The sequence below is a fragment of the Erysipelothrix tonsillarum DSM 14972 genome (assembly GCF_000373785.1).
Lineage (GTDB): Bacteria > Bacillota_I > Bacilli_A > Erysipelotrichales > Erysipelotrichaceae > Erysipelothrix > Erysipelothrix tonsillarum.
Window position 1 is genome coordinate 173,015 of record NZ_KB892380.1, and the last position, 57,671, is coordinate 230,685.

Annotated in this window: 62 protein-coding genes (2 of these 62 running past the window's edge); 9 read left to right on the forward strand and 53 right to left on the reverse strand. The window is 37.7% G+C overall.

From position 1 onward, the window contains the following. The 7 genes from B096_RS0108495 to B096_RS0108525 all read right to left on the reverse strand — a co-directional run. A protein-coding gene (locus B096_RS0108495) for an L-threonylcarbamoyladenylate synthase (protein ID WP_018580305.1) crosses the window boundary here: on the reverse strand, nucleotides 1–565 show its 5' portion. The gene continues 44 nt to the left of window position 1, outside the view; only the first 565 of its 609 coding nucleotides appear in the window; the start codon lies at nucleotides 563–565; its stop codon lies beyond the left edge, outside the window. Nucleotides 566–622: 57 nt separating this feature from the next. Next, the gene (prmC, locus tag B096_RS0108500) at nucleotides 623–1,474 is read right to left on the reverse strand and encodes a peptide chain release factor N(5)-glutamine methyltransferase (protein WP_018580306.1); all 852 of its coding nucleotides are present in this window, start codon (nucleotides 1,472–1,474) and stop codon (nucleotides 623–625) included. Beyond that, the gene (gene prfA / locus B096_RS0108505) at nucleotides 1,474–2,553 is read right to left on the reverse strand and encodes a peptide chain release factor 1 (protein ID WP_018580307.1); all 1,080 of its coding nucleotides are present in this window, start codon (nucleotides 2,551–2,553) and stop codon (nucleotides 1,474–1,476) included. Before prfA ends, prmC begins: the two co-directional genes overlap by 1 nt. Beyond that, on the reverse strand, nucleotides 2,553–3,164 hold the full coding sequence (locus tag B096_RS0108510) for a thymidine kinase (RefSeq protein ID WP_026254171.1): 612 nt from the start codon (nucleotides 3,162–3,164) through the stop codon (nucleotides 2,553–2,555). Before B096_RS0108510 ends, prfA begins: the two co-directional genes overlap by 1 nt. A gap of 156 nt (nucleotides 3,165–3,320) precedes the next feature. After that, complete coding sequence (rpmE, locus tag B096_RS0108515) at nucleotides 3,321–3,524, reverse strand: 50S ribosomal protein L31 (protein WP_018580309.1); 204 nt, start codon at nucleotides 3,522–3,524, stop codon at nucleotides 3,321–3,323. A gap of 315 nt (nucleotides 3,525–3,839) precedes the next feature. Then, nucleotides 3,840–4,019 carry a hypothetical protein gene (locus B096_RS0108520; protein WP_018580310.1) on the reverse strand — a complete coding sequence of 60 codons (180 nt, stop codon included), beginning with the start codon at nucleotides 4,017–4,019 and terminating at the stop codon, nucleotides 3,840–3,842. A gap of 9 nt (nucleotides 4,020–4,028) precedes the next feature. Then, entirely contained in the window at nucleotides 4,029–4,436 is a 408-nt protein-coding gene (locus tag B096_RS0108525) for a GNAT family N-acetyltransferase (protein WP_018580311.1), read from the reverse strand. A gap of 180 nt (nucleotides 4,437–4,616) precedes the next feature. On the opposite strand from B096_RS0108525, the gene B096_RS0108530 reads away from it, so the two are divergent. Next, nucleotides 4,617–5,279, forward strand: coding sequence for a helix-turn-helix transcriptional regulator (locus tag B096_RS0108530; RefSeq protein ID WP_018580312.1), 663 nt, complete (start codon nucleotides 4,617–4,619; stop codon nucleotides 5,277–5,279). A 14-nt stretch (nucleotides 5,280–5,293) separates the two neighbouring features. Here the strand turns inward: B096_RS0108530 and B096_RS0108535 are convergent, their stop codons facing one another. The 9 genes from B096_RS0108535 to B096_RS0108575 form a co-directional block, all read right to left on the reverse strand. Continuing rightward, on the reverse strand, nucleotides 5,294–5,689 hold the full coding sequence (locus tag B096_RS0108535) for a hypothetical protein (protein ID WP_018580313.1): 396 nt from the start codon (nucleotides 5,687–5,689) through the stop codon (nucleotides 5,294–5,296). A 39-nt stretch (nucleotides 5,690–5,728) separates the two neighbouring features. Then, complete coding sequence (locus B096_RS0108540) at nucleotides 5,729–6,106, reverse strand: RidA family protein (RefSeq protein ID WP_018580314.1); 378 nt, start codon at nucleotides 6,104–6,106, stop codon at nucleotides 5,729–5,731. Continuing rightward, a complete protein-coding gene (locus tag B096_RS0108545; RefSeq protein WP_018580315.1) occupies nucleotides 6,103–7,380 on the reverse strand; it encodes an APC family permease in 1,278 nt (425 codons plus the stop codon). Before B096_RS0108545 ends, B096_RS0108540 begins: the two co-directional genes overlap by 4 nt. Nucleotides 7,381–7,399: 19 nt before the next feature. Continuing rightward, on the reverse strand, nucleotides 7,400–8,122 hold the full coding sequence (locus tag B096_RS0108550; RefSeq protein WP_018580316.1) for a gamma-glutamyl-gamma-aminobutyrate hydrolase family protein: 723 nt from the start codon (nucleotides 8,120–8,122) through the stop codon (nucleotides 7,400–7,402). A gap of 1 nt (nucleotide 8,123) precedes the next feature. Further along, nucleotides 8,124–9,269 carry a trans-sulfuration enzyme family protein gene (locus B096_RS0108555; protein ID WP_018580317.1) on the reverse strand — a complete coding sequence of 382 codons (1,146 nt, stop codon included), beginning with the start codon at nucleotides 9,267–9,269 and terminating at the stop codon, nucleotides 8,124–8,126. A 233-nt stretch (nucleotides 9,270–9,502) separates the two neighbouring features. Then, nucleotides 9,503–10,789 (reverse strand): APC family permease, encoded by a 1,287-nt coding sequence (locus B096_RS0108560; RefSeq protein WP_018580318.1) that lies wholly within the window; start codon nucleotides 10,787–10,789, stop codon nucleotides 9,503–9,505. A 79-nt stretch (nucleotides 10,790–10,868) separates the two neighbouring features. Then, nucleotides 10,869–11,771, reverse strand: a complete 903-nt coding sequence (locus tag B096_RS0108565; RefSeq protein ID WP_018580319.1) for a DUF7916 family protein — start codon at nucleotides 11,769–11,771, stop codon at nucleotides 10,869–10,871. Nucleotides 11,772–11,801: 30 nt separating this feature from the next. Next, nucleotides 11,802–12,251, reverse strand: coding sequence for a threonine/serine exporter family protein (locus B096_RS0108570; RefSeq protein WP_018580320.1), 450 nt, complete (start codon nucleotides 12,249–12,251; stop codon nucleotides 11,802–11,804). Continuing rightward, complete coding sequence (locus B096_RS0108575) at nucleotides 12,248–13,015, reverse strand: threonine/serine exporter family protein (protein ID WP_018580321.1); 768 nt, start codon at nucleotides 13,013–13,015, stop codon at nucleotides 12,248–12,250. The genes B096_RS0108570 and B096_RS0108575 overlap by 4 nt, the downstream gene beginning before the upstream one ends. Before the next feature lie 158 nt (nucleotides 13,016–13,173). Here B096_RS0108575 and B096_RS0108580 point away from each other — a divergent pair, with 158 nt between their 5' ends. From B096_RS0108580 to B096_RS0108590, 3 genes are read left to right on the forward strand one after another with little or no spacing between them, the layout of a single operon-like run. Then, nucleotides 13,174–13,494, forward strand: a complete 321-nt coding sequence (locus B096_RS0108580) for a PadR family transcriptional regulator (protein ID WP_018580322.1) — start codon at nucleotides 13,174–13,176, stop codon at nucleotides 13,492–13,494. Beyond that, on the forward strand, nucleotides 13,487–14,032 hold the full coding sequence (locus tag B096_RS0108585; RefSeq protein ID WP_018580323.1) for a DUF1700 domain-containing protein: 546 nt from the start codon (nucleotides 13,487–13,489) through the stop codon (nucleotides 14,030–14,032). Before B096_RS0108580 ends, B096_RS0108585 begins: the two co-directional genes overlap by 8 nt. Next, nucleotides 14,033–14,887, forward strand: coding sequence for a hypothetical protein (locus B096_RS0108590; RefSeq protein WP_018580324.1), 855 nt, complete (start codon nucleotides 14,033–14,035; stop codon nucleotides 14,885–14,887). 44 nt (nucleotides 14,888–14,931) lie between these two features. Here B096_RS0108590 and pflA read toward each other — a convergent pair whose 3' ends face one another. From pflA to B096_RS0108670, 16 genes are all read right to left on the reverse strand, one after another. Further along, nucleotides 14,932–15,672, reverse strand: a complete 741-nt coding sequence (pflA, locus tag B096_RS0108595) for a pyruvate formate-lyase-activating protein (protein WP_018580325.1) — start codon at nucleotides 15,670–15,672, stop codon at nucleotides 14,932–14,934. Between the two features lie 177 nt (nucleotides 15,673–15,849). Next, nucleotides 15,850–17,118, reverse strand: coding sequence for a UDP-N-acetylglucosamine 1-carboxyvinyltransferase (locus tag B096_RS0108600; protein WP_018580326.1), 1,269 nt, complete (start codon nucleotides 17,116–17,118; stop codon nucleotides 15,850–15,852). 138 nt (nucleotides 17,119–17,256) lie between these two features. Then, nucleotides 17,257–18,150, reverse strand: coding sequence for a glycine betaine ABC transporter substrate-binding protein (locus B096_RS0108605; protein ID WP_026254173.1), 894 nt, complete (start codon nucleotides 18,148–18,150; stop codon nucleotides 17,257–17,259). Beyond that, entirely contained in the window at nucleotides 18,147–18,752 is a 606-nt protein-coding gene (locus tag B096_RS0108610; RefSeq protein ID WP_026254174.1) for an ABC transporter permease, read from the reverse strand. Before B096_RS0108610 ends, B096_RS0108605 begins: the two co-directional genes overlap by 4 nt. Continuing rightward, a complete protein-coding gene (locus B096_RS0108615; protein WP_018580327.1) occupies nucleotides 18,742–19,383 on the reverse strand; it encodes an ABC transporter permease in 642 nt (213 codons plus the stop codon). Before B096_RS0108615 ends, B096_RS0108610 begins: the two co-directional genes overlap by 11 nt. Next, nucleotides 19,376–20,506: a betaine/proline/choline family ABC transporter ATP-binding protein gene (locus B096_RS0108620; RefSeq protein WP_018580328.1), complete on the reverse strand. Its 1,131-nt coding sequence runs from the start codon at nucleotides 20,504–20,506 to the stop codon at nucleotides 19,376–19,378. Before B096_RS0108620 ends, B096_RS0108615 begins: the two co-directional genes overlap by 8 nt. Before the next feature lie 279 nt (nucleotides 20,507–20,785). Beyond that, complete coding sequence (locus tag B096_RS09775; protein WP_208853748.1) at nucleotides 20,786–21,649, reverse strand: helix-turn-helix domain-containing protein; 864 nt, start codon at nucleotides 21,647–21,649, stop codon at nucleotides 20,786–20,788. Nucleotides 21,650–21,929: 280 nt separating this feature from the next. Beyond that, nucleotides 21,930–22,676: a formate/nitrite transporter family protein gene (locus tag B096_RS0108630; RefSeq protein ID WP_018580330.1), complete on the reverse strand. Its 747-nt coding sequence runs from the start codon at nucleotides 22,674–22,676 to the stop codon at nucleotides 21,930–21,932. Nucleotides 22,677–22,882: 206 nt separating this feature from the next. Continuing rightward, entirely contained in the window at nucleotides 22,883–23,749 is an 867-nt protein-coding gene (fba, locus tag B096_RS0108635; protein WP_018580331.1) for a class II fructose-1,6-bisphosphate aldolase, read from the reverse strand. A 27-nt stretch (nucleotides 23,750–23,776) separates the two neighbouring features. Beyond that, complete coding sequence (locus B096_RS0108640) at nucleotides 23,777–25,399, reverse strand: CTP synthase (RefSeq protein WP_018580332.1); 1,623 nt, start codon at nucleotides 25,397–25,399, stop codon at nucleotides 23,777–23,779. Between the two features lie 107 nt (nucleotides 25,400–25,506). Beyond that, nucleotides 25,507–25,827, reverse strand: coding sequence for a DNA-directed RNA polymerase subunit delta (gene rpoE, locus B096_RS0108645; RefSeq protein ID WP_018580333.1), 321 nt, complete (start codon nucleotides 25,825–25,827; stop codon nucleotides 25,507–25,509). A 3-nt stretch (nucleotides 25,828–25,830) separates the two neighbouring features. Then, a complete protein-coding gene (locus B096_RS0108650) occupies nucleotides 25,831–26,232 on the reverse strand; it encodes a DUF1934 family protein (protein WP_018580334.1) in 402 nt (133 codons plus the stop codon). Nucleotides 26,233–26,329: 97 nt separating this feature from the next. Beyond that, a complete protein-coding gene (locus B096_RS0108655) occupies nucleotides 26,330–27,550 on the reverse strand; it encodes an aminopeptidase P family protein (protein ID WP_018580335.1) in 1,221 nt (406 codons plus the stop codon). Between the two features lie 2 nt (nucleotides 27,551–27,552). Next, nucleotides 27,553–28,785, reverse strand: coding sequence for an HD domain-containing protein (locus B096_RS0108660; RefSeq protein ID WP_018580336.1), 1,233 nt, complete (start codon nucleotides 28,783–28,785; stop codon nucleotides 27,553–27,555). Then, nucleotides 28,763–30,208 carry a glutamate--tRNA ligase gene (gene gltX / locus B096_RS0108665; RefSeq protein ID WP_018580337.1) on the reverse strand — a complete coding sequence of 482 codons (1,446 nt, stop codon included), beginning with the start codon at nucleotides 30,206–30,208 and terminating at the stop codon, nucleotides 28,763–28,765. Before gltX ends, B096_RS0108660 begins: the two co-directional genes overlap by 23 nt. A 128-nt stretch (nucleotides 30,209–30,336) precedes the next feature. Next, nucleotides 30,337–31,515 carry an acetyl-CoA C-acetyltransferase gene (locus B096_RS0108670; protein ID WP_018580338.1) on the reverse strand — a complete coding sequence of 393 codons (1,179 nt, stop codon included), beginning with the start codon at nucleotides 31,513–31,515 and terminating at the stop codon, nucleotides 30,337–30,339. Nucleotides 31,516–31,775: 260 nt separating this feature from the next. Here B096_RS0108670 and B096_RS0108675 point away from each other — a divergent pair, with 260 nt between their 5' ends. Beyond that, complete coding sequence (locus B096_RS0108675; RefSeq protein WP_018580339.1) at nucleotides 31,776–32,918, forward strand: hydroxymethylglutaryl-CoA synthase; 1,143 nt, start codon at nucleotides 31,776–31,778, stop codon at nucleotides 32,916–32,918. Between the two features lie 23 nt (nucleotides 32,919–32,941). On the opposite strand, the gene B096_RS0108680 is transcribed toward B096_RS0108675, so the two are convergent. Genes B096_RS0108680 through B096_RS09705 form a run of 3 tightly spaced genes read right to left on the reverse strand, consistent with a single transcriptional unit; the run spans nucleotide 32,942 to nucleotide 34,517 of the window. Continuing rightward, nucleotides 32,942–33,301, reverse strand: coding sequence for an MmcQ/YjbR family DNA-binding protein (locus B096_RS0108680; protein WP_018580340.1), 360 nt, complete (start codon nucleotides 33,299–33,301; stop codon nucleotides 32,942–32,944). Further along, nucleotides 33,298–33,684, reverse strand: a complete 387-nt coding sequence (locus B096_RS0108685) for a VOC family protein (RefSeq protein WP_018580341.1) — start codon at nucleotides 33,682–33,684, stop codon at nucleotides 33,298–33,300. Before B096_RS0108685 ends, B096_RS0108680 begins: the two co-directional genes overlap by 4 nt. 26 nt (nucleotides 33,685–33,710) lie before the next feature. Further along, complete coding sequence (locus tag B096_RS09705) at nucleotides 33,711–34,517, reverse strand: helix-turn-helix domain-containing protein (RefSeq protein WP_018580342.1); 807 nt, start codon at nucleotides 34,515–34,517, stop codon at nucleotides 33,711–33,713. Between the two features lie 68 nt (nucleotides 34,518–34,585). Between B096_RS09705 and B096_RS0108695 the strand changes: the two genes are divergently transcribed. Next, nucleotides 34,586–34,765, forward strand: a complete 180-nt coding sequence (locus B096_RS0108695; protein WP_018580343.1) for a hypothetical protein — start codon at nucleotides 34,586–34,588, stop codon at nucleotides 34,763–34,765. Between the two features lie 27 nt (nucleotides 34,766–34,792). On the opposite strand, the gene B096_RS0108700 is transcribed toward B096_RS0108695, so the two are convergent. From B096_RS0108700 to dtd, 5 genes are all read right to left on the reverse strand, one after another. Beyond that, nucleotides 34,793–35,116: a cyclic-di-AMP receptor gene (locus tag B096_RS0108700; RefSeq protein ID WP_018580344.1), complete on the reverse strand. Its 324-nt coding sequence runs from the start codon at nucleotides 35,114–35,116 to the stop codon at nucleotides 34,793–34,795. 107 nt (nucleotides 35,117–35,223) lie between these two features. Then, complete coding sequence (ychF, locus tag B096_RS0108705; protein WP_018580345.1) at nucleotides 35,224–36,327, reverse strand: redox-regulated ATPase YchF; 1,104 nt, start codon at nucleotides 36,325–36,327, stop codon at nucleotides 35,224–35,226. Next, on the reverse strand, nucleotides 36,328–36,531 hold the full coding sequence (locus tag B096_RS0108710; RefSeq protein WP_018580346.1) for a DUF951 domain-containing protein: 204 nt from the start codon (nucleotides 36,529–36,531) through the stop codon (nucleotides 36,328–36,330). Beyond that, nucleotides 36,524–37,378 carry a bifunctional 5,10-methylenetetrahydrofolate dehydrogenase/5,10-methenyltetrahydrofolate cyclohydrolase gene (locus B096_RS0108715; protein ID WP_018580347.1) on the reverse strand — a complete coding sequence of 285 codons (855 nt, stop codon included), beginning with the start codon at nucleotides 37,376–37,378 and terminating at the stop codon, nucleotides 36,524–36,526. Before B096_RS0108715 ends, B096_RS0108710 begins: the two co-directional genes overlap by 8 nt. 39 nt (nucleotides 37,379–37,417) lie before the next feature. Beyond that, a complete protein-coding gene (gene dtd, locus B096_RS0108720) occupies nucleotides 37,418–37,873 on the reverse strand; it encodes a D-aminoacyl-tRNA deacylase (protein WP_018580348.1) in 456 nt (151 codons plus the stop codon). 56 nt (nucleotides 37,874–37,929) lie between these two features. On the opposite strand from dtd, the gene B096_RS0108725 reads away from it, so the two are divergent. Then, nucleotides 37,930–39,183 (forward strand): replication-associated recombination protein A, encoded by a 1,254-nt coding sequence (locus B096_RS0108725; protein ID WP_018580349.1) that lies wholly within the window; start codon nucleotides 37,930–37,932, stop codon nucleotides 39,181–39,183. Nucleotides 39,184–39,230: 47 nt separating this feature from the next. On the opposite strand, the gene B096_RS0108730 is transcribed toward B096_RS0108725, so the two are convergent. The 4 genes from B096_RS0108730 to B096_RS10200 form a co-directional block, all read right to left on the reverse strand. Then, the gene (locus tag B096_RS0108730; RefSeq protein ID WP_018580350.1) at nucleotides 39,231–40,211 is read right to left on the reverse strand and encodes a YhdH/YhfP family quinone oxidoreductase; all 981 of its coding nucleotides are present in this window, start codon (nucleotides 40,209–40,211) and stop codon (nucleotides 39,231–39,233) included. Between the two features lie 94 nt (nucleotides 40,212–40,305). Continuing rightward, complete coding sequence (locus tag B096_RS0108735; protein ID WP_018580351.1) at nucleotides 40,306–42,096, reverse strand: DEAD/DEAH box helicase; 1,791 nt, start codon at nucleotides 42,094–42,096, stop codon at nucleotides 40,306–40,308. Between the two features lie 166 nt (nucleotides 42,097–42,262). Next, nucleotides 42,263–43,018 carry an exodeoxyribonuclease III gene (locus B096_RS0108740; protein WP_018580352.1) on the reverse strand — a complete coding sequence of 252 codons (756 nt, stop codon included), beginning with the start codon at nucleotides 43,016–43,018 and terminating at the stop codon, nucleotides 42,263–42,265. After that, a complete protein-coding gene (locus B096_RS10200) occupies nucleotides 43,018–43,809 on the reverse strand; it encodes a hypothetical protein (RefSeq protein ID WP_018580353.1) in 792 nt (263 codons plus the stop codon). The genes B096_RS0108740 and B096_RS10200 overlap by 1 nt, the downstream gene beginning before the upstream one ends. Nucleotides 43,810–43,918: 109 nt before the next feature. Between B096_RS10200 and B096_RS0108750 the strand changes: the two genes are divergently transcribed. Beyond that, nucleotides 43,919–46,348 carry a PD-(D/E)XK nuclease family protein gene (locus B096_RS0108750; RefSeq protein ID WP_018580354.1) on the forward strand — a complete coding sequence of 810 codons (2,430 nt, stop codon included), beginning with the start codon at nucleotides 43,919–43,921 and terminating at the stop codon, nucleotides 46,346–46,348. Next, entirely contained in the window at nucleotides 46,335–49,457 is a 3,123-nt protein-coding gene (locus tag B096_RS0108755; protein ID WP_018580355.1) for a UvrD-helicase domain-containing protein, read from the forward strand. The genes B096_RS0108750 and B096_RS0108755 overlap by 14 nt, the downstream gene beginning before the upstream one ends. Here the strand turns inward: B096_RS0108755 and B096_RS0108760 are convergent. From B096_RS0108760 to B096_RS0108800, 9 genes are all read right to left on the reverse strand, one after another. After that, nucleotides 49,433–49,855: an NUDIX hydrolase gene (locus B096_RS0108760; RefSeq protein ID WP_026254176.1), complete on the reverse strand. Its 423-nt coding sequence runs from the start codon at nucleotides 49,853–49,855 to the stop codon at nucleotides 49,433–49,435. The two genes, B096_RS0108755 and B096_RS0108760, sit on opposite strands and share 25 nt — an antisense overlap. Continuing rightward, on the reverse strand, nucleotides 49,848–50,819 hold the full coding sequence (locus tag B096_RS0108765) for a ribose-phosphate diphosphokinase (RefSeq protein ID WP_018580357.1): 972 nt from the start codon (nucleotides 50,817–50,819) through the stop codon (nucleotides 49,848–49,850). Before B096_RS0108765 ends, B096_RS0108760 begins: the two co-directional genes overlap by 8 nt. Nucleotides 50,820–50,825: 6 nt before the next feature. After that, nucleotides 50,826–52,190, reverse strand: coding sequence for a bifunctional UDP-N-acetylglucosamine diphosphorylase/glucosamine-1-phosphate N-acetyltransferase GlmU (glmU, locus tag B096_RS0108770; RefSeq protein WP_018580358.1), 1,365 nt, complete (start codon nucleotides 52,188–52,190; stop codon nucleotides 50,826–50,828). A gap of 157 nt (nucleotides 52,191–52,347) precedes the next feature. Beyond that, the gene (gene ispE / locus B096_RS0108775) at nucleotides 52,348–53,208 is read right to left on the reverse strand and encodes a 4-(cytidine 5'-diphospho)-2-C-methyl-D-erythritol kinase (RefSeq protein WP_018580359.1); all 861 of its coding nucleotides are present in this window, start codon (nucleotides 53,206–53,208) and stop codon (nucleotides 52,348–52,350) included. After that, nucleotides 53,201–54,013, reverse strand: a complete 813-nt coding sequence (rsmA, locus tag B096_RS0108780) for a 16S rRNA (adenine(1518)-N(6)/adenine(1519)-N(6))-dimethyltransferase RsmA (RefSeq protein ID WP_018580360.1) — start codon at nucleotides 54,011–54,013, stop codon at nucleotides 53,201–53,203. Before rsmA ends, ispE begins: the two co-directional genes overlap by 8 nt. Further along, nucleotides 53,997–54,554 (reverse strand): ribonuclease M5, encoded by a 558-nt coding sequence (rnmV, locus tag B096_RS0108785; RefSeq protein ID WP_018580361.1) that lies wholly within the window; start codon nucleotides 54,552–54,554, stop codon nucleotides 53,997–53,999. The genes rsmA and rnmV overlap by 17 nt, the downstream gene beginning before the upstream one ends. Nucleotides 54,555–54,650: 96 nt before the next feature. After that, on the reverse strand, nucleotides 54,651–55,457 hold the full coding sequence (locus B096_RS0108790; protein WP_018580362.1) for a 3D domain-containing protein: 807 nt from the start codon (nucleotides 55,455–55,457) through the stop codon (nucleotides 54,651–54,653). A 163-nt stretch (nucleotides 55,458–55,620) separates the two neighbouring features. Then, nucleotides 55,621–56,088, reverse strand: coding sequence for a QueT transporter family protein (locus tag B096_RS0108795; RefSeq protein WP_018580363.1), 468 nt, complete (start codon nucleotides 56,086–56,088; stop codon nucleotides 55,621–55,623). A 313-nt stretch (nucleotides 56,089–56,401) separates the two neighbouring features. Further along, nucleotides 56,402–57,671, reverse strand: partial view of an aldehyde dehydrogenase gene (locus B096_RS0108800; RefSeq protein WP_018580364.1) — the 3' portion only. The gene runs 92 nt beyond the window's last position; only the last 1,270 of its 1,362 coding nucleotides appear in the window; its start codon lies beyond the right edge, outside the window; the stop codon is at nucleotides 56,402–56,404.

Consider the following 57,671-nt stretch of genomic DNA (forward strand, 5'->3'; position numbering starts at 1 on the left):
CTTGTCGTAAGCACTTAATTACGTCACCTGTAATATCAAACACACTCGACGAAATCCCTCCGACACATTCCCCTAAAACAACGCCTTCAATACGACCATCCAATTGTTCTATGACCATATCGGATGATGTTGCTGTATCAAACCCTGAACGGTTTGCAGAGGGAAGCCATATCGGATGGCCAACTTTATTAATAATATCTTGAACCCATTTATCATCGGCCATACGAATTCCAATCGTTCGTTGGTCCCCTAAGAACGGGAAGACACCATCTTTAATATTAAAAATAAAGGTTACTGCCCCGGGCATAAATGTATTCATTAAATGACGATCTCGGTCTGTTAACTCCGCTACACTTTCAATTTGGTCAAGCGATCCCACCATCAGTGGAAACGGTTTGTTTTCTGGACGCTCTTTGGCATCTTTTAGCTTTTGATACAACGATCCTTCTGCACTGTTTGCAGCTAAACCGTATACAGTATCTGTCATAATTGCGACAAGCCCACCCTCTTGAATCATTTTCGCAATGTCATCACTTTGATTTTTATTAAATCGTTTTGTATCCATATTGTTCCCTCAACTCTCTATTTCTATTTTATCACACACATCCCCAAAAAAAAGATACTAATCTTCGAGATTAATACCTTTGTAGACAAAGACCATACGATCAAGGCCATTGATGTCTTGGCGAAGCACTACCTCAGCGTCACTAAAAAATTCTTGTGCTAATGAGACAACAGCTTCTCCAATATCAAAACCAATTTCAAAAGCCATCACTGCTTTGTCATTTAAAACAAGATGTGCCTTCTCAAATACTTTGCGGTAGAAAAACAAACCATCCTCACCACCAAATAAGGCGACGTGAGGCTCGTTGTTTAAAACCGAAGTTTGAATATGTTCTGTATTTTTAATATAAGGGGGATTGCAAGCGAGAATATCCAGTTTAATATTCTCCGCGATAAGCGGTTCAAGCATATCACCTTGCATAAATACTACATCTGCCTCGTTGTAATCTGCATTACGACGAGCCACTTCCAATGCTTCTTCACTAATATCTGAAGCATAAACTTTTAACCCTAATTCTTTTGCTAAAGCAATACCAATGGCACCACTTCCGCAAGCCACATCCGCAACAACGGGTGCATCAAAATAAGTATCAATATCGGATAAGAGATGACCGACGAGTTCTTCTGTTTCAGCTCGCGGAATCAGAACACCCTCATTCACAAAGAGTTTATATCCATAGAACCATTCATAGCCCAATACATAACCAAGCGGTTCATCTGTTGTTAATTGCTCAATTTTATTTCGATATTCGTCAATGAAAGAAGCTTCAACATCTTCATTATAAATCACAAACATATCTAAATCTTTTTCTCTTAAGAGTTCAAGCATTAAAACACGAGCGAAGCCCGTATAGATATTTGCTTTGTCGAGAATCTCTGTTCCCTCATTAACTAAATCTTTATAAGTCATTAAGCACCTTGTTCAAGGATTTCTTTTTGTTCTTGCTCAAGCAGAGCATTCACAATTTCATCCAGCTTACCTTCCATAATAATATCTAATTTTTGTAATGTTAATCCAATACGGTGATCACTCACACGGTTTTGTGGATAGTTATAAGTACGAATTTTTTCAGAACGGTCTCCGGTACCAACTTTTGATTGTCGTTCCCCATGACGTTCTGCTTGAATACGGCGTTGATGTTCTTCATAAACACGAGCACGAATTAAACGCATCGCTTTGTCTTTATTATCATGTTGTGAACGTCCATCTTGACACTTCACCGCAATCCCTGTAGGTTTGTGAACAATACGAACCGCTGAGTCCGTTTTATTAACATGTTGTCCACCCGCACCCGAAGAACGCATTGTATCGATTTCCAAATCGTTAGGATCAATATCAATTTCCTCTTCCTCAACATCCGCAAGTACAAGTACCGTTGCGGTTGAAGTATGAATACGACCTTGTGTTTCAGTCTTTGGTACACGTTGTACTCGATGGGCACCCGATTCAAATTTAAAATGGCGGTAAGGTTCAGCACCTTTAACCACGAAAGAAATCAGCGAATAACCCCCAGCTTCAGCATCCATTGCTTCGATGACTTCATATTTATAGCCAAGACTTTCTGCGTAACGAGTATACATACGGTATAAATCCCCCGCAAAAATATTTCCCTCGTCGCCCCCTGCAGCACCACGAATTTCCACAATCGCATCAAACGAATCTGATGGATCTTTCGGTACAAGCAGTACTTCAAGTTCTTTAATTATTTGTTCCATTTTTTCAGAATATTCTGCTGATTCCATGGTTGCAAGTTCTTGCAACTCAGGCTCATCAACAGCAAGCATTTCTTGTGCTTGCGTAAAAAAATCTTCTGCTTCTAAAAATTGTCGATATGCATGCAGTACCTGTTGCATAGCGGATTGTTCTTTTCCAAGTTTTGCCATCATTTTACGATCCGATAATACATCCGTCGACATCATCATTTCTGTGATTTCTTCGTCACGGGCTTGGATCTTTTCAAGACGGTCTCTCATTGTCTTTTCCATCATTATTTATCACCTTTGCTATATCCATTAATTTGAGGTTTATCCAAAACAATATGGTCATGTCGGCATCGTGCTTCATAGGACTCACTCGCTCCAATCATGACAACGGGATCATTATATGACGCCGGTTTTCCATTGACTAAACGTTGTGTCCGTGTCGCAGGTGCGCCACATTCTGTACAAACTGCCGTCAGTTTTGTAACAAACTCTGCAGTAGTCATTAATTTAGGAATTACGCCAAAGGGTTCTCCACGAAAGTCCATATCAAGACCTGCTACCATTACACGTTTGCCTTTTAAAGCAAGATGGTCACAAACCTTTACGATTTCATCATCAAAGAATTGAACTTCATCAATTGCAACAACATCCGTTTCATTTGTAACGTATTTTAAAATGTCTGTTGCTTTATCAATTACAACACTTTGCACGCTTGTTCCCGCATGCGAAACGACCTTACTATCACTGTAGCGATTATCTACAGCTGGCTTAAAAACGATTATGTTTTTGTGTGCAAATTTTAAAACATTAATACGACGGATTAATTCTTCAGTCTTACCAGCAAACATGCATCCAGTAATGACTTCGATATAACCCTCTTGATATTGATGATACATCATATTCTTTCACCTCATCATTATTATTCTATCGTATTTTAACAAAATTAATACACAAAGTCCTAAAAATAACACTATATTTTTATATTTCATAATTTACTCATAAAAAAGAGCGCTGTCGCCAACACTCTTTTTCATTGTTTATAAGGTTGAACCTTATTTTATACCATATTTCTTGTTAAACTTGTCGATACGTCCAGCTGCGTTAGCAAAACGTTGTTTACCTGTATAGAAAGGATGGCAGTTTGAGCAAGTATCTACACGTAGATCTGTTGCTGTTGAACCAACTTCAATTTCAGTATTACAAGATGAACAAACAATTTTAGTTTGATGGTATTCTGGATGAATTCCTTTTTTCATATGTACATGTCTCCTTCCGCCTAAAGTTTTTTCACTTTAGATAAGTGCTAAGTAATAATATCATATCCAATAGTAAAGCGCAATAATTATTCCTTATACGTTTGCATAAAATAAATAGGCTTATCTGAAGGACTTTATTACACTTTTAAAAAAATCGTATTGTAAAACAAACATTCCATTTCAAACTCACACACAACTCTATCCACTGAACCCTTTTACACTACAAATAATTTTCTAATTATGCGTGCTTTTTTCCGTCAAATGTATTGTAATTGAACGTGAGCGTTCTGCATCCGCGAACTTAAAAGCCATACCTTACACATCATCCTTTGATACAAAGCCTTCAATAATAATGCCAGCAAGAAGTCCAAAACCTGGCCCTACCGTAAGCGTATAGACAAGGGGGATGTTAAAGATTAGATTGAGTAAAATCGCCAAAGTGGTTCCAAACATGAGCCCGAAAGGCACTCCATATCCTGTTTTTTTATGTTTCATTATTTCTCCTTATTGGTAATATATAAAGCATTTCCCCTGTGCATCTTCAATTAGTTTCATCGGAATACTCTTATAAAATGCTATGGTTTTAGGGCTATTATCCGTAATTAAGACTGTTTGGCGAACATGTTTGTACAACGACATAAGGGTTAATAACAACGTTTTCCCAATACCTTCACGCTGTCTTGCGCTAAGAACCAAAATATCTTGAATGTAAAGAATACTCGCATCATCGCCAACCGCACGGATTAATCCAATTAATTGATCACCCTCCCATGCCGTTATCGTACATAAAGAGTTTTTTACTGCGCTCATGAGTCTCTCAGGATCATTTGTATAGGCATACCATCCAGCATCACTGTAAAGCTTCAAGACATCATTTAATTCAAGTTCAATATCCCGTTTATATGTAATCATGCTTCGCACCTCCAATTCTTAGTTCTATTGTATGCTTTAAGTCTCTTTTACACAACTTTAATCGCGCGCCCTTTAAAGAGCTTTATTCTTTTACTGAATTATTGTTTAGTCTTTGAATATTATTTCATTTACGATACGCTCATGCTATTATATTTGTATCAAGTCATTGTGGAGGGTCCCATGAATCAAAACGAATTAGCAAATCAAGTTCTTATTAATGAGATTAAAACGTTACTCACTGCTTTGAGTCAATATCTCGGCGAAAGTTGTGAAATTGTCTTACACAGTCTTCAAGATTATACCAACTCTGTGATTTTTATTGCGAATGGACATCATACCGGTCGTAAAGTTGGTGCTCCAATTACTGATTATGCATTAGATATCCTTAAACAAATCGAATCTGAGGAAGATGACAATCCCAACAGCCGCAGTAAGCAATATTTTACACGTAATACAAACCAACAATGTTTAAAATCAAGTACTACCGTCATCAAAGGCATCGAAGGAGAGCCCATTGCTCTTGTATGCTTCAATTGGAATTTAAATGATCCTTTTCATAAAGTTATGGCATCGTTTATTCCTGAATCATTTGGTGAAACAGATGCAACCGAAACTTTTGCGGAGACGGTTGATGATTTAATGGTTAATGTGACTCAAAAAGTCATTCAAGAAGTGGATGCCGATGAAACGATTAGTTTCAATCAGCGTAATAAAACAATTATCCAACGTTTGTATGAACGCGGTATTTTTGAACTCAAAGATGCTCCAATTCGTGTTGCGGAATCTTTAAAAATTTCACGTAATACGGTTTATTTGCATTTGCGGAATCTAGAAGAAAAATAAAAAACAATCCATTCTCACGGATTGTTTTTTATTTTTCGTTTTCGGATAACTTCCTGATACTTCAGTATAAGATCCACAGATCCTACCCCCACAAGCAACAACAGTGCTACACAGTATGCCAATTCTAACTTGTGTGTAACCCATAGCAACACGGTCCCTAATAAAAGAAACATAAGAAAAACAAATAAGAACCGTATTTCTTTCTCAAGATCACGCAGTTCTAAGTCCGCTAATTTATGTTTATCATACTTAACGATCCCAAAACCTGCCATGATAATTGCAATATACAAAAGATATGTGGTGATAAAGTAAAAGTCGCCTTTCACCGAAACCAATAACCATCCAATGCCGATTGCGATAATTATAAAAATCGGAGCATATAATCGTAAAGCTTCTTTGATTTTTTTCATCAAATCACCCACCTAGTAATTATATACTACCATATTTTCTTATCGAATATGTGCGATAACTTCGATTTCAATCTCAGCATCCATCGGTAATTTCCCTACTTGAAAGGCACTCCGTGCCGGAAGTACTTCATTAAAATAGCGTGCATAGATTTCATTGACCTGAGCAAAATAATCTAGATTTTTTAAAAATACCGTTGTTTTAATAACGTGATTCAAATCTGAATTGCCTGCTTCTAAAACTGCTGATAAGTTTTTAAATATTTGCACTGTCTGGGCTTCAATCCCTGTTTCTAGTTGGCCGGTCTCAGGATTAATTCCTAATTGACCTGATGTGAAAATAAGTGTTCCGATTTGATTTGCTTGCACATAAGGTCCAATCGCCTTGGGTGCATCTTCTGTATGAATTTTTTTAATCATTGTATAGCTCCTTTTCTTCCCATGATGAAATAAAACGGTACCGCTATAATAAGCCCTCCTAAGCCCCATACAATTTGCGTCATACTTGCTTGGAATAAGAGCCAAACACTAATAACAACCGCTACAATTGGGACGACTGGACCAAAGGGTATTTGAAATGACCGCACTTCATCTTTTTTGGTTTTTCTAAAAATTAAGATTGATAAACATGTAGGAACGTATTGCGCAAAACGTGAAACGACACTGATGGCGGCAAGTGTTGTGAAGCTTCCGGATAAAGCAATTGGAATTGCAAGCGCAACAGAGATGATAATCGCCATATAGGGAGTATCACGTTTACTGCGTTTTCCCACAAAGGCAGGAACGAGACCATCATCCGCTAAGGCAACGCCACTTCGTGGTGTAATGAAAGATGATGCAATATTAATGCCACCAATTGAAATCAAGGTTCCCGCAGCAACTAATGCACCACCCGCTGGACCTAAAATGCGTTCTAAGGCAGTTTGGATTGGTGTTGTGATTGTTGCAAGTTCTGGACCCAAAATCCCGATGGATACGGTTTGGATCATGATGTAAAAGAAGGACACAATCAACATAACAATGATAATGGCTTTCGGTAAATTCTTTTGTGGATTATCCATATCTTCCGCCGCTACCGCAATCGATTCAAATCCCGTAAACGCATAGAACAGCAGTAATGCTGCTTCTCCAAATGATCCCGATTGGTAAGCGCCATTTGGAAATAAAGGAACAAAGTTCGCTGGTTGGATAAAGAAGATACCCACCGCAATAAAAATAACGAGCGGTACGAGCTTTGAAATCGTCACAATATTGTTTAAAACTTTCGAAATATTAACGCCCAAAATATTGACAATACCAAGACCGACAAGAATACATACTACAATAGTATTTTTAACCATCGTTTCTTGAGCCGCAGGGATAATTTGTCCAAGTGCCGTCGCAAACGCAACCGCCATCGTTGCCCACGCAATAATACTAATAGCCCATTTAATAAACCCAACTTCAAAACCTATGAAATCGCCAAAGGCTTCTTTAGCATAAACGTAAGGCCCTCCATTTTTCTTAAACAATGAAGATGCTTCCGCAAAGCAAAGTGCAACACAAATAACTAATAACATATCAAATATGATTACAAAAATACTTGCTGTTCCAATCAAACTCATTGCTTTATTTGGCAGTAAGAAGATCCCTGATCCTATAATCGCATTAATTCCTAAAAGAATAATGCTTCCAAGTCCTAATTTCTTTTTCATAATTTCCCCTCAAATTTTCTTATGCTTGTTCTACGAGTTCATTAAAGATGGCTTGCATGCCATCGTTTGTTTGACTCATCATTTCCGGATGCCATTGAACCCCCATCATCCAAGGACCGTTGATAGCTTGAAATGCTTCCACAACTCCATCGGGTGATATTGCTGTAGCAATCAAATTGGTGCCCAATTTGTCAACGATTTGATGATGAAAGGAGTTAACCATAATCTCAGTCTGGTTAAAAATCCCATACAAGATTGAGTCTTTTTGAATCGTTACATGATGGGTCCCAAGATCTGGTCGTTGATTTTGTGCGTGTTTAATCGTTACACCTGCTTTAAGTGATAAATCCTGCACTAAACTTCCCCCGCAATTGACGTTGATCATCTGAAATCCTCGACAAATACCCAGTATCGGTATTTGTTTTTCAGTCGCATATTTTATTAATCTCAAATCAAACACATCTCTTTCCGGCCATACTTCTCCAATTTTTTGGTGTGGTTCTTGACCGTAGTTATGCGGAAAAACATCATGTCCACCTGATAGAATCAGACCATCACAACTCTCGATTTGTTCCTTAATTACCATTTCTGATTCGTTAAATGGAATGATGAACGGAATTGCCCCGGCTCGGATCACCGATTGAATATAATCATTATTTACATACGAGCGTTCAAACATTGGGTGCATTCCTTGTTCAAAAATAATACTTCCAGAAATCCCAATAATCTTTTTGGTTTTCATTTTAGTCCTCCACATGCGCTAAGGCATTTTCTATATCATTGATTAAATCGTCTATATCCTCAATCCCCACGGATAAACGTAAAAGCCCACACGTTATTCCATGTGTAATGCGATCTTCTTCGGACATGCATGCGTGTGACATTGTACATGGATAAGATAGAATTGATTCTACACCACCTAAACTCACTGCGACAAGTGGTATTCTTAAATTTTCAACAAATTGTTTTACTTGGGGACGTCCTTTAAGTTTGAATGATAAGACCGATCCCCCAGTATGACTTTCTTTCATATGGATTGCATGTCCCGGATGGGTTTTAAGTCCGGGATAGAACACTGTTTCAACTTTAGGGTGAGCATTAAGGTATTCCGCAATTTTTTGAGCGTTCGCATTACTACGTTCCATACGAATACCTAATGTCTTAATCCCTCTTAAAACCAACCAGCTTTCTTCAATTCCTAAAACACTGCCAAAAGTACATTGATGCTGTCTCAAGCGCTTCGCAAGATCTTCATGATTCGTTACAACCATTCCTGCTACAACATCACTATGACCATTAAGAAACTTGGTAGCACTGTGAATTACAAGGTCGGCACCGAGTTTAAAAGAATCTTGGTACAAGGGTGATGTGAACGTATTGTCGATTGCGACGCATATATTATGGTTCCTAGCAAGGTTACACATCGCTTCGATATCAGTAACGCAAAGTAATGGGTTCGAAGGTGTTTCAAGATACAAAAGTCGTGTATTGTCTTGAATTGCCTTTTCACATGCACAGCAATCTTGCATATCGACAAATGTATGTTCAATGCCATAATTTGGAAGAATTTCAGTTATTAGCTGATATGCACCACCATAGATATCATTTGGAGCAATGAGATGGTCCCCACTTTTAAGCATCAACAGTACAGACGAAATTGCAGCCATTCCTGAAGCATAAGAGATACAAAATGCGCCGTCTTCTAAGCATGCGACCGCTTCTTCCAACGATCGTTGAGTTGGGTTACCGAAACGGCTATAAGTATAAGTTTGCTTCTCAAACATATTGTCCTGGTGAAACGTTGAGGCTTGATACTTCGGGATTGATGACGCCCCCGTATGTTCATCAATCATATTATAACCGTGAAGTACCTTTGTATTAGTTTTCATAGTTTATCTCCTCCGCAAAGAATAAAATTTATTTCATCAGATGTTTTATTATTCATCAAATGAAATATATTTCATTACAATTAAATTATCATAGGGAATTTTCTCAGTCAAGCATATTCTACTAAAATATATTTTATTTCATGTGACAAATAGGTGAGTATTCACAAAATCAGTAAAACGCTTACATTATGTAAAGTATATCACTCCTTTAACCACAAATAAAAAAACAGAACTTATTTAAGCTCTGTTTTTGTTTGTTTTCGCTTCATTATAAAATAGAATGGTACTGCACACAGTAAACCACCTAATCCCCACAATAATTGCTCCTTGGTTGCTTGCGATAATAACCATAGACTAATTCCAATAGCAAAGATTGGAATTACGGGTCCAAAAGGAATTTTAAAATCAAATTCAGTGGGTTGATTTCGCTTACGGAATACAAGCACGGATAGACATGTTGGAATGTACTGTGCAAACCGAGAAACAACACTGATAGCAGCCAGCTTTTCGAAACTACCCGACAGCGCAATCGGAATGGCAATTCCAACCGAGATCAAGATTGCAACCGTTGGCGTATTACGTTTGCTTCGTTTACTTACTATCGAAGGAAGCAAACCATCATCTGCGAGTGCAACACCACAACGTGGCGTTACAAAAGAATTAGCTATATTAATTCCACCAATTGAGATTAACGTTCCTGCCGCAACTAACGCGGAACCAAATGGCCCCATAATCATTCCCATCGCGGTTTGAATCGGTGCAGGAATATGAGCTAGCTTTGGTCCTAGAATTCCAATTGAAACCAACTGAATTAAGAAATAAAAACACGAAATGATAATCATAACGATAATGGTCGCTTTAGGAAGATCACGTTGAGGATTTTCCATATCTTCTGCGGCAACCGCAATATTTTCAAACCCGGTAAATGCATAGAACAACAAGAGTGCCGTTGCTCCAAATGTTCCCGGTGTATAAGTACCACCAGGAAATAGCGGGTTGAAATTTTCAGGCTTAATAAAGAAAATACCAATTGCAATAAATAACGTTAAGGGAACTAATTTCGATACAGTGACAACATTATTCAAAATTTTAGAAAGATTCACACCAATAATATTGACGATTCCCAATCCAGCTAGCACAGCTACAACAATTAGGTTCTGTATTTGAGGATCTTGCGCTGCCGGTATAATTTGTCCAAGTGCGGTTGCAAAAGCAACCGCCATCGTCGCCCAAGCGATAATACAAATCGCCCATTTAATAAATCCTACTTCAAATCCGATAAACTCACCAAAAGCCTCTTTTGCATAAACATAGGGACCACCATTTTTCTTAAAATAAGTCGCCGCTTCCGCAAAACATAAGGCAATACTCATCACTACAATCATATTAAAGATAATAACCCCTAAACTTGCAGTTCCTGTAAGGGCCATCGCTTTGTTTGGTAACAAAAAGATACCAGATCCGATAATTGCATTAATTCCAAGTAATACAATGCTTAAAAACCCTAGTTTTTTTTTCATACCCACCATCCTAACTGAAAAAGATAAATTATACTTATAATAAACGAATTCAGCTTAAATGGGTATTTTTTTTTATTTTTTATCGATTAATAGAGCGAGCCATCATGGTTGTTGTATGACGAATCCCGCGAATTGCTACTGACATTGTAAAAATATTTTCCACAAGCGCAAGTCCACCATACCCCGCATCACCGATATGTTGAATATCAGCACCGGCAATTTTATTACGAAGGGCAATCTGCTCAATAACAGCTTTACTTGACCCCTCTTGGCTTGTTCCAATTGCTGTCATCACCAATCCACTCAGACTATGAACAGTCTTAATCGCAGAGGTCAGATCCGCTTCGGTAAATCCTGGTATCGTACCTACTGCCGGCATTAAAATCACATCAGCGCCAGCATTAATAAAGGCTTTTAGTACCTCTTCATCCGGTACAACCGGCTCATTAACTCCCGCACCATGCATTTTACCTGCGATGATCATTCCACTAAAATATTTTCGAGCACGTTTGATTGAACTTAATATTTCTTTATTTGTAACTCCCGTTCCAGGATTCCCAGTGAGACAAATAAAGTTAAAGCCAAAATCTTCCGCAGCACTTAGCGTTTCTTTCGAACACATCCGACCTTTTGCGATTACATGTTGAGATTCTAACATGTCCGCACTCATATCTACAGGTTCAAGATTGACACCGACGGGACGACCTACCAATTCTTTGAGACGATGAATTATATTCGGTCCATCAATATCATCCATTCCCGCAATAAAGGGATTGAATGAATCAAATCCATTAAGCAAAATCAAATCAGCACCAAATGCTCTGGCTGCTTCGGCATTCGTAATACCAGATTGAACCGTTCCACGCACAACATTCTCGGAACAAATGGTGCGACCTTCAGCCGCTTTAATAGCCATTTTTAATTCTTGAGCCTTCATATCTGTAAAATCACTTGCATTACAATCTAATATTCTTTTACTCATGAAAATACCTCCTCTTTTCTATGATAATAGTTATTTAAATCCCATATTACGATGAATCAAACGAGCAATAAGTCGATATACTACTTCAGTCATCACAATCGCAATCGCAATTGTAACCGACAATGTAAAGGTACGAACAAGCAATTCTACACCCATGATATAGTCACCGCCAATAAACGATTTAACGGTTTGGTATGCCATGATTCCCGGTACAAGTGTAAAGATTGCAGGAATGTTAAATACTGTTGTAGGCATTTTCAACCGTTTCGCAAACCGCATAGATAACACCGAAACAACGGACGATCCTATGAAAATTGCCAATGTAGCATCAAAGCCACGTTGAACTAAACTCCAATTTACAATCCAACCCATCATCCCCGTTATTCCACAACCCAATAACGCACGTTTCGGTACATCGATAATGATTCCAAATCCAAATGCTGCTGCAAAGGCGCTCAATAGTTGTTTCAGGATCATCATACGAATACCCCCGTCATCACTTGAAGTGAGGCCATAATTCCTGATCCAATCATAATTGCAATAAACAGCGCTTCAACCATAAATACGGTGCCTGATATCGTATTTCCTACAAGAAAGTCACGAATGGAATTCATAATTGGAATGCCCGGAACCATGAGCATAATACTTCCAATAATGACCGTCTCAAAATCAACAATTAAGCCGTTACGTTGCAAACAGATGGTAAGCACACCAATACAAAATGAAGCGATAAATTCCGCAATAAATTTCACATTGAGTTTCTTAGACGAATAATAATGAATCCCGAATCCTATGGTACCTAAAATCATTGTTATTGGGAAATCAAGGATTGACCCTTCAAAAATCAACATCATAAAAGCACTCACAAATGCTGCTGAAACATACTTCATCCATACGGGATATTGCATCGCATCGCTATTGATTTCTTTTAAATTAGCGTACAGTTCGTACACATCAATGTCATTGGCACTAAACATGCGAGATAATTGATTAACATCCGCTAATTTCGCTAAATTGCTACGGCGTTTTTGAATGCGCTTCATTTTAATCTGTTCACCATCGGAAGTCGTCACAAAAATTCCTGTGGGTAATACAAAACTTACACCGGCACCTTCACCCTGCTTTGATTCCAAAATACGGTTCATTGTGTCTTCAACTCGATGCATCTCAGCACCATTTTCCATCATAAGCTTTCCAGCTAAGATACAAGCATCTAATAAAACTTCATATTCTGTTTTTTCCATTGGATCAATCCCCACTTCTTAAACTAACTTTATTATACCTTAAACATTAGCTGGTTAAAGGTTTATTTCTTGTTCACACAAAAGTGAGAAATAAATTACAAAACAGTACCTTGTATTGTAAGGTACTGTGTGATATATTGTATTAACGAGGTGAGGTTATGAACACTCAATTTAAAAAAGGCGTTTTAGAACTTTGTGTTCTATCACTCCTTTCACAAAAAGAATACTATGGTTACGAACTTATCAGTAAAATTTCAGAGACCATCGAGATTACTGAAGGCACCATTTATCCACTTTTAAAAAGACTTAAAGATGATGGTTATGTCTCCACGAAACTTGTAGAATCAACACAAGGCCCTTCGCGAAAATATTACCAATTAACCGAGCGCGGTAAAACATATTCAAAAATACGAATCGATGAATGGTTCGTATTTATTGGACACGTTAACGACCTACTGGGAGGAGAAAACCATGACTAAAAACGAATACTTATACCTGCTAAGAAAAAACTTACAAATATTACCCCAAAATGAGATTGATGATATCATCAATGATGTTCATGAGCATTTTGAATTTGCTCTTGATGAAGGAAAATCCGAAGAAGAAATTTGTCATACACTTGGTGATCCCATCGAGATGGCAAAGCAATATACTGGGGGACGTATCTATGAAGAACCCCCTTACCAAGAGCCAAGACAACGTTCCTCAAATACAGTGTTAACCCTAATTATTAAAATATTCCTCATAATCCTTCTGATCGGACCTATTCTAGGGGTATATGGTGTTTTAATTGGTTTCTTCATCGCTGGAGTTGCGATGATGATTTGTGCGATTCCCGTATTATTAGGTGGAATTCTTCCAATTGTTGCGGTTACCTCATTTGGAATGCTTGCACTCATTGCTCTTGGTCTTTTCCTACTTGGATTAGGAACAGCATGGCTTTCAATTTATGGATTTAAAGCCCTCACAAAGCTTGTGATACGTTTTCTGACATTTGATTTCGGAGGAAACCAGTAAATGAAAAAATCTAAAAAAATATGGATTCCACTTACTCTAATTTTCGTAGGTTTGTTATGTCTAAGTCTGACAGTGGGAACCTCCATAAAAACACTTATCAACAACGACAATAACCCCATCGAAATACAAACTAATTTTGAAGAGGTCGCGAATGTCTTTGATGAACCCATTATAGAAATCAAGATTGAAACAGCTAATATTAATCTCATCGAAGTAAAATACGTTGAAAATGAAACTTATAGTATCACTGCATTTGGCAATTTAGAACAATATCGTGCTAAGGTTAAAAACAGTGTTCTTGAAATCCAAACCATTCCTGATAACTGTAACTTTGGAAACTGTGACTTGAGAAATTTTGATTCCCTCATTCTTGAAATTCCAAAATCATTTAATGGTAATATCCACATTGATTCTATAAAATCCAAAATTCTCGTTGATGGCTTAGGACAAAAAGTAGAGACTCGTTTTTCAATTGATGGACTGGATTCGCAGATTACCGTCAATAATCTGAATGCCTATTTTGATTTAGATAGCATGAATGCTCAAATCGCACTCAATAACAGTGCTGGAATGATTAATCTTGATGGACTAAATACTTCCGCAATCATTAACTCTGTATGCGGAAATCTTGAAATCCAAGCTGACGCGATGTCTACACACACTGAATTTCCGCATGGTGATTCCGGTTCTTACAGTATTGAAATGGACGGTATGAGTAATTCATACTCGAATGTCAATGATGGTCAAAAGCAGTCTTCATTCGGTACGCTTCAGCATCATTTCAATCATGGAACGAAAGGGTACACCATAACCTATAATTCAAATGGTTTAAACAATACTCTCATTGTCAAATAAAAAAAGACTGAAGTTCGCTTATGCGTGCTTCAGTCTTTTTTCTATTATTTATTTCGTAATGCATCAACTTTATTTCTTAAATATGTTTGCAATTCTGTACAAACATCGCGGTTCATCGGTGGAACACCATCAAGCGGATATTCTTTATCGATAAGTTCATATTTATTAACACCCATCGTATGGTAAGGAAGTAACTCAATGCGCTCAATATTATTTAAGGGTGCAATATACTCCGCAAGCTCATCCATGTACTCATACGTATCATGGAATCCTGGAACAATAACCACACGAACCCAAGTATCAACACCATGTTCTTGTGCTTTTTCAAGGAATTGGTGTGTTACGCGAATAGGTGCACTTGTCATTTCACGGTATTTTTTTTCTTCAAGGCCTTTAATATCATAGAGAATTGTGTCCGTAACACTTAAGATATCATCAAACGTATCCGGACGTCCAAATCCAGATGTATCTAAACAGGTACTGATACCTTCCGCCTTACATGCTTTCATCGCTTCATATAAGAATTCTGGTTGATTCAGAGGTTCCCCTCCACAGAAGGTAACACCACCATCGTCACCGAAATAAGGTTTAAAACGACGGAGTTTATCCATTAATTCATCAACAGTAATGGCATCTTCTGGATCGGTTTTCCACATATCGGGATTATGGCAAAATAAACAACGTAAAGGACAGCCTGATAAGAAGGCAATTGTACGAATTCCTGGTCCATCAACCATCCCCATTGTTTCAAATTTACGAACATAACCTGTTCTTGAGTCTTTCATGGTCACATCTCCTTTTAAGTAATACAAGTGTATCATATATCAAAAAATGTACGTGATTAAGGCTCGGGGTGTAAGCGTTTACTGAAATAATAATGTTTACAAATTCACGTATTTCACAAAAAAACGTTTGTACTTAGTATACAAACGTTTTCTTTTCACAAAGATTGATAATCGTTATTACTCTTTTTCTTCACGCCAAATAACACCACCAAGCGATGTTAGTTTGTTGTCAATATCGTCATAACCTCGATCAATATGATATATTTCACTAATTTCAGTTACGCCCTCGGCGATAAGTCCTGCAATCACAAGACATGCTCCACAACGTAAATCTGTTGCTTCGACTTTAGAACCGTACAATTTTGAAGGTCCATCAATAGAAGCTTGCGAAGGTACAAGTTGAATGGTTGCACCCATTCGGTTTAATTCATTACAATGTTTAAATCGTTCTGCGTAAATGGTCTCTTTAATGGATGATTGTCCATGTGTTTGTGTAAGTAACGCAGTCAACGGCTGTTGAAGATCGGTTGCAAATCCCGGATAGGTTTGCGTTGTAATATCGATTGCTTCAAGTGGTTTGGTTGCTTTACGAATACGTGCATAATCCACACCCACTTCAATATCGACACCCATTTCAATAAGTTTTGAAATTAAAGCATCTAAATGTTGTGGAATAATGTTTTCCACAGTCATATCATCTGCCGCTGCTGCAGCCATAATAATATAGGTTCCCGCTTCAATTCGATCAGGAATCATCTCATGTGGTTTTCCGGTTAAACGTTCAACCCCTTCGATGGTAATTACATTCGTTCCCGCACCACGGATGTTTGCACCCATCTTATTTAAGAAGTTCGCAACATCAATAATTTCAGGTTCTTTTGCGGCATTTTCAATAACCGTCTTACCTTCAGCTAAGACAGCTGCAAGCATAATATTAATGGTCGCACCTACAGATTGAAAATCAAGATAAATCTTCGCACCAATGAGACGTTCTGCAGAAATCTCATAAAATCCATGTTTGTACTCAATTGAAGCTCCCAGTGCTTCAAATCCTTTTAAATGTAAATCAAATGGTCGCGGTCCTAGATAACAACCACCTGGCATTTGCATTTTCACATACTTATATTTTCCTAATAGTGCTCCCATAAAATAATAGGACGCACGTAATTTTGTAACTGCTTCATGATCTAAATCCACATTTTTCATACCTGTCGTATCAATTTGGAAGTGATCAGGGGTTGGTGATGATACATTTACATTAAGTTCTCTTAATAAAACTGATAAAGATTCCACGTCCGAAATATTCGGAACGCCATAAATATTAACTTCACTATCAGATGCGAGAATGGCTGCAGGAATCAATGCTACAGTAGCATTTTTTGCTCCACTAATTCTTACCTTGCCGTTTAATCGATGTCCACCTTCAATTTTTATAACTTTTGCCATTCAAACAACTCCTTTTGTCCATTGATATTATAACCGATAACGAATAGAAAATATACCTATCCACCATCTCTCATTTGATATTCATAATCGTTTGAAATATCATGCATTATGGTAAATAGGTATTTATACGTAAAATAACTAATCTTGAATCAATTTTTTTTGAATTAAAAAGTCTCTTGCTACTTTTTCCGGATTCTTGACTTCCACATCAACCAAGTAGTTAAGCTGACGGGATTCATCTGTTGTAATCATGTCCGAAAGTTTTTCGAGGACTGCTTCAACACCAGGGAAATCACGTTCTAAATCATCGCGCACCATAAATGCCGATTGGTAACGCGGAAAGAAAGACGCATCATCTTCAAGCATTGTAACAGGATAACGGTTAACCATTCCATCGGCACTTGTTACCAAGGTTACATCCATATTGTCACTGTCCAAACCAGCAAGTTTCAGACCAATATCGATTGAGTTTGCTTCTTTAAAATCCAGTCCATAAAAGGCTGTCAGTGGTTTATAGCGAACTGATCCATTATCATCAAAAAATGAATGTTCAGCAGCGAAAACGAGATCTTTAGCAATCGGTTTTAAATCAGAAATCGTTTTAAGATTATATGCTTCGGCTAGTGAATCATTTACTGCTACGACATACGAGTTCTCAGAACCTAAAGGTTTTAATAATTTTACATGTGCCTTTTCTTGTGCTAAGGCATTAGTGTAATCAAAAAGTGTTTGATTTTCAGGAATATCCTTTGGATCTTGTTTTAAAAATGTTGTTAGAACGGTTCCGTCCCAACTTAATGTCATATCCATAGCTCCGCTTTTAATTTGGTCAAAGGCTAAATTATAAGCCATCGAAGGTTGAATATACACATGATAATCTGTATATTCCTCAATCATAATCTTTGCCATATAGGTCGCAACATTCATTTCCGCAATATCGCCATCAATGATGACAAGATCGCCTTCTTGTCGGCTTCCACAACCACTCAGTACCAGAAGTGAAACCAGACATATTAAGAGTTTCTTTTTCATTCGGTTTTACCTCCTTGTTTCGCAACAAGACGTTTTTCATAATATCCCATTGATGTATCAATCGCTAGGGATATCAAAATTAAGGCCAATGTCCCATAACCAATCAGTTTCATATTCTGTGTGCGGACGCCACGATATAAAATCGACCCGAGTCCACCTCCACCAACGAGTGAACCAAAGACTGCAACTCCTACTGAAGTCACCACCGCAATCCGCATTCCTGAGAAAATAAAGGGGAACGCAATTGGTAATTCTACTTTGAAAAGACGTTGAATTTTCGTCATTCCCATTCCCTTAGCGGCTTCTCGAATCCCAGGATCAACACTTTCTAACCCAGTGACAGTATTCAAAACAACCGGTAATAAGGAATAAAGTACCAGTCCGATAATTACTGTTTTTTTAGTAGGTCCGAAAAAGGCCATTAGGATTCCTAACATTGCAAGCGTTGGAATCGTTTGCAAGATATCCACAACAAGCAGGATGGGTTTTTTAAATTTTGGATAAACGTAAGCAATCATTCCCACAATCAAGCCAATGATGAGTAAGAAAAATGCAGATACCAAAACCAGAAATATATGCTCTAAAATCATATTAACGGTCATTGTGTGCACCTCCTGTTTTTAGCCCTTTGGGGATGAATTTGGTTTGAAGATAGTCTACAAAGTAACCCATCAGGATAGCAAGAATTGCGGAAGGAATGGCCCCAATTAATATCGTTTCTTGTACGTTCGTATCAATCCCACGATAAATAAAGACACCCAATCCACCTTGACCAATCATCGCTGCGAGAACCGCCCAACTTACGGTATACACCGTGGACATTCGAATACCCGCAAAGATTGATGGAACAGCCATCGGCAATTCAACCTTAATTAATGATTGCCACTGCGTCATTCCAATACCTCGTGCGGCTTCTACCAAGCTTTGATCAACATCTAAAATTCCTGCGTAGGTATTCTTCAATACCGGGAAAATTGCATAAGCCGTGAGTGCAATGTAGATCGTTTTGGGGCGCATCCCCGTATAAACAAACAATACCCCAATAAACACAATACCGGGTATGGTTTGAAACAACCCAATTATCGGCATGATATATTTCGATATTTTTTTGAAGCGCGATAAAATTGAAGCCAATATAATCGCAATGATTGATCCCAGCGTAACCGCTACAACCACAAATTTAATATGCGTTAAAATCGCTCTGAGAAGTTCGGGGATAATTTCTTTACTCATTACTATCACCACCCCAAACAACGTTTGTTAGACTGCGTGCAATAGATCCGCGCGTAATGATACCCACCACTTCACGATCATCATTAATGACGATAACATAATCTCGTTTATTTTCTGTAATCTCACCAATAGCTTGTTGAGCGTCATCATTTTGATTAAAGGCAGGAACACTCTTTTCCACAACCTCGGCAACACGTTGATAATCATCACGTTTTGAAATCAATTCATCGATCCACGCTACACCCAAATACTTTTTATGTTGATCAATAACGACAACGCTGTTTAAATCCCGAGTTCTCATAAGACCAAGACATTCAAGAATCGGTCTTCGATCAAATACTTTAAAGACATTAGGTTTCATAAGATCACCGCAGGTTAAGTCCACCGATGAACCATTGTCATGCATTTGTTTCCCCATAAATTTCTTAACTTGTTGCGTTGCTGGATGACGTAACATTTCTTCCGGTGTTGCTTTCTGTACAATCTTCCCATTTTCCATAAAGACAATTGTATCCGCCATTTTAATTGCTTCATCCATATCGTGGGTTACGAAAACAATTGTAATCCCAAGTTTTTCTTGAATTGATTTAACTTCATCTTGCAAAGCATCACGGGTTACAGGATCCAATGCACCGAAAGGCTCATCCATTAAAATAACGGGTGGATTTGCAGCTAAAGCCCGCAAAACACCGATACGTTGTTGTTGCCCACCACTTAATTCAGAAGGATAACGATTTGCATAGGTATCGTATGGCATCCCTACTAAAGGCATTAATTCGCGCACACGTTCATCAATACGTTTTTCATCCCATTTCAATAAACGGGGTACCACCGCAATATTATCTGCGAGGGTCATGTTGGGGAATAGTCCGATTTGTTGGATAACATAGCCAATATTACGACGTAAATCGATGACGTTCATATCATCGATTTTTTGTCCTTTAATGAATATTTCTCCACCATCATGTTTAATAATCCGATTCAACATCTTCAGTGTTGTTGTTTTACCACAGCCAGATGGTCCAATAAGACAGACAAATTCTCCTTGATTAATTGTTAAATTTAAGTTTTCAATAACAACTTTATCATTGTAAACTTTCTTTACATTTCTATATTCAATCATAAATTTTCCTCCTATATAAATTTCTGCCGCATAAAAAAAAATGTACACGACATTTCCCTTAAAATTCATTCAGAATGTTGATTTAAGCACAACTTAATTAAGAGTCTATTATGAAAAAATTTCATAACAATAGAACTATTATAACGCAAATTATGTTCCTAAACAAATGACCACCGCTTTCAAAGAGGGCTCTTCTCTAAAAATTCATACAAGTATTAATATATTTTAAGGCTGAACTTACGGAACGCCACCAAAAGAAAAGAACCCCTCTTGGGATTCTTATACAAATATTCTAAGGGCCATCATTTCATTACTTCGACCTTCTTTTTCATAGTGTGAAATAATTTTTTTAATAGTTTTTTCAGCCAAAAAAGGGGCCATCCCAACAAAGTTATCAGGGTTGTTTGCGGAGTTACCCAAGAACTTATCCACAATCTCATCCAACTTCGCTTCTGATAGAAATGGGCAATAACCAATTAAATCACTTATATCTTCCAATTTATCCACAATCATAGCTAAGCCTTCTTCGTCTAAGAATGGCGCTAACGCAATGAGTTCACTCGGGTTTTTATCAGCAAGTTTTGCTGCCAATAACATCATTGCATCCTTTTCAAGAAATGGTGCAATTCCGATAAGTTCGTTGTGGTTATCAATATCACAGTTCGATACAATATCTCTTAACGAAGTATCACTCAAAAATGGGGCAAGCGCAATTATTTGCTTAGCGTCAAGTTTATCGAGATTATCCTTCATCCACTGATCAATATGTTCATCATCAAGAAATACAATCAGCTCCAACATCATTTCAAAATCGAAATCATGATTAAGCATCCCGTCCATTGCTTTTTTTAAATCTTCAGGTTTCATAATGGGGGCAATACTTACAAGTTCATCAGCATTAAGCACTTCTTCTTGTTTAATTTTCCCAACCGCTTTAGCGATTTTCTCATTGCCCATTAACGTATCAATCGAAATATTGAAAATATGAGATAAATCAATCAACTTGCTAATATCTGGAGATGTTAGCCCATTCTCCCACGAAGAAATCGCTTGGTGACTGACACCCATGCGTTCAGCTAACTGACTTTGTGTTTCATTCATCTCTTTCCGTTGTGAAGCAATGCATTTTCCTAATTTAATCATGTCAAATTCCATACTTTGTCTCCTTTTTAGTTCGAATAGACTCGCTGAGCGTTTATTAAACGCATTGTGTGTGGAGTATAGGAAATCCCCACAACCATGTTCTAATTGAATTATTATACCGCCCTACCGCTCTTGAAACGGCTCTCGTGCATGAATAGCGCATTTCATGTCGTAGGTTGTACCTCCTTCTGTTTTAATCATACGGATTATGCATATCAAATTAAAGCAAGCGCTCCTTGAATTACTCAAACTCCCCTTGAAAAGAAAAAAAGAACCGCATTTAACGGTTCTTTGATGATGAAGCCTGAGTGTAGAGATACCCTACTAAAACAGCACCACCAATAATATTCCCTATATATGAAAATAAAATATTCGATAAGAATTCAGTTAATTGAATCACACCATTTTGCATGCCAGCAGTCAATAAGAACATATTTGCCACACTATGTTGGAAGCCGAGTAATACAAAAACCATTACCGGGAACCAAATTCCTAGAATTTTTCCAGCACCATCTTTAATGGCAACATTCAACCATACCGCTAATCCAACGAACCAATTACAACCAATACCAGAAATTAAAGTTGCCATCGGTGAATATGCCGCCTTACCCATTGCTAAGCGATTCACGGTTTCAGTATAGTGACTTAGTTCTCCACGTCCGAGAATTAACGCAACAAAAACGGCCCCTACTAAGTTCGCAAGTGTAATCACGCTCCAGTTTATGGTAAGTTCTTTGAGCGAAACTTTTTGATTTGCATAAGAAGTTCCAACCACCGTCATATTACCCGTGATTAACTCACCACCTGCAAGTAAAATAACAATCAAACCAATTGGAAATACACTGGCTCCCAATACATTCCCCAATCCACCATCAACGGTCGCTACGATTTTAATATAAGCAAGATATCCTAACGAAATCATTGCCCCCGCAATAAATCCTAGAATACAACGTTGCTTCATTGATTTATGTACCTTCTTAACCCCTAATTCCGATACACGTTCAACAGTTTCATCTAATGAATACATAAGTCTCCTCCAAGTTCCAAATGTAATCTTACGTTGTGATGCGTGGCAATTCAAGAGCCTATCGATAAAGTTTGTGAATCTTAACGCATTATTAATTTAAATTGTTTCGCATTGTCAGTACTTTGTTTATATCCGTCCTGATTGCACAAAAAAACCATCACCATATTGCTATGATGATGGTTATTAAATTTTAGATGTGATTTGAATTAAGCTTTGTTAGCTGAACCCATCATATCAATTTTTTCTTTAACTGTAGCACGGATTGCATCTGTACCTGGAGCTAAGAGTTTACGAGGGTCAAATCCTTTACCTTCTAAATCTTTTCCTGATTCGATGTATTTACGTGTTGCTTCAGCAAATACTAATTGACATTCTGTGTTAACGTTAATTTTTGAAACACCTAATGCGATTGCTTTTTTGATTTGGTCTTCAGGAATTCCTGATCCACCGTGTAATACTAAAGGAATGCTTCCTGTAGCAGCTTTAATTGCTTCTAAAGTTTCAAAGCTTAAACCTGCCCAGTTTTCTGGGTATTTACCGTGAATGTTACCAATACCAGCTGCTAGGAAATCAATTCCTGTGTCAGCGATTGTTTTACATTCTGCTGGATCTGCAAGTTCACCAGTACCGATGATTCCGTCTTCTTCACCACCGATTGAACCTACTTCAGCTTCTACTGAAACACCTTTTGAGTGTGCTAATTCAACGATTGCTTTTGTTTGTGCTAAGTTTTCGTCGAATGGCAAGTGTGATCCATCATACATAACGGATGTAAATCCTGCTTCGATGCATTCTTTAGCGCCTTCAAAACTACCGTGGTCTAAGTGTAATGCTACAGGAACTGTAATATTAAGTTCTTCTAACATACCGTTAACCATTCCTACGATTGTTTTGTAACCTGTCATATATTTTCCAGCACCTTCAGATACTGCTAATAAGATAGGTGATTTCATTTCTTCTGCCTGAAGAAGAACTGCTTTTGTCCACTCTAAGTTATTAATGTTGATTGCTGGTACAGCGTAGTGTCCGTCACGTGCTGCTTCCAAAATGCCTTTAGCTGATACTAATGCCATAATAATAAATTCCTCCTATTTATATATCTATTCTACTCTTTTTTTCGCAAATTGCAAAGACGCATTCACAAATCCATAGAATAATGGATGCGAACGGTTTGGTCTTGACTTAAACTCTGGATGATATTGACAAGCCACAAAATAATCATGGTCCTTAAGCTCAACAATTTCAACTAATTGTCCATCCGGACTTAAGCCGCTAAAGCGTACTCCAGCCTGTTCAAATTGCTCACGATATTTATTATTAAATTCATAACGATGACGATGACGTTCAAAAATTACATCTTCATGATTATAGAGATCATAAGCTTTTCCTTCATGATCAAGTTGACAAGGATAGTTTCCTAAACGCAATGTGCCTCCAAGATCTGTATGTTGTAATTGATCTTCCATAAGGTCAATTACAGGATACAAGGTTTCCGGTACAAGTTCTGTTGAATGTGCACCTTCTAATTCACATACATTGCGACCAAATTCAATCATCGCAACTTGCATTCCTAAACAAATCCCAAAATATGGAACATTGTTTTCTCGTGCATATTGTGCAGCTAAGATTTTTCCTTCTACGCCACGCAATCCAAATCCTCCAGGTACAAGAATACCATCTAACCCTTTAAGTGTTTCTGTAACATTCTCGGCTGTAATCTCAGCGGAGTCGATCCATTCAACTTCAACTTCACTACTGCATGCATATCCTGCATGCAGTAGTGCTTCACTTACAGACAAGTAAGCATCGTGCAATTGAACATATTTCCCAACAAGACCAATTTTAACTTTATGTTGTAGGTTTTTTGCACTGTCAATCATTGCGGACCATTCCGTCATATCGGCTGCGGGTAAATCACCTAATCCAAATTTATGAAGAATATAATTATCAAGTCCTTGCGCTTGGAATGAAAGTGGAAGTTCATATAAGTTTTCCACATTACGGGATTCAATGATCGCATTGTCATTAACATCACAGAAAAGCGCAATCTTATTCTTCATATCTTGTGTTAAAGGCTCATCACAACGGGTAACAATAATGTTAGCTTTAATTCCGTGTGACATGAGTTCTTTAAAACTATGTTGTGTTGGTTTTGTTTTGAATTCGTTACTTGCAGGAACTTTAGGAATGAGTGTAGTATGAACAAACACAACATCCTCAGTCTTGTTTTCCGCATGTACTTGACGTACTGCTTCTAAAAAAGGAAGCGATTCGATATCTCCTACGGTACCACCAATTTCAGTGATAACAACATCGGCTCCCGATTCTTTTCCAGCATCATAGATTTTATTTTTAATTTCATCTGTGATATGTGGAATAACTTGAACTGTGGCACCTAAATAAGCACCTTTACGTTCCTTATTAATAACACTTGAGTAGACACGACCTGTAGTAATGCTGGCATTTCTCGTTAACTCTTCATCAATGAAGCGTTCATAGTGACCTAAGTCTAAGTCTGTTTCGGCACCATCTTTAGTTACGAAAACCTCACCATGTTGGTATGGTGACATTGTTCCTGGGTCTACGTTAATATATGGATCAAACTTTTGCATGAACACTTTCATGCCGCGATTTTTGAGCAATCGCCCAATCGATGAAGCGATAATTCCTTTACCAATTCCGGATACAACACCTCCGGTTACAAATATATACTTTGTTGTCATGTCTAATCTCCTTCTACTACAAAAATAAAAGCTCCCAATAAATTTGGAAGCTGCTGCCCTTTTATATTTTAGCAAACTTAATATATGAGTTCAACCAAAGACTTCAATTATTCTTCCTCAATACTCGGAACAATCTCAAATTCTTCGAAATCTTCATCATAATCGTCGTATGTGTCTAATAAATCAGGGTCGATTTGTAAACTTTCTAAAGTATGACGCTCGCGTAAATCCCATTTATTTCCTTCTAATGAGATAAAGCGTGAATCCATCATCATTGCATTGTAGAATGATGCCACTTTTCGTTTTGAAACTTCTTCAGTGAAATTCACTTCTTCGGCGACTTCTTTCCATAGTTTATTAAATACAATTTCTTTTCTTTTTCTCTTTAATTTTTCATATGCAATATCACTCAATGATTTTGATGACATATTTTATACCTCCGGTTCCCACCTACATTCGAATTCAAGCGTATCAATCAATGACCCAGCCTGCTTCAAATGATACCTCATATAAAGAAGACCACTTTTAACTTCCAGTGCTTCTACTTCAACCTCGAACACTAAGATACCCTGTTCATTCGAAACGAGCAACTCTGTTCGTTCGCCTTTACAGAAACGTCCTTGTGTCAACCATTCTCCCTGCCGCTTAAACGACACTTCGTCATTGGTGAAATCAAGAATAACGTATGCATCTTCTTCGTCATACATTATGCGTTGATACGGTCCATAGTTTATGAGATCAGCTTGGTTATCGGTTCGATGAAACGATTCATCACGAGACTTTTGCTTAATAGTGACTTTAGTTTTGATGGAGATCCCCCTTACGTATTTCACCTATGTATTATATGGCTTTGGACACCAATGTCAACAAGTTTATTACATAAAGTAAAAAAGTGTGCTTGAATACGCACACTTTCATTTTACATTCACATTACTTCACAAGATAGGCCTCAATTTCACTCACTTCTCGCATAATCTGTGGACCTAAATCTTCACATCCTGTTTCGGTTACAAGAAGGTCAGTTTCAATACGAATTCCGATTCCTTCTTCCGCAATATAGAGACCCGGTTCATTGGTAATAACGTTACCTGGTACTAACGGCTGAGTTCGATCAACCCAAACATCATGCGTATCAAGTCCCAATGAGTGTCCAATACTATGATAGTAATAACGACTCACTTCTTCTACATTATCAATAAGACCTAATTTAATACATGATTGTCCCAATGTTTCTTTCGCAATATCATTGAGCTCCATGATTGAAATTCCTGGACGTACCGCTGCATTAATTGCATGGAATGTATTTAAAACTTCTTGATATACTTCTTTTTGACGCGGTGTAAAAGTTCCGTTAATTGGGAACGTACGGGAAATATCCGCTCCATATCCATTAACACGAATCCCTAAGTCTAATAAAACAAGTTCATTATCGTTAAGTGGTTGATTGTTTGAAATATAATGAAGGACGGTTGCATTTTTACCGGACGCACAAATCGTATCAAACATTAAGTCTCCAAATGCTTTATTGCCTTCATATAAGAAACGGGAAGCCATAAAGTTTTCGTTGCCACCTGGTTTCATCTCTTCAAGCATTGCTTTAATCGCGTGATCGGTCACATCAATGGCATGGCGAATCGCTTCAACCTCTTCTGGATGTTTAACTTGTCGACAACGCACAAGACAATCAAATACATCAACAACATTTTCTTCACCGACTGCATCCGCAAAGACTAATCCTGATGAATGCTCGACATCACCAATTGTGTCATGATCCATATCAACACCAATTGTTAATCCTGAATCTAAAATGGATGTGACATAAGCATCAAATTCGTTAAAGTATCGTACATCTTCAATTCCTGATATCGCTTGAGCTTCTCCTTTTGTCATAAAGTAACCGACCCATTTTTCCATATTAGGGTCGATTTCTCTTAAGAAAAGAATTTCATGGTTCTTGTCTTTTTCAAACACAACAACAGCTTCTGGTTCTTCAATACCTGTTACATAATAAAAGTTTCGATTCGCTGAGAAAGGATATTCGGCATCTGCTGAACGACGAACGCCGCATCCGCTGAATAAAAACGTAACTGTCTTTTCGGGCAATTCATTCATGACCTTCTCACGAATATCAATATAAGTTTGTTTCTTCATGATTATACCTCCTCAGGGTAGAAAATCTTTTCGTCCTTTTTATTTTCACCGGCTGCAAATCCCCGAACGATGGAGGATGCGCTGGTTAATTCTACGAGGCTACCATCTTTTAATGCAACCCAAAGTCCCTCTTCTCCATTCTCCACATAAGGTGAATAAAGAATTTGCGACTGTTGATCACAAATAACATAGTAACGGTCATCATAACCGGCTTGTGCAACGCGTGCTTTAATCGCATCAACTTGCGCAAGCGATTCTAAATCTTCATATTTAAAGAGTTTTCGATTTAAAAGACGTAACGCGAGGTCTTTTAAAATTGGATCTTTCGATTTTGTAAGGGACATAAATCCTGCATAGCACGTCGATTCATCCAATTCAAAATGCTCTTGCGTGCTGATTTGTCCCTCTGTCACGAAGGGTTTGAAAAATGAGAGTTCATCGCCTAATTCTGAACCTTCATGTACTAAATCTTTCATGCGTTCAAAAATAGCAAACAAAATCATTTCAAAACTCCGTGAGGTTGGATGCAAATAAACTTGCCAATACATTTGATAGCGAGCCATGATGTAATCTTCAACAGCATGAATACCGCTTTCTTTCACAACGATTTTGTCTCCTAATACAGTAAGGGTTCGTAAAATACGTGACAAGTCAAACTCACCATAACTTACACCTGTGAAATAGGAATCTCGTAATAGATAATCCATCCGGTCCGCATCCAACTGACTGGAAATAATTTGAGTCAACAGTTTACGAGGATGACGGTGGGCAATAATATCTGCAACCATTTGGGGTAAACTTGGGTGAGCATCCTTTAATACCCGATTGATTTCGGTTGTTTCTAAAATAATTCGATCCGTAAACATTTCGTGGTTAACCGACGTTACCGATTCAAAAGCGTGGGAAAAAGGACCATGACCAACATCATGAAGTAATCCAGCGCATAATAATGCGACATACTCCAAATCATTCAATGAGTCGGATAACCCGTTCACATTTTCAACCATTAGACGAACAACTTCGTAAACCCCTACAGAATGGGAAAATCGCGAGTGTTCTGCCCCATGATAGACTTGGTTGGTCCCACCAAGTTGATGAATTCGACGGAGTCTTTGGAATTCTGGTGCGTTAATCAGATCCCAAATCACTTGATGATGTACATGAATGTATCCATGCACAGGGTCTCGCAAGACCTTGTGCTCGGAAGTAGGTTTAAAGTTGATTGATGTATTCATTCAATCGTTTTTCAACAACGTCACGGCCTAAAAGATATAACGCACTCATTAAGTCTGGTCCGTGAGTTTGGTGTGTAGCACTTACTCGTAGTCCCATAAACAATGGTTTTCCTTTAAGTCCCGATTCAGCCTTAGCAGCATTAAATGCTTCTTTAAGTGAATCCACATCCCATGATTCAGGTAAATTGTTGAGGAATGCTTTTGCAACAACTGGTGTTGTTTCCCATTCTAATACTTCTTTTTCCGAATCTGTGAGTGTTGGTTCTACAAAATACGGTTCAATGAGTGATCCGATTTCTGCACCATATTGTAATTGTTCTTTGAAGAGTAAGAGACATTTTTTAATCCATGTTTCATCTTTATTGGATAAATCATGTGCTGCTTCCGCGAATGGTCTTACAAATGCAAGCCACGCTTCGTCTTCTTTTTCTTTTAAGTATTGGTGGTTCATCCATGTTAATTTTGTAACATCAAACATTGATGGTGCTTTCGATAAACGTTCTTCACTGAATTCCGCAATCAATTCATCATGTGTAAAGAGCTCTTTTTCACCCTTTGGTGACCATCCAAGAAGTGCCATAAAGTTAAACATTGCTTCAGGCAAATACCCTTGATCTTTATATTGACTGATATATTGCATAACCGAATTATCGCGTTTGGATAATTTCTTGCCGTTTTCATTCACAATTAAAGTCATGTGACCAAATAACGGAACATCCCAGCCAAACATTTCATAAAGCATCATTTGTTTTGGTGTATTTGAAATATGTTCTTCACCACGGAATACGTGTGATATTTCCATAAGATGGTCATCCACTACAACGGCAAAATTATAGGTTGGAATACCATTTGATTTAACGATGACCCAATCACCAATATCTTTGGATTCAAATGAGATTTCTCCACGAACCATATCATTAAAGGTATAGGTTGCATCCGTTGGCACACGTAAACGTACAGAGTAAGGACGTCCCTCTGCTTCATAACGGTTTTTAGTTTCTTCATCTAGGTGAAGACATGTGCGACTGTAACGTGTTGATTGATGTCCTGCTGCAACTTGACGTTTATAATCTTCGTCGAGTTCTTCAGTTGTACAGTAACATTTGTAAGCATCGCCACTTGCTAATAATTTTTCTACATACTCATTATAAATATCTAAACGTTCCATTTGACGGTAGGGAGCGTATTCAGGTTTTGGTTTATCTGGAGACTCATCTGGAACAATCCCTAACCAGTTTAAGTAATAAAGTTGTGATTCTTCACCGCCCTCAACATTGCGTTCAATGTCCGTATCCTCAATACGAAGTACAAAATCACCGCCGTGGTGTTTTGCAACTAAATAATCAAATAACGCTGTACGTGCGTTACCGATATGAAGAAATCCGGTTGGACTTGGTGCATATCTTACTCTAACTTTTTTCATTTTTAGTACCTCTTTCCAAATTCCATACTATTATAGCATGGATATGTCAAGGATTAAATGGTTAACAATCTCATAAAACCCTAAAAAACCAATACAAATATCTTGCAATCTATCATAAAAAAAAGAACCTACTGAGTAGGTTCTTCACGTTCAATCATCATTGCGACACCCATGCCGCCACCAATACATAATGAAGCAATGCCTCGTTTGGTATTAGAATGGATTAATTCATAAATTAAAGTGACCATAATGCGAGCACCTGATGCTCCAATTGGGTGACCGATCGAGATTGCCCCTCCATTAACATTCACTTTGTTTAAGTCTAAGTTTAAATCACGACAAACAGCCAAAGATTGAGATGCAAATGCTTCGTTCAACTCAAAACGATCCACAGTCTCTAAGTCGGTATTTGTTTTTTCTGCTAATGTCTTCACTGCATAGTAAGGTGCATAACCCATAATAGATGGATCAATTCCTACTTCAGAAAAGCCCTTGATCGTAGCTATTATCTCTACATCTAAAGCTTCTGCTTTTTCACGACTCATCAATACAAGTGCAGCAGCACCATCATTAACCCCTGATGTATTCCCTGCCGTCACACTTCCATCCAATTTAAAACTTGGTTTTAATCGTTGTAATCCTTCAATGGTCGAATTAGTTCGAATAAATTCGTCCGTATCAATGATCTCACGGCCGTTATTCACAGGCACAATTTCATCTTTAAAAAGTCCGGCTTCCAACGCTCGTGTGGCACGCAGTTGCGATTCAAGTGCAAATGCATCTTGATCTTCACGTGATATTTTGAATTGTTCGGCAACATTTTCTGCTGTTACCCCCATCAATTCATTGGTAAATGCGTCAATAAAACCATCTTTTTGGATTGTATCTTCTGTTACTAGATTTTGAAATTTCGAACCAAAACGGCCATTTTTGATTATATGTGGCGCTTGGGACATGTTTTCAAAACCACCCACAACCACAACATCCTTCTCACCGAGCATAATGGATTGCATCCCTAGATGAATAGACTTCATCCCGGAACCACACATCTCATTAATGGTCATGGCAGGTGTTGTATATGGAACTCCAGAAAACACCGATGCTTGACGCGCTGGGTTTTGTCCTAATCCTGTTTGGATGACATTTCCCATTACTACGTATTCAACATCTTCCGGCGAAATCTTTGCACGATGAATTGCTTCTTTAATAACTGCAGTTCCTAGTTCAACCGCTGAAGTTTTCAAGAAGCTTCCCCCGAATTTACCTATCGCAGTGCGCGCAGCACTGACTATAACTACGTCTCGCAAAAAATCACTCCTTCTAAAATGTCGGCTAGACAATTATACCGTTTACAATATATAAACACAACATTTTCTGTAACGCCTATCTCTATCTCGAAACATAGTTTACCATTTGAGATGAAAAAGAGCGCATTTTCACACAAGATACCATAAGTTTATGCTCAAAAAGACTTACTTCGTGTGAAATTCTTTTGAATAACACATAATTTTTGCTTATTCGTCAGGACACTATTATAATTAAAGCATATTGAAAAAGGAGAAATTCCATGGAAATTGGACTTGATAAAATTGGGTTTTATGCCCCTTCAACGTATATTGATATGGTTGATCTCGCGCATGCGCGTGGTATCGACCCCAATAAATATACCCTTGGACTTGGACAAGATAAGCAATCCGTGTGTCCCCTATCCCAAGATACCGTCACGCTGGGTGCAAATGCCGCCGCAAAGATTTTAAGCGAATCGGATAAAGATATTATTGATCTCGTAATCTTAGCAACCGAATCTGGCATTGATCACTCAAAAGCAGGAGCAACCTCGATTCATACTTTGCTTGGGATCAATCCCTTTGCACGCTGTGTTGAACTAAAACAGGCTTGTTATGGTGCAACTGCAGGAATCCAACTGGCAAAAGGACATATTGCTTTAAACCCTGGTAAAAAAGCGCTTGTCATCGCGAGCGATATTTCACGTTATGGTTTAAATACTGGAGGTGAAGCAACACAAGGTGTTGGTTCTGTCGCAATGTTAATCAGTGCAAATCCTCGGATAATGACTTTAGAGGAAGATGCTTCGTACTTTTCAGATGATATTTGGGATTTCTGGCGTCCAAACTACAGCGATGTTGCTTTTGTGGATGGTAAGTATTCCAATGAACAATATCAACGTCTCTTTACAACCGTTTATGAAAATTACCTTATGAAAACAAAACGTACCTTAACAGACTTTAAAGCCCTTTGTTTCCATATCCCTTATACAAAACTCGGTTTAAAATCCCTAAAACTAATTGCTAACGAAACAGATCATGCCACGTTATTTGAAAACTTCAAAATTAGTACGAAATATAATCGCCAAGTAGGAAACATTTATACAGGTTCATTATATTTAAGCTTACTCAGTCTTCTTGAAAACGGTGATTTAAACGCGGGTGACCGTATTGGTCTTTACAGTTACGGATCGGGTGCTGTTGGTGAATTTTTCTCTGGCGTTCTTCAGCCCAACTATAAAGATGCCCTTTTGATGACCCACCAAAAGGAATTGGACGAACGTAAACAACTATCAATTCCAGAATATGAAGAGCAATTTAAGGCTAAACTGGTAACAGATGGAACTCATCAGATTTTATCACGTGATTCTGACGGATTTGCCCTCGAATCAATTCGTGACCATCGTCGTTATTATCAAAAATAAAACGTTCTTTACGAACGTTTTTTTTATGCGAGTATTTCTGCTTGGATTTTTTTTGGTAGCTTTTGTAAGACTAATTGATAAGCATCGATAATTAATTTTTTCAAAAGCATGTCATCAAATTCGCAATCAAGTCGAATTGAAATCCAATGAACTTTATTCATGTAGTAGCCTTCCAAAACAACATTAGGAAAGAGTTCCCGATATCGTGCACCTTCACTTGGTTCTACTTTTAATGTAACAATAGGATTACCCGCTTTATTGGTTCCCATCATCAAATACATCTTTGACCCAACTAGCGCTCGTTCAGACTGCCACGCTTCTTTATAATCATACTCAGTCCCTTTGTTTTCAAGACAAATTGTTTTAATTTCAGCCGGCATCATAATGCGGCACCCGCAAATGTCAGCACAACACCATCAGGATCTAAAAGTGCAAATTCTTGCGTACCATAAAACGTTGTGTTTAACGGTTTCACTAAATTTGTGTGACTCTTTAAACGTTCATATTCTGACAAAACATCCGTAACTTTTATAAAAAGCGTTAAGCTTGGCTTAATCGTTTTCGTTTCTAGACTAGGATATTCCTCGATGAGGGTTTCTTTTTCTTCTAACATGAGTGTAAAGCCATCACAGCCTAGAATTGCGAAAGTGTAGATTCCCTCAACTTCCACAAAATCATAAACATCACAGTTCAAAATTTCTTGGTAAAACGAGATACTCGCTTTCACATTACTCACCATTAAATTTGGTGTAAATTGTTCAATCATCAAATCACCTCTATTTATATTATCGTTTAATCCTCAGACAGCTTATTGGAAATATCCGTCATGTTATAACGCATCAATAGTTCTCGAGGTGTTATGCCCATATTCTTTTTAATCTCGTTATTGAAATGGGCCTGATCATAATATCCAAAAAGCAAAGCAATTTCAGTGAATGTTTTATTTTGATAAATAATTGCATAAAGACTTTTTTGAAAACGAATAATATTGATTATCATCTTTGGATTTAAGGCAAAAGCATTTTTAAAATGACGTTGCATTTGTCGTTCACTGTATCCATATTTTGAAGCTAAATCCTGAACATTTAAGATTAATGCATCTTTCCACATTTCATCAAAAAGAGCCATCAATGGTGTCGGTTTCTTATTTTTGATGTACTGAATCAAATATTGAATCATTTGGTCCTGTAGCGATTCCAAACTTTGGTCATAATTAATTTTAAAATTTGGATCAACATCTTGAATGTTTAAATATTGATCCATCGCTCGATACGCAGGTAATCCAAAAAGCGCATGAAAAGCACCAGGCTTCATACGAAAGCCTACATATATATCTTCACTGCGATCAACAAAATTAAAATTCGTATTGCTCATTCCCGAAAACCCAACAGTATGATCCGTTACAGATAGAATTAAATCGATACAACCATCGGGAAGAATGATATTTTCCACCTCATTATGTTGTTCAGGATTTCTCCCTTGAATTGACCACATACAGATAACAAAATCTCCTAGTTCAGGAATAAAAGATTCTTGATAATCAAAAATTTCATTGAACATTTGATTGAGAATATGAGGACATTGAATGGGTTTGTACATAGAAACCTCGTTTCCTTCTGTGTTAAGATATCCATATTATAAAATAATTTAAGGAAGAAGGGAAATTGATGGCCTATTTTAACTACCACGCTAAAGCTAAACAACTCATTGCCGAAGGACACCTCACACATTTTGAAATTGTGGACAATTGGAATGGAATCAAACCTGCTTTAGTACTTTATTTTGATAACAATCGCCCAATGCCCATTCGCGAATATCGTTGGCCTGAATATTTTGAAATAATCTAAAAAAAAAAAGAACGTAGGTTCTTTTTTTTATAATTTATGGAATTGTTCAACATCTATTACAAAGACGGTTGCGCCTCCAACTTGAACTTCAACTGGGAAGGATGCATAACGTCCGATATCATATGAAGCTGTAGATGGTACTACTTCAGTACGTTTACTACATTCATTACCAATGATTTCTAAACAACCTTCCACACGCTCATCATCAACACCAATAATCAATGTTGTGTTTCCTGCGCGTAAAAATCCACCTGTTGTAGCAAGACGCGTTACTTGGTAGTTTTCTTTATTTAAAGCATTTGATACTACTGAACTGTCATCGTTTGATACGATAGCTAATACTAATTTCATAAGATTCCCTCCTCTTACCTTGGTTTCATTATAACATATAAATTTTATTGCGATGTGATTATTTATTAACATAAAACCCCACTTTTGTGTGGGGTTTTATGTTTTATTTAATTATTAAATCTAAAGTGAACAATATCGCCATCTTTCATGACGTATTCTTTTCCTTCAGAACGCATCTTTCCGGCTTCTTTAATCGCTTGTTCGCTACCGTACTCAACAAGGTCAACAACATTATAAGTTTCTGATCGAATGAATCCTTTTTCAAAATCAGTATGAATTACGCCTGCACATTGAGGTGCTTTCATACCATTTACAAAGGTCCATGCACGAATTTCTTGAGGTCCAGCAGTAAAGAACGTACGTAGATTTAAGATTTCGTAACTGTTTCGGACAAGAACGTCCAATCCACTTTCATGAACACCTAAATCAGCAAGAAATGCTTCTTTTTCGTCATCTTCAAGACTCGACAAGTCTTCTTCAACCTTAGCACAAACCGGAATCACACGGCATGAACGCGCTTCTGCATAAGCTTTAACTTTTTGATACATCTCATTGCTATCAATATCCATCAAACTATCTTCATCAATATTTGCGACATAGATTACAGGTTTAATTGTAAGGAAATGGAATGTACGAGCAAGTTTTAAGTCATCTTCAGACAAACTTAAATCACTTAATGGACGGTTGTTTTCAAGTGTTTCTTTTGCGCGATCCAATAACTTCATCTCTGCCATTGCTTCTTTATCATTTGATTTTGCCTTACGACCGACACGTGATATACGATTTTCAACACTTTGAAGATCGGCTAGCATCAATTCAATTTCAATAATTTCAATGTCTGAGATAGGATCTCCGACTACGCCATGTTCATGAACAATATCAGAGTTGGCAAAGCAACGTACAACGTGGACAATCGCATCCACTTCACGAATGTTTGAAAGAAATTGGTTTCCCAATCCTTCCCCTTTAGAAGCCCCTTTTACAAGACCTGCAATATCTGTAAATTCAAATGTTGTAGGAATAATTTTCTTTGATTCAATATGTTTTTGGATTGTATCCAAGCGTGGGTCATTGACTTTTACCACTCCTACGTTTGGTGCAATCGTCGCAAAAGGATAGTTTGCTGCCTCAACTTGTGACTTCGTGATTGCGTTAAATAATGTGGATTTCCCAACATTTGGTAATCCAACAATGCCTGCTGTTAATGCCATCTATAATTCCTCGTTTCTTTCAATTACTTTTTTTAATTTTTTTTCAAAATTTTGACGGGTAAGCATAATAACAGAGCCACACCCTTCACATTTAATCTTTATATCTGCACCCATACGTGTAATTTTAAAGTACTGGGACTTTTTGCATGGATGATCTTTTTTCATTTGCACAATATCGCCTAAACCATATACTTTATCAATCATGCTGACACTCCTTGAGTTTATATGCAATCATCGTATTTTCAAGTAGACTCGCAATTGTCATCGGACCAACACCCTTAGGAACCGGTGTTGCATATGCAGCAATTTCATAAGCGTTATGATCAACATCGCCAATTAATCTACCATCAACTCGATGAATGCCTACATCTATTAAAACATGTTTCTTGGTAATCCAGGAGGCAGGTATCGCCTCAGGTTTTCCCATAGCAACTACAATTATATCATTACTTCGCACAAGTTCCTCTAAGTTTTTTGTTTTTGAATGCGCTAATGTGACCGTCGCATTACTTTGAGTCAGAAGCGTCGCTACAGGATTCCCCACTAAGCGACTTCGACCAATCACTAAAGCGCGTTTTCCTTCAATTGCTATATCATACCAATCTAATAAACGCATAATTCCTTTAGGTGTGCACGAAACAAACCGGGGCTTATTTAACTCCAAATAACCCACATTGAGGGGATGCAATCCATCAACATCTTTGCATGGATCGATCGATTCTATAATAACATCTTCATCAATATGTTGAGGCAACGGCAACTGCACAAGAATACCATCAACATCTTGATCTTGATTCAAGTTATCAATGATATCCAACAATGCTTCCTGGGTTATTTCTGCTTCACATGCAATCGCATTGGATGTGAAGCCAACCGATTTACATTGTTTTACTTTTGAGTTTACATAAGTTTGAGACGCCGGATCATTACCCACAATCACCACAGTCAGTGATGGTGCGCGTTTTCCACGGTCTAAAAGACCTTCCGTTTCCACTTTTAGTGAAGCACGAATGGCTTTTGAAACTGCCAGTCCATCAAGTATCGTTGTCATGTTATCATCTCCAATTAACGTCTTTTATAATACCACACCTTAAATTACCTTACCATCTTTAATATTCAACACGATGGTAATTGGGCCATCATTATCCAATATAACATTCATATGCGTTTGAAATATACCTGTTTCAACATGGATTCCATGATTTCGTAAACCTGTATTAAAAGACTCAAACAGCGTATTGGCCATCACGGGTTCCATGGTGTTAATAAAACTTGGTCGATTCCCTTTACGACAATCTGCTGCAAGTGTAAATTGCGAAATTGATAGAATTGCACCACCAACGTCTTGAATGCTTCGATTAATTTTTCCGTTTTCATCGTCAAAGAGTCGAATTGCAGCTATTTTGTCCGATGCTTTTTTAATATCTGCTGCCGTATCCCCATCTTCAATCCCTACTAAGAGCATGTATCCGTGCTCTACTTGGCCAACAATCTCTTCGTCAACAATGACTTTTGCGTCCTTAACTTTTTGTATTACTACTTTCATGAAATCACCTCATCTCTATTCTACCGTAAACATGATACAATATATAGGGTGATTTTATGAACAAACCATTAGCATTCCGAGTGCGTCCTGAAACGATTGACGACATCATCGGACAAGAACATTTATTGGGCGATAATCAAATCTTACGCAATGTCGTGGAAAGCGGAAATCTACATTCCATGATTTTCTTTGGCCCTCCCGGAACAGGGAAAACAACCACCGCGATGGCGATTGCGAATTCTCTAAAGAGACCGTATCGTCTTTTCAATGCGGTAACCGATAATAAAAAGAAACTCGATGCTTTGTTTTTAGAAGCAGAAATGAGCAGCGGTCTCGTTGTTATTATTGACGAAGTACACCGATTAAATAAAGATAAACAAGATATCTTGTTGCCTCATGTCGAAAGTGGATTAATTACAATGATAGGTGCCACGACGGCGAATCCTTATTTCTCGATTAATCCCGCGATTCGTTCTCGAGTACATTTATTTGAATTTAAACCGCTGTCTTATAACAACATTGTTTCAATACTAAAACGCGCGTCTTCGTCATTTTCAAACGAGCGCACAATCCAAGAGGATGTCTTGGAATCAATTGCTTCAAGTTGTAATGGTGATGCACGGTATGCCCTCAATGCGCTTGACCTCCTTTCGCAGTCCACAAAGGATTCAGTCATTACCGTAGACCATCTCGAAAAATTAAGTTTGTCTGTCAATATCTCAATGGATAAAGACAGCGATAACCATTATGATGCACTGAGTGCATTTCAGAAGTCAATCCGTGGGAGTGATGTGCAAGCTGCACTTTATTATCTTGCGAAGTTAATACACGTTGGGGATATGGATTCCATTGAACGACGCTTAATTGCAATCGCTTATGAAGATATCGGACTTGCAAACCCTTCCTTATGTGCTCGCGTTGTAACGGCAATCGATGCCGCTAAACGAATTGGTTTTCCCGAAGCAAAACTACCACTTAGTGTCGTAGTCATTGAATGTGCCTTGTCTCCAAAATCAAAAGCGGGTGAGCATGGGATTGACGCTGCCTTACAAACCGTTCGCGAAACAGCGCATCAAGTGCCGCAATATCTCCGACTGAATGCGGTAGGTATTGATGATCAAGATATGTATGACTATGAGCGCAGTGATTTGTGGCACAAAATTCAATACTTACCGGATGAACTTAAAAATAAAGAGTTCTATCAGCCTCAAAACCTAAATTCAGCTGAAAAAACCTATGCTTCAAACTATGAACAATTAAAAAAAGTTAAAAGAACCAATAATCTACGAAAACTAAAACAAAAAAAATAAAAAAATCGTATCTTTAGGAACATAAAACGTTTCCAAGATACGATTTTTTATAGTTTCACAATGGTTCGTCCCATCATTTTCCCGTTAAGTATATCCTCTAATGCTTGCGGAACCGATTCTAAAGTAATTTCTCGATCACATAACAACTGGATATTGCGTGGTTTATAATCTGTTGCAATTAACCCCCACAAGACATCTTTAAGGTTATTATTCACTGAATCAATACCAATTACTTGAATTCCTCTTAGAATAAATGGAAATACCGTCGTCTCAAATTTAGCTCCGGCTGCATTGCCACTAAGAACATAAACCCCTTCGTAATTGAGATGTGGTAATAAGTGGGAGATGTATTTACCACCTATTGGATCAATAACCGCGGTCCACTGCATAGCTGCCAATGGTTTTAACGGTTCAGAAACAAGTTCATCTGGATGCATAACATGCGTAACATTTAAATTTCTAAAATAATCGCTTGCAGTCTCTTTTTTTCGACTTACTGCAGTTACAGGGTATCCAAGGCGATCTAAAATTGCGCAAGCTACCGAACCAACACCACCACTTGCCCCCAATACTAATACAGGTTTCCGTTCAATGGGGTTTGTTTGTTGCATCATACGATAAACCGATAATGCCGCTGTATATCCTGCTGTTCCGATAATCGCCGCGGTTTTTAAACTCAATGATTCAGGCAGTTTCGTCACTTCTGTTGCAGGGACGGCCGCATATTCCGCAAATCCTCCTGATTGATATTTTAAAATATCATGGCTTGTGACAATGACCTCATCGCCAATATGAAAGCGATCTACCCGAGACTCAACGACAGTCCCAGTAAAATCAAGTCCTACTACCGTAGGATACGATCCAACAACACGTGATGCTGCGCGCGTTGCTAAACCATCTTTGTAATTTACACTAGCATAAGAGACCTTAATTAAAACATCACCCACCATATCCTCAGTATTGAGTATTTGTATTTCTGGTACAATGATTTCTTCCTTTTTATTGAGAACGAGTGCTTTATATTCCATAAGACCTCCTTAAGTAATCTAATGATATAATAGCATAATTCTATCTATTTGCGACTGCTACACAAAAAAAAGATGGGCTAACCCATCTTTCTTACTATCCTTTGTTGCTACGACGACTTTGGTCAGTTGAACGTTTCGCGCCATCGCGACGACCACCATCACGGCGACCTCCGTCACGACGACCACCATCACGGCGACGATCATTGCTGCCACCACGACGTGAGTCACGTCCTCCGCGTCCGCTACGTCCACCACGAGGTGTTGGTTGTGCAAATTCATCAACCATTGTAACATTCACATCTTTACCATTAATCTTTGTTTCTGATAATTTTTTGATAATATCTTGTGCAAATTCACGAGGAACTTCCACAGAGCTTTCATTATCATCAATTTTGATACGTCCGATATCTTTTCCGCGAATGCCGCTTGCAGTTGCGATTGCACTTACAAGATGCGCTGCAGAGATACCATCACGGTCTCCAACTGATAGTCCAATACGTGATATTTCACCTTTATTCTTAACATCTTTTTGTTTTGAAACTTTGATTGCTTCTAAATTTGATTCGCTGATCATTTTATTAATGAAAGCAACAATAATTTCTTCTTGCGTAAAGTTTTCATTACGAAGACCTTCATACGCGATATTAAAGAGTTTTCCTTGTTCGTGATCATTCCATTTACGGATTTCAAGAGCAAGTTGATCTACCATTAAGTCATTTAATTGTTCCTTAGTTGGTAGTGGTGTTTCAACAATTGTTGAGTTTGATAAACGTTCGATTTGCTTGACTGCATAACGTTGTCTACGTGAAACTAAAGTGATCGCAAGACCTTCTTTACCTGCACGTCCTGTACGTCCAATACGGTGTACATAATATTCTAATTCTTGAGGTATATCGTAGTTAATAACTACATCCATACTGTCAACATCGATTCCACGTGCTGCAACATCTGTTGCAATTAACACAGAAACCATACCTTTTTTAAAGCGGCCCATAACCATTGAACGCATTTCTTGTTTCATGTCACCATGTAAACCTAAAGCAGGGAATCCCGCTTTGTTCAATTGCGTTGTTAGTTCATCAACCATCTTTTTGGTATTACAGAATATCATTGTTCCGCCTGATTTATGCACCTGTAATAATTGAATTGTTAAATCAACTTTATCTCTTGATTCAACAGTGTAATAGATTTGTTTAATACGAGAAACAGTTAGATTGTTACGAGATAGTGTGATTCTTTCTGGTTCAACCAAAAATTTCTCGCTTAATTTAACGATTTCCTTAGGCATTGTTGCTGAGAAGAATGCGAATTGACGTTCTTCAGGAAGGAATGAAAAAATTTCTTCAATATCCTCAATGAATCCCATATTTAGCATTTCATCAGCTTCATCCAAGACAATATGACGGCAATCATCTAAACGGATTGTCTTACGTCGAATATGATCCATTAAACGACCCGGTGTTGCGACTACGATGTCTGCACCACGTTTAAGGTCTCTAATTTGTTTATCAATAGGGCTACCACCGTATACACATGCGACTTTAACGCCTTGTTTATACTGTGCGAAACTTTTCATTTCTTCAGCCACTTGCATACATAACTCACGTGTAGGACATAGGATTAACGAATTTGTTCGTTTCTTATCTCCAGGTTGAGTCAAACTTAGCATTGGTAACCCAAACGCCGCAGTTTTACCTGTACCTGTTTGAGATTGAGCTAATAAGTCATGATTACCAAGCAATACTGGGATTGCTTTCATTTGTATATCAGTTGGCTCTTCATAACCTTTCTCGGTTACTGCTCTTACGATTTCTTCTTCTAATTCTAATTCTCTAAATGTCATTAATTTTCCTACTTCTTTCAACACACCGTGATAGTATACCATTATCATCACCAAATGTCATGGAAATACACCGATATAGTTTAATCATTTTAAAGATACCGTTTACATTAGGGTGGTGATTATAAATATACAACGTTTATCATTAACATTAAATTTTCACAAAATTCACGTAAAAAAGCTTGGTGTTGTAGCACCAAGCTTGAAATTTTTAAATATCGAGTTGAATCATAACCGGACAATGGTCGCTCCCTAACACTTGGTCGAGAATATCTGCATCGACAATTGCATTTCTAAGACGTTCGGATACGACAAAGTAATCAATTCTCCATCCTGCGTTACGACTTCGAGCGTTAAAACGGTAACTCCACCATGAATAGCGGTCGACTTCATTTGGATGTAATTCCCGAAATGAGTCGACAAAGCCAGCATCCAATAGATTGGTAAATTGTTGACGTTCTTGATCACTAAATCCCGGATTCTTACGGTTGGCTGATGGATTTTTTAAGTCAATCTCTTTATGCGCAACATTCAAGTCACCGCACAATACAACCGGCTTTGTTTCGTCAAGCATTTTGAGATATTCTCTAAAATCGTCTTCCCACTTCATGCGGTATTCAACCCGTTTCAACTCAGGTTGCGAATTCGGCGTGTAGACACAAACAAGGAAGAAATTTTCATATTCACAAGTAATAACACGACCTTCTGTATTATGCTCTTCTTCCTGAATTCCGTAGGTAACATTTAATGGTTTTACACGAGTATAGACAGCGGTGCCGGAATATCCTTTTTTTTCTGCATAATTGTAGTATGCATAATAGCCTTCAGGATCATAATCTAATTGACCTGCTTGCATCTTGGTTTCTTGAAGACAAAGTACATCAGTATCCATCGCTTCAAAAATTCCTTCAAAATCTTTTTTCATAACGGCACGTAAACCATTAACATTCCACGAAATTAGTTTCATCATATCCTCCAAAGTTCACTAAATGGTATAAATTCTATTTTATTACAATTTTCTTTTGCACATTGTCGGTGACGTTTGATATCCCCTTCGTTTTTATTAGCGAGGGTATCTTTATCCATCATGTAATGTACATACATCATTTTTTTCAATAAGTACCAAGAAGAAATCGTTTGATGAATTCGATCTGCTCGCCCTTGCGGTTCGGTGCGTAAACTCTCATTTATAAATGAAATGTTTTCTTGTCCCACTGCGATGGCTTGGTCGATTAATGCATCAATATTTTTGTAATGGCGACGATCTTGCTCTCGTTGGAGTGACATAACCGTTGGACGATCACTGGGTAAAATCTTCAATAATTCGAGAATAATTTCCGTTTCTTCAATTGGTAAGACTAAGACATTGTGACGGTATGCACCAAGTAATCCACCTTGTTCGGTTAAGCAATAATAAATACCTTTTGCTTCAAGGTAATTACGATCCACAAGTATTAAAGCAAATTCCCGTTCATCACCTTGACTGTATAAAATCAGCGGTGCTTTAATATAACCTCTCGGAATTTTATGGACATCTTTATAGCGAATGATTTTATTTGCTACTAAATCTTTATTAATATGGACGCGGACATTCTCCATAACACGCATGGATTCATCCATTTCAAAAACCTGTTCAAGTAATTCTTTATATTGAGGACTATCAATATTTAGATAATCTTCAAGGTATCCATTAAAAGTACAATCATGGCCCCCCTGACGTTTATCCTTGATATCACTCATAGCATAAACTAACCCCATAGTTTCCCCCTTTGTTTACCCCTATATCATGACATATTTCGAGAAATTTTAAAAGACCCCTACACTTCCACTCAATATCCCTTATAATTGTTATTAAAGGGGGCTTTTTATGCACAAAACCATTGTCAGTAATCGAATCTTCCATGAAGATTTAAAGCATATTTTATTATCACAGCAAGATTATTATCTCGGTGTCGCCATTCGAGATTTTAATCTGGCCTTTTTTGAGTCCGACATTCGTAGACGTTCACTCGAAATATCCGCTTTCAAGCAACTGCAAGAATGCCATTGTCCTCGTCTTGAAACGGTTTTAAAATTTCCTAAAACGATGAATGTCTTAATGCGATTAATTCAAGAATTACATCTCTATGGATTATCGGTAGAAGATTGTCCTCGCAATACGCCCTTACAAGAGGAAATCTACCAATGTCTGACACGCATCGAACCTTTGTTTGAAAAGCCTACATTAAAACCTGATGTTGCTTATGAAGCCGTCGCTTATGGTTTATCTCATGCAGAACATGCGTTTTTAACCCGAAATCAAATTCCTTTTATCACACCACAAAATGAAACACCGACTTCAATTTCCTTTAAGGTAGCTCTAAATCCTCGAAGTGAATTGGAGGCTGTGGTTCAAGACATCATCCAGAATCAGTATGCTTCCGCTACCATTGCTGTTGCTAATAAAGCCATGATGGAACCACTGTTGGAATCCATCCTTGAGCGATATGATTATCCATTAAAACTTCAAGATCGACGCTTTGAATTGATGAAAGCGCAATATCGTGCGTTAATTGATTTCGCTTTTTCCCCAACAATGACCACTTTAATTAAAGCAATCGAATCGGGTGCTTTAGGGCTTAAACGCCGTGAAGACCTTGTAACCTATCTTACGCATTTTGAATTTGACCTTAATGATGTATTTGGTGTTTTTGATGCTTGCAACGAATCTGAGCTTTATCCAGAAATGTTTGTCCTTCAAGAACGAATTCAAGATGATGTCTTACGACTCCAAGAGCGTTTGGCATTAATGCTGGATCAGCCTTACCGCGAAACGCTCATCGCATGTTATGACATTCTTAAAGATCATACTCAAGGCGACTTAACGCCCTTGCGCGATTTGCTTGAAAATCACTTAGGTGAATACGAAACAGCTACACATTTATTATTGTTGGAACATTTAGATTCACTCCAAAGTCATCAAACCCATAACGCACCATTACGCATTGTAGACTATACTGCTCTCCCACTCGTTCCACAAGAACATTTATATGTGGTAAATTTATCGGCTAAGAATTTCCCCGCAATCAGTTCACGTACAGGTATCATTGACGAAGCATACTTAAGTGAGATACGTGGTTATCCCCGTTTGGATGAACGGACACAATATACCTTAGCGATGCAAAACCATATTTTTGATCATAGTCAATCCATGACCTTGTCTTACAGTGCGGCCACTTATGAAGGTAAAGGGCAAGAGGTTTCTTATCCAGTTGAGCAATTTGCTCACAAACATAACATTCCCTTGGAAACATGGCCTCTCATTCAAAATACGTATCGAAAGCCCACAAAACACCGTCTCAGTCCAGAGCTTGCCCAAGCAATTTATTTAGAAGAAGGCAAGTTAATCGGATCAATTTCTGCTTTTCAAATGTTTGTGAATGATCCTTATCAATTTTTTATGGAACGTGCCCTTAAGATTCGGGAACCTGAGACGCTTAAATTTGATCCCCGTATTACAGGTACTGTTAATCATGCCGTTATGGAATACTATCACGACGGGAAAAATCTCGATCCATGGGAAGATGTTCGAAAAGTCTTTCCGATGGCTAAACCGCGATACCGGATGATTTATGATCGTAATCACGACCTTATGAATCAAAACCTTTCGTTTATTCAAGCCTCCTTAGAAGATACATCCTTCCAAGTCGTTTCAAAAGAACGATGGTTCCGAGAAGAATCCATGTTTCACGGTATTGTTTTACGTGGCATTATTGATCGTATTGATGAAAACGATCATTATGTACAAGTTGTAGACTACAAAAGTTCACAACTTGCACTCACGGCAGAAAGTGTTAAAGCTGGAACACAATTACAATTGTTGACCTACGCAATGATTGCTGAAAAAGTTTTCCACAAAAAATGTCTTGCTGTCTATTACTATGGCTTTAAAAACCCTAATTTAACTGCGCCTTACGTAGAATATAAAGTTGCTAAAGGAATTATTGAAAAAGAAATAGACTATGAAGCTGAATGGCTCAAAGCAAAACGTTATAAAGGCTGGCTTTTTGAACAACCGCTCGACAGTTACGATAGTGCAACTTATTTTGGTGGCCTACGTCAATCTAAAGATGGTGCTGTTTCAACGTGGACTAAACCTTATGACATGGATAAAATTAAGCCATTGCTCACCCAGCTTTATCGTACAATTTATACCGATGTTTTAAACGGAGTTTTAGACCCCGAAGATTCCAGTATCGAAATCGACAAGGACTTAGATTTAAAAAGAGAGGATGAAGCTAAAGATGACAACATTTAATCCCCAACAAAAACAAGCAATTGAAGCGTTGAATCAAAATGTGATCGTATCGGCATCAGCCGGTGCCGGAAAGACTACCGTTTTGATTGCTCGATTGATGAAACGTATAATCCAAGACAACGTTCGCATTGATGAAGTCTGCGCAATGACGTTTACGGAAGCTGCTGCTTCAGAGATGAAGACACGACTTCTTGCGGCTTTAAACAATGCATACCAAGAAAACGCATCTGAATTTATTGCTGAGCAAATATCTCTTGTGGAAACCGCGCAAATTTCAACCATTCACTCTTTTTGCTTAACAATTATTAAAAACTACGGCTATATCATTGGTGTAAATCCTTCTCGAGCAGATAATATTTTGGATGATGCACAGACAAAGTTACTTCAACGACAAGCGATGCGCCAAACATTTGATTCTTGGCTCCAGCATTCTTACGAAGATCTAAAATCCTTACTCAATATTTTTTCATCCAATCCCTTAGACTTTGCATCACTTGAACAAGCTATTTACGCCAATGCGAATTGGCTTATTGGTAAAAAAGACCCTCACAGTACGGTTCATCAAGTTATGGAACTTTACCGTACTGAAACTTTTGCCGACTTCCCCAGTGATTTCAAACAAATATTTTTTGATTTTTATCAACGTCAAGTCCACGAAATCATTCAAGATGTCCAAGGCATCATCGCCATCGCAGATGAGTCTTATGATCCCAATGATAAAAAAGGGGAAAAATACTACGACCAAAGCGCGATGCTCTTACAAGTGCTTGAAGGTCTTCGTGAATTAGAATTTTTAATTAAACAAGAGGATATTACTTTTTACGACCAACTCATGACCACATGTAATTTTAAGGTCATTGCCGATACAAAAAATGATGCCTATACGGAACAGCGCAAACGTATTGAGAAAACAGTCAACCGCATCTTTGATAATTACATGCCTTTAGACCAACAATTTACGCTCCTTCATAAACAAGCACCCACCGTATCATTACTCATCAAGATTACTCAAGACTACCTTGAAAATTTTGCTTTACTCAAAGAAGCCGAAAACTGCCTTGATTTTAATGACTTCGAATCGATGGCTTTACGTATCCTAAATGAAAATAACGGTGAAATATCAGAACTTGTAAAGTCAAAATACAAAGAAATTATGGTTGATGAATTCCAAGACACGAATGAATATCAGGATGAGATTATAACTAAAATATCAACAGGAGATAATATATTCCGTGTAGGAGACATAAAACAATCTATTTATCGTTTCCGAGGTGCTAAGCCTAACATCATGCAAAATCTAATGCGGGATGATTCGACTAAAAACTTGTACCTTAGCTTTAATTATCGCTCAAAGAAGGATATTGTTGAGTACAATAATTTCGTGTTTGATAAACTTATGAACCTCACCTTTGGTATTACCTACAATGAACATGATCATGTTAACGTTGGGATTCCATCCCAAAGTGAAGATTCCCATCCGGTTGAAATTCACATCATTGAAAAACTCGATAATCGTTTCAAAAAGACCTCCGATCAACTCCGCGCACAACATATTGCACAAGAGATTATTAAATACCATGAACAAGGCTATCAATTTAAAGATATGGTTATTTTGGTTCGATCTCACGCAAGCAAGGGGTACCTCAAAGAAGCATTTGAGGCTTATCATATTCCACATTATATTGATGATCAAAGCGGTTTTTATAAATCAGAGATTATTGCGTCTGTCGTAGCACTCTTGAACTATGCGACGACGTTTCATGATTTCTATCTCGTACCCGTACTTACTTCTCCTTTCTACAACTATACTGATGATCAAGTTGCTTCTCTCAAACTTATGGGTGAATCAAGCTTACGAAAAGCACTTGAAATTGAAAATCCTAGCCTGTCCCAGTCATTAGAAACAATGGTTCTGTCTTGGCGATCGAAGGACTTAATTTCAATTATTCAAGAGATCATTCAGCTTAATAACGTATATAACGAGGAATTATCCTTACAAGATAAAACAAATTTAGACTTTTTACTTGAAAAAGCAATTCAGTATCAAGCAAGTTCTGCTCCAACCTTACAAGGATTTGTACGTTTTGTTGCGGAATTTAAGGATGATACGAGCAGTGAAGCATCACCGCTTAATAAAGATGCAGATATTGTAACGGCGATGACCATTCATCAATCAAAAGGACTTCAATTCCCAATTGTCTTTCTGTGGGGCATGGGGCGCCATGCAGTTCGTGATCACAGCGATGTTCTGCTTAACGATGATGCATTTGGGATAGGTCTCAATCACGTATCATTACCAATGCGCTTTGTTACCCGAAACATGATTCGAACTGTAATGGAAGTAAAGCAAGACAATGAAGAGATTGAAGAGAATCTTCGACTCCTTTATGTTGCTCTTACCCGCCCTCAAAAACATCTCATCATTGTCGATGTGGTGAAAGAATATCAACGTGAGCGTTTAGATTTCCAACTTTTAAGAAATCATAAACGAAAAGTGGATATGCTCATTGCAGCAAGTCCAGAGAATACCATTTTACGCATTATCGATGGAATGGAGCTCACTGAAACATCATTAGAACCGCTGGAACGTGTTGATCATAAAGCTGTATTTGATGATAAATTAACTCTTGAATTAAAACAAGAGCCAACCCTCGCCTTAAAAAATCGCGACTTAAGTTTCGATAATTCTTTTGAATTTGCTACAGGATTCGGATCAACATTGCATGAAGCCGTTGAAACACTTCCGCATCGTTTATGGACGGAAAGTGACCTTCAACGCTTTGAACCTAAGTTTAAATATAAACTTCAAGCATATAACGAACATCCTTTTACTCAAGAACTTTATCGTTTCCCACATATTGAACAGGAAATGCCTTACCTTATCGATGGTGATGCCGGGGTCATTGACTTTTATGCTTTTGATGACCAACATCTTATTTTGGTTGACTTTAAAAGTGATAATGCACCTGAATCGGTAATCATTGAACGCTATGAAGACCAGATTAGAGCATATAAAAAAGCCCTCGGTATTATCTACCCAGAGCTTTTAATTGAAACATATATCTATAGTTTCCATCTAAATCATTACATACCTTGTTTGGATTCATAAATTAAATCCATCATATGTTTGATATTACCTTGACCCGCAAAACGCGTATCATCCGAAAAATCCTCTGTTATGGGCATCCATTCTAGGGGATTTTTTTCTGGAACGAGTATTACCTCATGTTGAAGATAACCGTAGAACACTTGCAGCTCAATCTTATCTTCAAAGTATTGAGTAAAAAATAAAGGTTTAATATGAATATCATCCCTTGTGATGCCACTTTCCTCAAATAATTCTCGATAGGCACCCTCAATATCTGATTCATCTGGATTTTTTTTGCCACCAACAAAATTATAGAGCCCTTTATAGGGGTCTTTTTGGCGATGACACATCAAAACGTTTTCGACCTGAGGGTCGAAAACGATGATGAGATTAACTTTAAGAAATGTTTGACTAGTCATTGAATAAATCAAAGAGTGTACTTACAGGAGTATGTAATTGAATTGCTTCAATTGCTTTGGCAAGCATGTATCCAACTGAAATTTCTTTGATTTTAGGCTCTTGACGTGCTTCTTCTTTTAGAGAAATTGTATTTGTAATCAATAGCTCTTTAATATCAGAATTTGAAATACGTTCAATCGCTGGGCCTGATAGGATACCATGTGTACATGCACAGTAAACTTCTTTAGCACCTTTTTCATATAACATATTGATTCCACCCATGAGTGATCCTGCTGTATCAACCATGTCATCAATTACAACGGCAATTTTACCATCAACATCACCAATTAAGTTCATTGCTTCGGCAACATTTGGTTTTGTACGACGTTTATCAATAATTGCGATTGTTGAGTTAGGGATTGTATCTGAAAGACGACGCGCACGTGTTGCTCCACCATGGTCTGGTGACACAACAACAACTTCATCTTGGAAGTTTTTGTTTCTATAGTATTGACCAATCATTGCAACTGCAGTGAGGTCATCTGTAGGAATATCAAAGAATCCTTGAATTTGTGGTGCGTGCAAGTCTATTGTAACAACGCGGTCTGCTCCGGCTGTTTGTAATAGGTTTGCCATCAATTTTGAAGTAATTGGTTGACGTGCACGAGCCTTACGGTCTTGACGTGCATATCCATAATATGGCATAACAATTGTAATTTCATCTGCAGATGCGCGTTTACATGCATCAATTGCAATTAGTACTTCCATATATGTTTCACTTACTGGTGAGCTGGTAGATTGGATAATGTAAACATGTTTTCCACGAACAGAAACAAGTGGCTCAATCAAGATTTCGCCATCTGCAAAATGACGTACATCAATCTTACCGCGTTCTAAATCTAAATGTTCACAAATCTCATCTGCTAGTTCTACGTTCGACGATAACGCAAAAATAACTGTATTGTCTTTCATTTCTTCTCTCATAGTCTTTTATTTACCCTCTTTATTCTTGTATTTCGCACCATATCCAGGTTTGTTTTCCTGACGAGGCCGTGCAATAGCCATCTCCCCATCAGCAACATCGCCATTTACGGTCGATCCTGCCGCCACCACTGCATTCTCCCCTATTGTGATTGGAGCAATTAAGTTTGCATTACTTCCGACGAATGCTCCATCACGAACTTCAGTACGATATTTCTTTTTGCCATCGTAATTTACGGTTACGACGCCACATCCAATATTGACTTTATCGCCAATCGTAGCATCACCTAAATATGTTAAGTGAGCACAGTTTGAATACGCTCCAAATTGAGTGTTTTTAAATTCAACGTAGTTCCCAACTCGTGCGTGCGAGCCAACAACTGAATTCATTCTAAGGTGTGATGACGGTCCTAATGTAACGAAATCTTTTACTTCACTGTTAATAATTCGTGATGCATCGATTGTTGAGTTTTCCCCTACAATTGCATTTTCGAGCCAACAGTTCGGTAATAGCGTAGTTCCTGTCCCAATCGTTGTATCTCCATAGAGATGATTATTAGGATAGATTGTTACATCTTCCGCAATCGCAACATCGGTACCGATATACGTCGATTGTGGATCCATAATCGTTACACCGTTTGCGAGATGTTTCGCATTGACGCGTGACTGTAACCATTTATTGGAGATATTAAGCTGCATTCGATCGTTCACACCCAGAAATTCCTGGTGATCTGACACACGTAGTGATTGAATCGAATGACCATTCTTCTTTAAAATTTCTACAAGACGAATGAGATTAATTTCCTCAGTAACTTCATCATCACGAATCTCTGGTAAATATTTAAACAATAACTCATTGTTTACACAATAAATACCGAGACTGATTTCTGTAATTGACGCTTCGGATTCTGTCAAATTACGGTAATCGATAATCCGTTCAATTTGCCCCTGATTATCACGCACAATGCGACGATAGGTTCCAGGGTTTTGTAATTGCGCAGAGATAACCGTTAAATCATGCCCCTCATGCTGTTCATAGATATGATTTAGCGTCTCTGGCTGAATTAATGCACAGTCTCCAAACACTAAAAGTGTCGAACCTTTTTTCCCATGAAGTTGCTGTGCTTGCAATACAGCATCCCCTGTTCCAATTTGTTCACTTTGGAATGCATATTCAACACGACTACCCAAGTAGGATTCTACTTGCTCATTTTGGTGTCCTGTAACAACTACAATTTTGTCGGTATTAACCGCTTCAAGATGATCAACTAAATGACCAATCATAGGCTTATGAAGTATTTCATGCATAACCTTGTTTCGATTTGATTTCATTCGGGTACCTTTACCCGCTGCTAAAACAATTGCATATTTCATTGTGACCGCCTCCGCAACCATTTTAACACATTTCAAACTGTTTCATTCGGTAAAACCGTCATATTTCATAAAAGTAAACGTAAAGTATAGGTGATATGTCCCTAAAAGTGTGTTTTAAAATCAACTTTTAAAAAAAATCAAAAAAAAGAGTTGCACATTATTCCGTCAACTCTTTATAATCGTGTGCTTTTAAAATTTTCCCATACTTTACAAAAGGATAATCTAACACGAGCGCTTCGTACGCTTCCATAACTTTTTCTTTATTGTTTGATAATCCATAAATGGATGTTCCACTTCCACTCATACAAACACCTTCAAGCCCCTGTTTCTCAAGAATTCGCACTACTTTTTTAAGTCGTGTGTTTCGTTTGATTACTGGACGTTGAAAATCATTGTGAGTATTCTCAACTAAAGATTCATAGTCATTTTTATGAATCGCCTCTAAGCAGCGATTAAACATCTTTAAATCTGTAAAATCTTTAAATCGCTTTAAAAAGGATTTCGTACTGACACCAAAACTCGGTTTAATAATTAAGTAGTATAGATCCATGTCGAGATTTAAAGGGGTTAATACATCCCCAATTCCTTCTACAACCATTGGTTGGTTAAAGAGGCAATAAGGAGTATCTTCGTCGATTTGACGAGCAATATCGATCAGTGCTTCATCAGTAAGATTCAATTGGTACATTTCGTCAATCATTCGAATTACACAGGCAGCATCAGCACTCCCACCCCCGAGACCTGCTTGTGCTGGAATATTCTTCACAATACGAACCTTAAAGTTATCCTCAAGATTAAATTGACGTTTCATAATCATGAGCGCCTTAAAAACCGTATTGCGTTTATCATTGGGTAAATATGTTTTGTCTGTTTCAATATGCATTGTTTCATGTTTATCTAAATAAACCATATCAAAAAGATCAATCGGAACAATAATATTCTTGAAATGAAGCATCTTATCGATCCGTTTTTCTGCATGCAAATAAAGTGTTATCTTTGCATACGCTTTTTTACGCATATAAAGCTCCATATAGACGCAAATAATCGTCAAAGGTTAAATAGTCAGCACGAATGTTTGTTTCAAGTCCTAAGGACTCTAAAACACTCGCGTAATCAACTTCTTTATCAATCGTCTTTAAATTGTTCACTAATGTCTTACGTCTGAATTGAAAACATTTCTTTACAAATTCAAAAAATGTTTTCTCATCATAAGGCATGGTTTGATGTTTAGGTGTAAGTTTGATAACAATACTTTCCACACCTGGGCGTGGATGAAAAGACTCTTTTGAAACCTTTAAAACAGTCTTCACATCAAAATAGTATTGCATTTGTATTGAGAGAGAGCTGTAATCTTTCGTTTGTGGATGAGCACCCAAACGATCTGCAATCTCTTTTTGTACCATAATCGTCATCGCCACAATGTCGAGTTCCATGAGTCTAAACAGAATTGGTGTCGTGATGTAATAAGGTAAATTCGCACAGACCGTAATTGGTTCGGTATACATACTTAAGTCTGCTTTTAAAAAGTCTTGATGGATAACATTAACATTGTCATATTCTTCAAGCGTTTCTTGTAAAATCTCAACCATATGGGGATCAATCTCATAGGCGATAACTTTATCGTATGTTTCAGCGAGTTGTTGCGTCAATGCTCCCAATCCAGGACCAATTTCTAATACCGTCCCTCCTGCACCACTTTGTGTTGCGATATTGCGAACGACAGACGGATCAATAATAAAATTTTGTCCGAAATGTTTCTTTGCACGTCGTTCATAACGACGTAATAATTCCATACTTACGGAATAGTTAGCGATTGTCTTCATAATTACTCTCTTTCAAAACCATTAGGCAGTCTGCTTTTGTAATATTAAGCATATTCAAATATTTCAGGCATGATTTCGCATTTGACTTAGGAAAACGGAACGCCTCCGACAACAAATCACGACGCATTGCACTATCCTTCGCGCCACTGAGCCCTAAAGTTTGGAAATCACTGAGCGTTAAAGATTGATTATTCAAAACAAAAGTGGAACAAGCATTCAATGCATCGATAATATCGGCTTTATCTGCATGTTCAATCCCTACTTTTTGTTTTTTCTTTGTTTGCAGGATATGGAGTGATGCATGCTTGCATGAGCCCACTTCCTCAATAATTCGACGTCGGATCATCTCACCCGGTCCATCGGGATCCGTGAAAACAATGATTCCACGTTCCTCATTCATCTTTTTACATAATGCCAAGAAATCAGATGACATGTGTGTACCATTGGACATAATAACATCGGCTTCAACACATTTTAGGATTTTTTCCTTGTCATGCTTTCCTTCTACAACAATTACTTCTTGTATCTTTAGTTTGTTCATGGGTCAATTATATCATGTTTTAAAAACAAAAAAAACCGAGTAAACTCGGTCTTTGTCGATAGGACCTTTGGCTACTTAAGATCCCGATCATTGGCTTTAACAGCCGCCACCCACGCTGATGATCTCAACATGTGCGTTTTGTACAGACCCTTGGGTTACACCCATATTCGATTCTGAACCGACAAATAAGTCGATTTTCGAACCTTGGATGGCACCACCGCGGTCTAATACGATTGCGCGGAACGGTACATTGTACTCAATTCCTTTACCACTTACTGTGTGGTTTGATATTTCAACAATCGAGCACATTGGAATCGCACTCGATGTTGCAATGATGTAATATCCGTTATATGTAATTCCTGGCAACCATGAACCATCACCTTGTTGAACTGCAGTCGTGCTTAAACGAACACCGGCAGCTGTACCACCTTCGCCTGCACTATTCATATTACAGCCTTCACAATCAACACCGTATCGTGTAATACGGCTTGCTTCATAGTAAGCTCCTGCTTGCGCTTTTTGACCACCCTCATAAAGTGTTGGTGTTGTTGGCTCAATAACAGCCGCTTCAGGAATTTCTACACGTGATAACAATTCGTCTTTTATGTTATATGTTTCTTTGTATTTTGTTGTTTTTGTACCACGTACACCATCTTGTGTCTTTGCATAGATCCAACTGGCTCCACCTGACACAACCTCGGAAGCCGCACGTTCTTCAACATTGGGCTCTTCTAAATCTTCAATTTTTTCGCTAATTTTAAACCTATAGGGTTCATCGCTATCTTCAGCGATGTCATTAAGTACTGGATAGGTAATATCCACATTGGCGTCCGCATTCACGGCACATCCACTAATGATTGTTACCATGACCACCATGTAGATAATCACTAAGTATTTCTTCATTAAAATGTCTCCTTTCAAAAAAGACCTGTGAAGAATAGCATAAGAAAATTTGTTTGGCAAATAATTTTGCTTTTCTGTTCTTTGTGAAGACATTGTGAAATTAAAAAACTCACTTAGACAGTGAGTTTTTGAGTTTTATGCATAATTGTGGGAAATTATGTGATTATCCAAATATTTCTTGCATCTTAGCATTTTTCTTAAGTGGCTTAACAAGGAATAATCCAGGGATAAATGTCGCAATAAATTCCCCTAAAAATACCCATCCCATGGCTGGTAAGTAAGGAACCTCAAGAACATACCCAAGCATTGCACCTACGATAAGACCGTTAACAATTGCTGGCCACACTAGAGCAAGATGATCATCTTTTGTTAAACTCATTAACAAGCATGTAATTGATGTCGCAAGTGTTCCAAAAATTACATCCATAATCCCCGCATCACTCACAAAATTTGCAAGAAGACACCCTAAAATAAGTCCATATGAATGTTTACGATTAAACAATACTAGAATCAACATGATTTCCGATACACGAACTTGCATAAAACCATATGAAATAGGTTTTAGTAAAACTGTAACTGCAATATATACTGCTGCAATTAATGCCTCTAAGGCTAAATCTTTCGTTTTCATATTATTACCTCTCTTAATATTGTTTGTATTATATCATAAGTCGTTATCTTTAATTATTTTTTTGTGGATTCGGAACCGGACCAAATTGTATCACGGGATAAAATTCACTGTCAATTTAGCTATTTTCTTTCCTTATTATATATAGAGATTTTTTTAGTAAAACATTCTTGCTTTTTTACCGCATTAATTTATTCTTTAATTTATGGATTTTTTATAAAATATCTCGCCATTATTCTATTTGATGATAAAGGTATGACTCATAAGATTATGTTATTGGTAACGTTGATGTATTTTTTATATGACTAAGTTTTTCTTATCTAAAGATTTTCTTGATTAGATTATATTTTCTTTTTTTATACGGTGGATACATGATTGAAAGTGATACACAATTTGATGCTTTCATAATCGATTTACAATTTGAAAACACCTCAAAACTGGAAAAGCCATGATATTTACCAATTCCTGAATTACCAACACCACCAAAAGGAAGATTCTCATTTACAAGATGGAGAATCGTATCGTTAATACACCCACCACCAAACTGTATTCGATTTAGAATTGATTGTTGTTCTTCAAAAGAATCAGTAAATAGATATAACGATAGTGGTTTAGGATTTTTTTCAATGATTTGATATGCTTCTTCTAAATGATCAAAAGTCATAATTGGTAAAATGGGACCAAAAATTTCTGCTTCCATAATTTGTCCCTCCGGTTCTTTAAGAAATAACAAGGTTGGCTCAATATATGTCCCTTCACTTGCCCCACCATACACAATATCTCGATGATGTGCTGTTATGAGCGTTTTAAGGCGTTCTGCGTGCTTTAGATTCACGATTCGACCGTAATCCTTGTTATTCTTAATATCATCCCCATACATGCGTCTAATTTCGTCAATCAGAGCATCAATAAACACTTCTTTTTGATCTTTTTCCACAAGCACGTAGTCGGGTGCAACACAGGTTTGTCCATTATTTAAAAACTTACCCCAAACGATGCGCTTAGCACTTTCTCGAATATTTGCATTTTGAGTTACAATACACGGACTTTTTCCACCTAATTCCAATACTACCGGCGTCAAATGTTCTGCTGCGCTTTTCATCACAATTTTACCCACTTGTGTGCTTCCGGTGAAAAATATGAAATCAAAGGGATGTTTAAGCAGTGCTTTATTTACGGTTACATCTCCTTCCACAACTGCGATATATTCTGGAGGGAAATAAGCTGTAATCATGTTCTTAATTACCGAAGAAATCGTCGGTGTAAGTTCAGATGTTTTAATAATTGCTGTATCGCCCGCTGAGATTGCTCCAACAAGGGGTACAAGGACTAATTGCAAGGGATAGTTAAAAGGTCCTATAATCAAAGTATTACCTAGCGGTTCATATAGTTTAAAACTTTTTCTTCCCGCAAGAACCCAAGGCGTCTTAACCCGTTGTGGTTTCATCCATTGTTCAATATTTTTTTTTGCTTCCCTTATCGCGCGGTAAACAACCGCTACTTCTGTCGTATAGACTTCCATTTTCGGTTTTGATAGGTCTACTTCAAATGCGCTATATAGTTCCGCTTCGTAAGCCTTTAAAGCA

Excerpts from the sequence above, each read along its gene's own strand:
- prmC (WP_018580306.1), bottom strand. The coding sequence starts at position 1,474 with ATGACTTATAAAGATTTAGTTAATGAGGGAACAGAGATTCTCGACAAA.
- prfA (WP_018580307.1), bottom strand. The coding sequence starts at position 2,553 with ATGATGGAAAAGACAATGAGAGACCGTCTTGAAAAGATCCAAGCCCGT.
- B096_RS0108510 (WP_026254171.1), bottom strand. The coding sequence starts at position 3,164 with ATGTATCATCAATATCAAGAGGGTTATATCGAAGTCATTACTGGATGC.
- rpmE (WP_018580309.1), bottom strand. The coding sequence starts at position 3,524 with ATGAAAAAAGGAATTCATCCAGAATACCATCAAACTAAAATTGTTTGT.
- B096_RS0108520 (WP_018580310.1), bottom strand. The coding sequence starts at position 4,019 with ATGAAACATAAAAAAACAGGATATGGAGTGCCTTTCGGGCTCATGTTT.
- B096_RS0108525 (WP_018580311.1), bottom strand. The coding sequence starts at position 4,436 with ATGATTACATATAAACGGGATATTGAACTTGAATTAAATGATGTCTTG.
- B096_RS0108530 (WP_018580312.1), top strand. The coding sequence starts at position 4,617 with ATGAATCAAAACGAATTAGCAAATCAAGTTCTTATTAATGAGATTAAA.
- B096_RS0108535 (WP_018580313.1), bottom strand. The coding sequence starts at position 5,689 with ATGAAAAAAATCAAAGAAGCTTTACGATTATATGCTCCGATTTTTATA.
- B096_RS0108540 (WP_018580314.1), bottom strand. The coding sequence starts at position 6,106 with ATGATTAAAAAAATTCATACAGAAGATGCACCCAAGGCGATTGGACCT.
- B096_RS0108545 (WP_018580315.1), bottom strand. The coding sequence starts at position 7,380 with ATGAAAAAGAAATTAGGACTTGGAAGCATTATTCTTTTAGGAATTAAT.
- B096_RS0108550 (WP_018580316.1), bottom strand. The coding sequence starts at position 8,122 with ATGAAAACCAAAAAGATTATTGGGATTTCTGGAAGTATTATTTTTGAA.
- B096_RS0108555 (WP_018580317.1), bottom strand. The coding sequence starts at position 9,269 with ATGAAAACTAATACAAAGGTACTTCACGGTTATAATATGATTGATGAA.
- B096_RS0108560 (WP_018580318.1), bottom strand. The coding sequence starts at position 10,789 with ATGAAAAAAAAACTAGGGTTTTTAAGCATTGTATTACTTGGAATTAAT.
- B096_RS0108565 (WP_018580319.1), bottom strand. The coding sequence starts at position 11,771 with ATGAGTAAAAGAATATTAGATTGTAATGCAAGTGATTTTACAGATATG.
- B096_RS0108570 (WP_018580320.1), bottom strand. The coding sequence starts at position 12,251 with ATGATGATCCTGAAACAACTATTGAGCGCCTTTGCAGCAGCATTTGGA.
- B096_RS0108575 (WP_018580321.1), bottom strand. The coding sequence starts at position 13,015 with ATGGAAAAAACAGAATATGAAGTTTTATTAGATGCTTGTATCTTAGCT.
- B096_RS0108580 (WP_018580322.1), top strand. The coding sequence starts at position 13,174 with ATGAACACTCAATTTAAAAAAGGCGTTTTAGAACTTTGTGTTCTATCA.
- B096_RS0108585 (WP_018580323.1), top strand. The coding sequence starts at position 13,487 with ATGACTAAAAACGAATACTTATACCTGCTAAGAAAAAACTTACAAATA.
- B096_RS0108590 (WP_018580324.1), top strand. The coding sequence starts at position 14,033 with ATGAAAAAATCTAAAAAAATATGGATTCCACTTACTCTAATTTTCGTA.
- pflA (WP_018580325.1), bottom strand. The coding sequence starts at position 15,672 with ATGAAAGACTCAAGAACAGGTTATGTTCGTAAATTTGAAACAATGGGG.
- B096_RS0108600 (WP_018580326.1), bottom strand. The coding sequence starts at position 17,118 with ATGGCAAAAGTTATAAAAATTGAAGGTGGACATCGATTAAACGGCAAG.
- B096_RS0108605 (WP_026254173.1), bottom strand. The coding sequence starts at position 18,150 with ATGAAAAAGAAACTCTTAATATGTCTGGTTTCACTTCTGGTACTGAGT.
- B096_RS0108610 (WP_026254174.1), bottom strand. The coding sequence starts at position 18,752 with ATGACCGTTAATATGATTTTAGAGCATATATTTCTGGTTTTGGTATCT.
- B096_RS0108615 (WP_018580327.1), bottom strand. The coding sequence starts at position 19,383 with ATGAGTAAAGAAATTATCCCCGAACTTCTCAGAGCGATTTTAACGCAT.
- B096_RS0108620 (WP_018580328.1), bottom strand. The coding sequence starts at position 20,506 with ATGATTGAATATAGAAATGTAAAGAAAGTTTACAATGATAAAGTTGTT.
- B096_RS09775 (WP_208853748.1), bottom strand. The coding sequence starts at position 21,649 with ATGATTAAATTAGGAAAATGCATTGCTTCACAACGGAAAGAGATGAAT.
- B096_RS0108630 (WP_018580330.1), bottom strand. The coding sequence starts at position 22,676 with ATGTATTCATTAGATGAAACTGTTGAACGTGTATCGGAATTAGGGGTT.
- fba (WP_018580331.1), bottom strand. The coding sequence starts at position 23,749 with ATGGCATTAGTATCAGCTAAAGGCATTTTGGAAGCAGCACGTGACGGA.
- B096_RS0108640 (WP_018580332.1), bottom strand. The coding sequence starts at position 25,399 with ATGACAACAAAGTATATATTTGTAACCGGAGGTGTTGTATCCGGAATT.
- rpoE (WP_018580333.1), bottom strand. The coding sequence starts at position 25,827 with ATGTCATCAAAATCATTGAGTGATATTGCATATGAAAAATTAAAGAGA.
- B096_RS0108655 (WP_018580335.1), bottom strand. The coding sequence starts at position 27,550 with ATGAAGAAACAAACTTATATTGATATTCGTGAGAAGGTCATGAATGAA.
- B096_RS0108660 (WP_018580336.1), bottom strand. The coding sequence starts at position 28,785 with ATGAATACATCAATCAACTTTAAACCTACTTCCGAGCACAAGGTCTTG.
- gltX (WP_018580337.1), bottom strand. The coding sequence starts at position 30,208 with ATGAAAAAAGTTAGAGTAAGATATGCACCAAGTCCAACCGGATTTCTT.
- B096_RS0108675 (WP_018580339.1), top strand. The coding sequence starts at position 31,776 with ATGGAAATTGGACTTGATAAAATTGGGTTTTATGCCCCTTCAACGTAT.
- B096_RS0108680 (WP_018580340.1), bottom strand. The coding sequence starts at position 33,301 with ATGATGCCGGCTGAAATTAAAACAATTTGTCTTGAAAACAAAGGGACT.
- B096_RS0108685 (WP_018580341.1), bottom strand. The coding sequence starts at position 33,684 with ATGATTGAACAATTTACACCAAATTTAATGGTGAGTAATGTGAAAGCG.
- B096_RS09705 (WP_018580342.1), bottom strand. The coding sequence starts at position 34,517 with ATGTACAAACCCATTCAATGTCCTCATATTCTCAATCAAATGTTCAAT.
- B096_RS0108695 (WP_018580343.1), top strand. The coding sequence starts at position 34,586 with ATGGCCTATTTTAACTACCACGCTAAAGCTAAACAACTCATTGCCGAA.
- B096_RS0108700 (WP_018580344.1), bottom strand. The coding sequence starts at position 35,116 with ATGAAATTAGTATTAGCTATCGTATCAAACGATGACAGTTCAGTAGTA.
- ychF (WP_018580345.1), bottom strand. The coding sequence starts at position 36,327 with ATGGCATTAACAGCAGGCATTGTTGGATTACCAAATGTTGGGAAATCC.
- B096_RS0108710 (WP_018580346.1), bottom strand. The coding sequence starts at position 36,531 with ATGATTGATAAAGTATATGGTTTAGGCGATATTGTGCAAATGAAAAAA.
- B096_RS0108715 (WP_018580347.1), bottom strand. The coding sequence starts at position 37,378 with ATGACAACGATACTTGATGGACTGGCAGTTTCAAAAGCCATTCGTGCT.
- dtd (WP_018580348.1), bottom strand. The coding sequence starts at position 37,873 with ATGAAAGTAGTAATACAAAAAGTTAAGGACGCAAAAGTCATTGTTGAC.
- B096_RS0108725 (WP_018580349.1), top strand. The coding sequence starts at position 37,930 with ATGAACAAACCATTAGCATTCCGAGTGCGTCCTGAAACGATTGACGAC.
- B096_RS0108730 (WP_018580350.1), bottom strand. The coding sequence starts at position 40,211 with ATGGAATATAAAGCACTCGTTCTCAATAAAAAGGAAGAAATCATTGTA.
- B096_RS0108735 (WP_018580351.1), bottom strand. The coding sequence starts at position 42,096 with ATGGTATACTATCACGGTGTGTTGAAAGAAGTAGGAAAATTAATGACA.
- B096_RS0108740 (WP_018580352.1), bottom strand. The coding sequence starts at position 43,018 with ATGAAACTAATTTCGTGGAATGTTAATGGTTTACGTGCCGTTATGAAA.
- B096_RS10200 (WP_018580353.1), bottom strand. The coding sequence starts at position 43,809 with ATGGGGTTAGTTTATGCTATGAGTGATATCAAGGATAAACGTCAGGGG.
- B096_RS0108750 (WP_018580354.1), top strand. The coding sequence starts at position 43,919 with ATGCACAAAACCATTGTCAGTAATCGAATCTTCCATGAAGATTTAAAG.
- B096_RS0108755 (WP_018580355.1), top strand. The coding sequence starts at position 46,335 with ATGACAACATTTAATCCCCAACAAAAACAAGCAATTGAAGCGTTGAAT.
- B096_RS0108760 (WP_026254176.1), bottom strand. The coding sequence starts at position 49,855 with ATGACTAGTCAAACATTTCTTAAAGTTAATCTCATCATCGTTTTCGAC.
- B096_RS0108765 (WP_018580357.1), bottom strand. The coding sequence starts at position 50,819 with ATGAGAGAAGAAATGAAAGACAATACAGTTATTTTTGCGTTATCGTCG.
- glmU (WP_018580358.1), bottom strand. The coding sequence starts at position 52,190 with ATGAAATATGCAATTGTTTTAGCAGCGGGTAAAGGTACCCGAATGAAA.
- ispE (WP_018580359.1), bottom strand. The coding sequence starts at position 53,208 with ATGCGTAAAAAAGCGTATGCAAAGATAACACTTTATTTGCATGCAGAA.
- rsmA (WP_018580360.1), bottom strand. The coding sequence starts at position 54,013 with ATGAAGACAATCGCTAACTATTCCGTAAGTATGGAATTATTACGTCGT.
- rnmV (WP_018580361.1), bottom strand. The coding sequence starts at position 54,554 with ATGAACAAACTAAAGATACAAGAAGTAATTGTTGTAGAAGGAAAGCAT.
- B096_RS0108790 (WP_018580362.1), bottom strand. The coding sequence starts at position 55,457 with ATGAAGAAATACTTAGTGATTATCTACATGGTGGTCATGGTAACAATC.
- B096_RS0108795 (WP_018580363.1), bottom strand. The coding sequence starts at position 56,088 with ATGAAAACGAAAGATTTAGCCTTAGAGGCATTAATTGCAGCAGTATAT.